Consider the following 57,671-nt stretch of genomic DNA (forward strand, 5'->3'; position numbering starts at 1 on the left):
TAGCAATTTCCAAAAACATCCCAATCCGTATATTCGAGAGATGATCGCGAACATAAGCAACGGCAGCCCCACTCGAGGTTGCAATGACTGCAACAATACTTGCGCCAATCGCATCATATATGGGTAATTTGAAAACCAACGTAAGAAGAGGAACGATCAAAACACCACCACCCAGCCCAACTAATGAACCGATAACCCCAGCCACCACCGAACTGCAAAAAAGTAAAACAAGCTCCAGTGCGGTAAGGTGCATCAAGCACCTCCTTTACCGAGCATAAAACTCACGAGCAAAATCAACAAGACAATACTGGAGATAGCCACAAATGTGTGATCATGTTCAACCGCAAAAGCAATAATAGAAATTGCCACGCGTATCACTGGAGTAGAGATAAGTATAACTAAGCCTAGCAAGATTATTGCTTGAGGTTGTAGTACGAGCAAGCCTACAATAATGTGAGCAATGGTAAATGGAAGTTGCGTATTCATTTGTTGAGAGTCTGGATGCAAAAAAGAGAGCACCACCCCTGATCCAATAACTATCGAACTTAATATCACCCCTGCTTGTAAAACTCGGCTAATAACTATTGTAAGTCTTGCGTCTGCTATATCATATGTAGGTGTATTATTCTTCATGCTGTAGCTTTTTTTCATCCACTCCTCCGGAAGTACTGATGACCTGACGCCATCAACTCAAAGCATATTTTCATGCTAATTTACATTTATTGATTTGTGAGTTTGTATTGTCGCAATAGTATTCAACTTTTCAAAATCCTATAGATTGGCTTTGCAACCTGTTTAGCTTCACTCTAATCATAACCCAAAATCATTCATAATACAAATGAATGATTTTAATATTATCCATAACAAAAATGAATACCTAAGAATGCAAGACTTCTTACAGAGAAATCGATGCTTACGCTTATCGCCGTAATAGCTCTATATAGTTATGATTATCAAATTAAATTTTGCTGAACAGCATAGACAACTGCTGCAGTACGGCAAGTTACACCAATTTTATTGTAGATATGTGCCAGGTGATGCTCAACCGTTTTTCGACTAATATGAAGAGTATGTCCAATTTGAGGAGTACTTTTCCCTTGAGCTAAGAGAGACAGTACCTCACTCTCCCGCTCAGTTAGAGCACCAACATTACGTGACACAGAGCGCTTACGTTTGCGACCGGGGGTTTCATTGCACATCAAAGAGGTTACCAGAGCTTCGTAGCACGATCTATCCAATTGGACTTCTATCATTGAACGCATCTTAGACAAGGCTTCGGCTGGATTTTCCAGCGTTCCCTGCTGCTGAATATACTCAGCATAGGTATTTGCGACAGCTAAGATACGACCATGTAAAGGAATCTGCTTCCCATAAAGTTGCCGATGATACCCTTGGCCATTGATCCATTCATGATGAGATGCCGCCGCTTGAGCCAGATCATGAAGAGGCACGACCTGTTCTAAAATATGTTGTGTATAATAAGGATGAAGGCGATATGTCTCCCAGTCACTTCTTGATCGGCGTGCTTCATCCTTGATCACAATTCCTATCGGAATGGCAACCATACCCACATCATGCACAAGAGCAGCACAGCGCAATCTAATCAGCTCACTCTTCTGCAACCCAAGTTGATCGCCGATTCCTACAGCAATTTTAGCGACTATCTGTGAGTGATGCCAGGTCTTACGAGCTTTGAGGTCAACAAAGTCCGCCAGTGCTTCACACACATCCTCAATCTGATTCTCCCATAGCTCCTCGGTCTGAGTAGACGGCCTGATAGCCATAATGTCCTCAGGCGTCTGTTGATCAAACGTCTCCCAAAACCCTTCTTGCTGTGCCAACGCCAAGAATGCATCGACAATATCTGGATCAAATCGCTTCTCGCGCTTTTCTTGCAGAATTGCCCCTGGTGCAAATTTTCCACTAAAATGATATACCAGCTCAATAACCTGTGAAATATGTAGAATGCGTGCGGTGATAGGCACAGCAGATCCCTTAAGACCATAGGCCATACTTCTACCATCCCAACGTTCCCATTGCAAACGAAGTGCCTGCTGAACTAAGGTTGAAAAACCAAGTCGACGCGCAAAGAGCTCTGCCACTTCACAATGGCTACGCATTGCTTCCTTAATAATGGGTCTGCATTGCACCATAAAAGATAGAAGCTTCGTAACTCGAACAGGAAATTGCGCATCTAATGGGACGTACTTTGACAACCAACTAACCATATCATTGAAACTTGATGGATCAACTAAAATAACCTGTGACAAAGAAAGCTTCTCATCATCAGGAAAGAAGGCTGCCATACCAGCTGCACAAGCAGTGCATGCTACATCTTTAAGGAGACACCCATAGAAAATAGCCTCCCTCTCTTCCTCTTCCAACATCAGTGCATCAGCAATCTGCAACCCCAGATAAGCACTTTTCACACCATGCTCGATATGACCGCCGAATCCTATGCCCGTTGCAAAAGACAAAGCCTTCAACAATGTCGCAATGTTACCTTCTGTTTGTTTATGATTAACCATACTTACGCTTCGCCATTCCACTTTACTAGCAGTAGCCTCAAAAAACAGGTGGACTCCCCTATGTTATCTCCTCAAATAAACGTTATACTGCTATCATATCATTCCATTCTTTTAGGAGACAAGAAAGAAACAATATAACTCCTATCATTTCCTCTGCCAGGTTGGAACAGTTCCTTACAGGGAAACGGTAAGTAGTGAGTGGATAGTAATGTAATTTGTTAAGGTTAGCAGCCAAATTCTCAATCCCATCAGATCCTGCTAAAAGACTCCTCATAGATGACCTTATCTAATCAATTAGCTAAAAATTTCATACTACTTGCAGACAATAGTATTAAAATCCATCTATATTATTGCACTGATCTCCTTCTTGTGATAAAAATCCTGTAACATCCACATTAGTATAATGAAATGCCGGCATATTAATAAAAAGAAAGAGTGCATGATGCATAGATTGAAGGCCAAGAAAAAATGGCCGTTTTTTCTAGTATTTCTCGCTGTTAATCTTCTTTTACTCTTAATGATGAGCTTGTATCAAACTTCCAGCATGGCTGCTACACAACCAACAGACACAGTGGAACAATATTTCACCCATGCCGCACAGCAAACAAGTGTCCCATCAGAGGTTCTAAAAGCCATCTGTCAAACAGAGGGACAAATGAGCATGCATCAAGGTATCGCAAATATTAGCGGTGGCTATGGCTGCATGAATCTTATTCACACAACCACAACAAATGGTTGCCAGGCGCTCGAAGCCTCTTCAGGTAAAGCCTGTACCCATAACTTTGTACGAAAAAATATTGACACGCTTGATCAAGCCGCTAAATTGCTGAATGTCAATGCTAACCTCATCGAAAAAGATCTGGCAACCAATATTCTTGCTGGTGCCTGGATCTTGCGTACCGATGCCTTAACGCTCTCACCAACGTTGCCCACCACTCTATCCGATTGGTATGGGGCAGTAGCGGCTTATAGCAATGCAACCGTACCTGCAACTGCACATATGTATGCAGATGCAGTCTTTCACCTCATCAATACAGGTTTTAGTGCCAAAACCGATCAGGGACAAACAATACAATTATCGCCGCAAACCATTACACCCAATACGAAAACCTTTCATACAAGTACCGTGACCACTTCTGTTCCCAGCGGTTGTACTACTGGCGATGCTGATTATAGTCCGGCAATCAATTGCATTCTAGATCCCACAACACATGACTGTAATATCGTAGCCAGCGATCAACCTTGCAACTATGAATCAGCCAATCGGCCAACCGATTTATCAATCGACCAGATCGTGATTCACGATGTTGAAGGGAGTGCTCTCTCGGCCTTAAGTACGTTCCAAGATCCCAGTAGCGCAGTCAGCAGCCACTACATTGTAGACACTGATGGAACCGTCTACGAAGTTCTACACAACAAAGATCTTGCCTATGCCGCAGGAAACTACTGGTACAATCAACACTCTATCAATATCGAGCACGCAGGATACGATGCTACAGGTTATCAATGGTACAACGCGCTCCAATATCTCGCCTCTGCGAAACTTGTTGCATTCCTGATAAAACAATACAATATTCCACTCAACCATGATCACATTGTATCCCATGGAACGATACCAGCCTCGCTTCTCAGCGTTGCTCCAAATCATGTCGATCCCGGACCATACTGGCTCTGGCCATACTACCTTAACTTAATACACCAGCAAGGTATTCCCTATCCCCTACCAAATACATCTCAGAAATTTGTAACAATTATTCCCAAAACTGGTCAAAAGCCCCTGGGCTCAAACGGTACCGAAACGGCGAAAAATTTCAACTTTTTCTCAGTGTATACCGATCCCAGTACAGCTTCTGGACTCGTACCTCACTCGGGTGATGCCTCCGACATCACTGACGAGACGACCAACGTCGAGTCACTTACCACCTATGCATATACTGCAAAGCGTAAAGATGCAGCCGGCACAGGTGATACCATGTACCAAATCTGGTATGGGGAAGAGGATCAACCTGATGCCACCTATCCAAATAATCATTATGCGCACGCGAAACAAGCATGGCTAGCAGTCCCACCTGGAGATGCTCTAGAGTATATAGGAAATGGGAAAGTCATTACCTTCCCATCTACTAGTAGCACCGTTCCTATATACGGACGTCCAGCCACACTGAGTGTTGGTTATACAGCGTATCAACTTGGTGAAGCTCCAAGTAACGCCATCTTTGTCTCCGCCTATACCACACAAATACAAGAAACCGATGGCACATTCACACGCTGGTATGAAATCAACTACAACCATCGGCAGGCATGGGTACCATTCAACGAAGTAAAGGGGTAAATGCCAATTAATCAGGCATCTTCTCATTAATTCATCTAAATACACCAACAAAGTAACCATTCCTTTGTGAGCGGCTTGGAGAAACTCTCATTTCTGTTACAGCCGCTCACAAATCCCAACCTCATTGCTCCTACTAACCTTATCTAGAAATATAATTATCTCAACTTCCTAGACCCGCAAACGATACGTAGGAAATTGCGAAACTTGCGCATTCAACACATTAGTAGGAGTCTCTTTTCGTAAGGCGCTGGCAACATGTTCAGCAGCTTTTTGTTGAACATCGATCACTGCATCTTCCGAATAGAAGGCAGCATGCGGAGTCACGATAACATTCGGCAAGGAGAGCAACGGATAATCTTGCAGTGGTGGTTCTTGGACCAGCACATCCAGCGCAGCCCCTGCAAACCAACCTTCTTTAAGAGCCTGATAAAGCGCAACTTCATCGATAACCGCTCCTCGTGAGGTATTAATCACATAGGCAGTTGGCTTCAACAAGCGCAAAGCACGAGTGTCGATCATCCCGCGTGTTTCTATGGTAAGAGGCACATGAATTGATACATAATCAGATAATGACAAAAGCTCATCTAGATCATTCGTAGCAACACAATTTGTGCCAAAAGCAGCCAGGTCCTCAGCAGATAAACGAGGCGTATACACAACCACTTTCAATCCAAATCCCAAAGCTTTCGGCACAAGCGTTTGTGCGATATTGCCATGCCCAATAATCCCCAATGTCTGCCCATATAAACGCCGTATTGAGCCACCGGTATTCACCTGCCAGATGCCTTGCCGTGTAGCAGTCGCATACGTTACAATCTGTCTGGAGCAAGCAAGTAAAAGTGCCATTGCATGATCAGAAGCCTCATCCAGACAAAAATCAGGAACATTAGTAACGAGAATACCAAGCTGTGTCGCATGCTCCACAGCAATATTATCCACCCCAATACCGTAGCGACTCACGATTCGACAACGCGGAGCTGCATCCAGGACAGCGGGCGTGACTTTTTTCCAATTCGTCAAAATAGCATCGCACCCTGGAGCAAGCTGGATCAGCTCAGACTCCTCGCCACTATGCGCCTCAATAATCTCGGCATCCACACGCTGCAAAATAGCTCGCTCAATATCAAGCGAAGGCCACGCATAATCAGTAATCAAGACTTTTGACGTCATGCTTTACACCTTACTCATGTTTAAATAGACAGAATTTAATCGCCATATTCTCCTCGAATACTCAAATAATAACATGAACTGGTCACGATCTTACCACATACATTTATATTCATCGATATAAAAAGCATTCTCAAAGATTATATCGAGCCTGTTCTCTTCTCTTTTTGGCTATAAGATATTGGATGGCGCGAAAACTATTCCGTCTCTTCTCCATTCTAATATCTTCATGAGGAATTAATTAAAAGATATAGTATAATAGATATAATTCCTATAGATTTATATTGAATGATTCAGTCTCCTTCAGACTTAACTGAAAACCGTCTGGTCTCGCTTAATACAGGTTAGTGATACATTCTGCAATGTCTCTTGCAAAGTCTAGTAGAGCGTACACATTTGTAACATACCAGTATTTCTTTGCAAATACTCTAGCGATTAATAAGGAGTACGTCAAATAAGCCACATATACGATACACCCCCAAAAAACAAATCTCAACGCATTGTTATCGGAGAACAAAGAAAAGCCATGCGTATTCTTAATACTGTCCTGATTGGGCTACTCAGACTATCCTTCAATGTACGTTTTACCATTGTTGCTATCAGTTCTGTGGGATGCTTCATTCCTTATATTTTTTCTCAATTTAATGGCCCACTCCTTGCTATCTCCGTAGCGCTCGCCGCATGGCTCTTCAAACAACGTGGAGCATTTATCTGCATCATCCTCACAGCTCTCTCCATGGCCATCACTATTACTATTCACAGCAACGGCTTTCTCTGGCCTTCTCCTCTCATTATGGGACTGGTTACTGGCACAATCGCCTTAATGATAGAAAGCTTCTTTATCTGTTATCTGCGTTACTTGCTTGAAATGTCAGAATACTCGCGCATAGAAATGATGCAAGCGATTAAAGAGAGACAAAGCATAAATAGCGCTTATAAACAGCAACAGCATTTAAATCAGTTAAAGGATCGCTTTATCGTTAACATCAGCCATGAACTTTGCACTCCTGTGCAATCAGCGCTAGGACATATCGAGCTATTGCAGAATTTCGATGATCAACTTGATAGCGCCACCAGAAAGGAGAGTCTCAACTATGCATTACACGCATGCTATGACCTCCAAATGATCGTCAACAATACCCTGGATTACGTCGGCATCAGCACAGGAGAGCAATTACCCAAAACAGAAAAGGTTCTGATTTCTCAGATAGTCCAAGACGTCATCGCACTTATTGAGCCAAAGCAATTGCAAACGACCACGCTTCGTGTAGAGGTTCCAGACACCCTCATGATTATCGCTGACCCTCAACACACGCGCCAGATTCTGCTCAACCTCTTAACAAACGCCTTAAAATATCGATTAGAGACTTCGTCGATACTTATTAAAGCGGAACAAACAGCCTCGTCTCCCAGCCAGGCATGTATCTCAGTACAAGACACCGGTCCAGGTATCCCACCAGAAGAAATTGCTTTAGTCTTCGAGCGCTTTGTACGCCTACAACGTGATCTAGGTGGTCCAGTACGTGGAACTGGCTTGGGCCTTGCAATCTGTAAAGAACTCGTAGAAGCGATGGGAGGCAAGATATGGGTTGAAAGCTCCGGCGTCATCGGTGAAGGATGCTGTTTCTCATTCACCCTTCCCATGCCTCCATCACTATAACTCTTACAAAGCGATGACGACATAATCCCTTCAGACTGTGATATACTTCTAAATATAGAATGATTTATCGCCTGCTAGGGGAGCTCGGTACAGCCGAGCTGAGAGCACCACCGGAATGTGTGGGACACCCTTTTTAACCTGATCTGGGTAATGCCAGCGAAGGGAATGCGCCGATTATTGCTATTTAAAATAGCATGTCCTCACCTTACCCCTGTGCTTACATTCTCCTATGCGTTTGCAAACTTGAGGTCAAACGACATTGGAAACTCTTCCAAAAAACACATCCAGCATCACCCAGCAAAGTCTTAGCGAGCGTCTACACACAAGTGTTGCATCACTCTGGGAACGACAATTTCATCATCCCTTTGTCATCGCACTTGGTAATGGCTCTCTTGCTCCTGCTAATTTTGAATTTTACATTCGTCAGGACGCTCTTTTTCTAGATGCCCTGACAAAAACCTTCGGTTACGCCGCGACAAAAGCCCATACACATGAAGAAATGGAACAATTCGGCAAACTCCTCCTGAATACTCTCCTCGTTGAAGAGGACTTACATCGCCGTTATGGTCAGCAATTTGGACTCACACCACATGAAATGCTTCATACCCCCATGGCTCCTACAAACTATGCATATACACGTCATCTCTTACACATAGCAGCCACAGGAACATTATCAGAACTTCTTACGGCCATCCTCCCCTGTGCCTGGATCTATGCAGAGATCGGTCATCTACTGGTGGGGGATACATTACCGACTCCAGATCATCCCTATGCAGACTGGCTAGCCACTTACGCATCGCCCGATTTTGACGCTGTCGGCATAGGGATACGCCAGCAACTTGATTTGTATACCAATGCTATTGCCCCACAGGAAGAAGCACGCTTACACGAAATTTTTCTAACAAGTACGCGTTACGAATGGTTATTCTGGGATATGGCCTGGCGTCTGGAGGAATGGCCCATATGACATTTTCATCAATCAACCCACCAAACGCTATAGACCGACCCAAAGCATTAACCATTGCAGGCTCGGACTCCGGCGGTGGAGCAGGTATCCAGGCAGATTTAAAAACATTTGCCGCGTTAGGAGTATACGGTCTTTCAGCGCTCACAGCAGTTACAGCCCAAAACACCCAGGGTGTGAGTGTAATTCATGAACTACCACCAGCAATGGTAATCGCACAGATTGACGCTGTACTTGAAGACATTGGCACGAATATTGCTAAGACAGGTATGCTGTCTAACGCAGCCACTATCAAGGCTGTGGTAGATTGTGTCTCAAAATGGAATTTGCGTCTCATTGTTGATCCTGTTATGGTAGCCAAAGGAGGGGATCACTTACTGGCCCCTGAGGCCATTGAAACGCTCTCCACATTACTCCTACCATTAGCAGAAGTCATCACCCCCAATCTTGCTGAAGCTGAGGTGCTAACGGGGCAATCAGTTAAGACACTGGACGAGATGCGTCAGGCCGCAATAACCATCCACAGCTTAGGGCCGCGACATGTTGTCGTGAAAGGTGGTCATTATAAGGGCGATGCCATCGACCTATATTTCGATGGAAATCATTTTACCGAATTACATGCAGAACGCATCCATACGCTTCACACGCACGGGACAGGCTGCACCTTTTCAGCAGCGATAACCGCATTCATGGCAAAAAAGGTACCTGTTGGAGAAGCTATTGCAAACGCAAAAATCTACATCACAGAAGCAATCCGCCATGCCCCAGGCTTGGGGCATGGGCACGGACCAGTAGAACATTTCTGGAGCATTCAGAAGGAACAAAAAGAGAGAGAAGGTAATTAACTATGAACCACAATGCTACATCACCATCATTAATAGATCGAATTCGCGCACAGCGGCCACTGATACATCACATTACGAACCAGGTCGTCATGAACGATACAGCAAACATCACACTAGCCATTGGAGCCTCTCCTGTCATGGCTCATGCGCGTGAGGAGGTTGAAGAGATGACTACCTTAGCATCTGCCCTCGTTCTTAATATCGGCACCCTCACGCCTGAGCAAATCGCATCTATGCTGCTTGCAGGAAGACGAGCGAATGAGCGTGGCATCCCCATCATACTTGATCCAGTTGGGGCTGGAGCCACAAGCCTACGAACCAAAAGCTCATTGCGTCTGCTACGAGAGCTCCATATCACTGTACTGCGTGGTAATGCTTCTGAGATTGGAACATTAATCGGAGTCGCAGCGGAGACACGCGGAGTCGACTCTGTTTCACTTTCGGCCGATCGCGAACTGGTAGCCAATCGTGCAGCGAATGAATTTGGTTGCGTTACTGCAATTACTGGCGCTCGAGATGTAATTAGCGATGGTCAACGTCTAGCTCAAGTAGAGAATGGACATCCTCTACTGGCGGCTATTACTGGCAGTGGCTGCATGGCAACATCATTAATAGCAGCGTTCATAGCAGTTGAGCCAGACGCCTGGCTTGCAACCACAACGGCACTCGTAACAATGGGATTAGCAGGAGAGAGAGCCGCATTGTTGGCAAGCGGTCCCGGTACTTTTCGCTCTCATCTCCTTGACGCTGTAGCTAATCTCGAAGCAGAAGGATTTGAGGATGCTCAGAAAGTGAGTATGTCCTGATGTCACACGGCTTATTACCACAACTTCGTCTTCACGTATTAACAGATCATCAATGGTCCCGAGGTCGTGACAACGCAACGATAGTGAAAGCCGCTATAGATGGCGGAGCAACGGTCATCCAATTGCGCAATAAGACAGCCAGCACCAGCGTCCTCATCGAGGAAGGCCTAGAGCTGCGAAGCTTAACCAGAGAGCGAGGCGTATTACTCATTGTGAATGATCGTGTAGACGTAGCATTGGCTATAGATGCTGATGGTGCCCATGTTGGTCAGGAAGACATGCCCGCTGCAATGGCGCGGTATATCCTGGGCACTGATCGTATTCTTGGTGTCTCTATTTCTAATCTTATAGAGGCTGAAGCCGCGGTTGCAGCCGGAGCCGACTACCTGGGTGTCAGTCCAATTTTCCCCTCGCTAGCGAAATCTGATACCGCGCCTGCCACGGGCATTAATTTTTTAACCACTTTAGCAGTTCACCATCACATACCGCTTGTAGCCATTGGTGGCATTACCGCACAGAATGCCACAGAAGTCATGCAAGCTGGCGCAAATGGGATAGCAGTGATTACAGCGATTGTCCACGCCGAGGATATTACTGCTGCCGCGTCTCAACTACGTCGAGCTATTGAGAGGGGAATATCATGACAGTGATCAAGGATCTTGGTGAATTTGGACTCATCGCTCGTCTCACCGCTAGTTTACCTCAATCGCCGCATGTCATGCTAGGAGTTGGAGACGATGCCGCCGTTCTCGACATAGACGGAGAAGAAATTCTCGTCGCCACCTGCGATGCGCAAGTAGAAGATACGCACTTCCGCCTATCTAACATAGATCCTCATGACCTTGGGCGTCGCGTGCTAGCAGTAAACTTGAGCGATATAGCAGCGATGGGAGCCCGACCGCGCTTCGCCTTAGTATCGCTACTACTACCACCCACACTTGACACAGCCATCCTTGATGGTCTTTATGCAGGATTACGAGAAGAAGCTGCCAAATTTAGCGTCGCTATTGTTGGAGGCAACATCGCACGTAACGCCGAACGACTCATCATCGACATCACTCTCCTTGGAACGGGCAACCGTAACCAGATTCTCCAACGCAACCATGCGCAAATAGGTGATGCCATTATCGTCACGGGCAATGTAGGCTCAGCCGCGGCAGGATTACTTTTATTAGAGGACAAAAAACTTGCCTCACAGATTGCCCCAGAACATCAAGCGCTGGCCATACAAGCACAACACACACCAACACCGCGCATAGACGCTGGTCAGTGGCTTGCCAGCCACAACGTGATTACAGGCATTGATGTAAGTGACGGACTTGTTGGAGATCTCTTACACATCAGTGAAGCCAGTAACGTCAGTATGTATATTGAGGCTGAAACATTGCCAATCCATCCCGCAGTAATTGCTATTGCGCAGTTAACCAAACATGACCCACTTCAGCTTGCACTCTTTGGAGGTGAAGATTATGAACTACTTTTCACAGCGCCAGCCGATCGTGCGCCAACTCTTATAGAGGATTTGATCGCTGCGACAGGAGTCAAAGCCACAATTATTGGAAAGGTCAAAGAAGGATCAGGACTCACGCTTATACAAAATGGAACCATCTCGCCATTGCAGGCGGGAGGATGGGATCATTTGCGCTCCCACTAAGCAGCACCGAACGGAGCTGCGCTTTATCAGGCAAAAAGATAGTGATGGACCTCGATTTCTCGTCGAAGTCCATCACACTTACCATTTAGGAACTAGGATATAACATATCATAGTCAGCATAGGCAATGGCAATATCAGCCTGTGCCCAGAAACGATGATATGTGAAGGTTGGAGCCGCTCCCCCATTCAGATAAGTCTGAACTTTCGGCCAGGCTGGATCTGATTTATACTTGGGACGTTCTGTAATAAAGGTTGTTGACGAGTTGAGAGTTGCCCCCTGTCCATTTACTCCGGTCCAGCCAGATGGAATGGAAACCGAGTCATTAAACTGGCTATAATCGGTGCGGGTCTCTGGGACAGCAACCCCAATGGTATCGCGATAGTTTGTCCACATGCGATCCAGCAATGCTTTCGCCAGGGTCTGTGATGCTGTATCGCCTGCTTTCGCTCCATAATACATCAATACCTTAGCGAAAGAGCCTGTAACACCGACATCTGTTGTCTTATCCACAACAGTGACATGCAGAGAGGTATTTGCAGTAGGGCTACTTGCATTCCAGGTAGCTGGCTGACCACTCCAATTAAGAGTCGATGGGATAGCATATGTTCCATCAGAATTCAATGTAGTGTTAGCAGAAGCCCAGGCTACCCATTTGCTCAAAATCGATTTCGCGGTAGCATTACCTGTCTGATTATAATACTCAGCAACGCGCTCCATAGACCACGTCTGCATACCAAACCAGTTGTTACTGGGTGGATCATGGTACTCAGGCTCCCAGTCATATGATAGTCCATAGAATGTAGGATCACCAGCCGGTGGGGTTCCATAGTTGCCATTCCAGCTATTTGTTGCGCCACCCGCAATTGCGCCTTCCGAGGACTGTAACCACTGATAAAATTGCATCTGGCGCGTTAAGCTTGTTGCCCAATCACCAGCGGCCGTCGGAGAGAGTGGCTCAAGTGCTGGAATCGTGCTCAACGCCCATGCCGCTAATGGATTCTGATATCCTTGATGAGATGCACTGGAACCGATACGCCATGCCCAGCTACCTGATGTTGCCAGTGAACCACCCCAGGCATAATACCACGATAACAGATAATTCGAACTACTCTTTCCTGTACCAGCCGTACAACTTGTACTCACACAGCCAGGATTCTTAAAGTATTTGTCAAAGAATGAGTAGCGCAAGTAGTCGCCCATTTTAGCAGCTTTAGCAATAGTTGCTGAGACATCACTACTCTTCCCCTGTGCGGCAGCCCAGGTATATGCCCAATAAGCAGCCTGAATAGTACGTGCATCTGCATCAGGAGCATCCGTGTATTTCCACTGTTGTGCATATGCTCCACCCCCAGAATTCTTTTGGAAGAGATCCAGGAATCCATTTGGTCCACCAAATTTGAAGTTGTCACATGAAGGCTGCACAACTGTCTTCCAGACCGACTCAGACGGTCCACGTTGATAGGAATTAATAAAGGATGGCTTCGTTGTACCGTCACCACAATGACCATAGCCATACCAATCATCCGTATCAAGCAACCAATGCATACCATAGATATCAGGTGTTCCATATGTTGATTGAAGCTCATTTGCCAGTGGATCTTGTCCAACTGAGACATTAGAGTCTAACTGCGTCGGATAATCGGTAATATTTACCGATTCAGGGGCATATTGTGCTGGAGAACTGGGATTATACGACGAATTCGTTGGCTGATCCGCATGTGAGGGGATCATATACGTCTCCATCGTGGTCCAGGCGCTATTGAAAGGCGCCCAGTTACCCGTCTCTTTCCCATAAGTCGCTTCCAGCCAGATCCAATAGCTAAATGTCTCTGATGTAGTTTCATGACCATAATCAGGTGCTTCAACCATTAGTGTTTCAACCGAATGGTAGGGGATACCTTGAGAACTAAAGTATCCGTTAGCGGGATCTTTAATATTGTTATACATATCCAGAAAATGCTGCGTATACGAACTGGTCGTACTGACACTTTGCACGCTCACAGCCACGGTTGCACTCGTATAACCCGTTGCAGATGCAGTTAGTGTGGCAGTATCAGTTGTCGCAGCACTAGCCGTAGCAGTAACTGTCACAGTCTGTTGCGTACTCCAGTTAGCAGCCGTAAAGGTCAAAGTTGCCCCGCCGCTTACACTCACACTTGTAGCTCCAGCAGTCTTTGCCACTGTCACAGACACGGTACTCGACGGTTGCGATGAAAGGCTCACACCAAATTGTGCTGTCCCTCCTGGATTAACCTTTAGACTGGCAGTACTAGTCTGTATCTTTGGCGTTGTCGCTTGCACCACCGTTACACTAACTGGACTTGAGGTAGCGCTTGAGCCATCACTGGCATATGCCTTAGCCGTCAATGTATAAGTACCAACTGCAACACTATTCCACGAAAAAGTATAAGGTGAGCTTGTCGTCGTACCCAATAACGATGTACCACTATAAAACTCTACTCGACTAATGGTTGCGCTTGCATCAGTTGCACTGGCAGTAATGGGGATATTAGCTGGTGCAGTAAAAGATGATCCAGTCGTTGGACTTGTAATCGCCACAGTTGGTGGAATCTGATTGCAAGTCGCACCATTGATAGTAAATACGGTCGGGACCGCATTACTTGTGGTATATGAACCATTAAAGCCAATCCCTACAGATCCGTTTGGTGCGATTGTTCCATTGTAAGAAAGACTTTGCGCCGTCACATTCGCGCCACTTTGTGTCCATGCTGCACTCCATCCCTGCGTCACCTTTTGAGTACTACTCGGAAACGCAAACCCCAGAGTCCATGCACTAAGTGCCGTAGTACTGGTATTGGTAATATTCACATTAGCGGTGAAACCACCTGGCCATTGACTACTAACAGTATATTGCACATTACAGGTAGGTGTGGCAGCCATTGTTCGTTGTGAGACACTCATAAAGCCGCTCAGCACAAGTAATATTGTTGCCACAACCATGAATGTTTGCCTGACCACTTTTCTGGTCATCAAAGACCTCCTTGTTAGGAATTTAGGTGTTAAGGACAATAGGTCCTTCTACTGCCTGTTCGCAGACGCTTATGGAATCTAGCTACATTGCGCTGTCCCAATAGCGTCATTCTATGTCGCGCTAAACTTATCTTTCTATCGGCACCTTCAGCCGATCTTGCACCTCCTTTTGCATAGCTATCATAGGATAACTACGCACAAAATAATCTGTCTAGAGGGTTTATCAGCACAAGCACAAATGATTTATGAAGGAATGGAGCCTGGTCATACCAGGCTCCATTTTTATGTGAATGGATTACCTTATATTGGTCATAAACTCGCTGACCTGTTTGTCATGAGGAAATACATCTTGCAAAATATGTAAATATTCAGCAAAACGCTGCTGCAACATCACTGAAGACACAGTATCAATTGCCACAGCCGCTTGCTGAGCAATAGCAAGGCTAGCATCTCTTTCTTTCTTATGAGCATATGCTTTAGCTAGTGGAATAAGGGTCAAAATACGTCTTTCTAGCCATTCCGGTGGGAGCTGTTCTAGAGATTGCTCAAGATGATAGATGGCTTGAGTATATTGTTGATTCATCAACATACAATCACCCGCCATCTGATGCCAGCGTAAAAGATCAAACTCTTCATTCTGATCGAGATGCTCAATGAGTTTACCTGATACTTCGAGTTTCTCCGCCACCGATGATTTCTCTCCCAATCTCGAAGCATTGAACGCCCAATTGGCAAGCAGATGAGCTTTTAAACGTAGGTGCTCTGCCTCATTTTTCTCTTTCAGCACAGTCAGAGCATCTTCTATGTAATGGATCGCCTCCCGATGATGACCATAGGCATTTGATATGATCGCTTGCCAGTTTAAACTTTGCGCCTGATTCCAGATGTCATGACCTTCTAACGCCGCTCGATACGCGCTTGTATGGGCTTGCCTGGCCGCCTCATATTCATTCTGATAGTAGAGTCCTGATCCAATCAAGTTATAAATTGTTGAGTAAAATCCCTGGCGGCTTTCTGTCTGAAGAAACGAATGGGTCTGCTGCACCATTTGTAGCAGGGCATGACCCAATATAGTTACATGTCGAGGACTTGATGTGTGAAATATTTGCCAGCTTTGTTTAATACTTTTATCGATGGCATCAGTCAATTGTATCCTTTTCTCTTCTGAGATACGCTTGGTACTGTTATTCACACTCGATTGAAGAAGGCACTGGCGTATCTCTGTTGGCATTTCTTGCATACCCTGCAACACAATACGCAATGCCTCTAAAGCCGCATCAAGAGTCCAGCTTGCATCAAATAATGTTGCCATCTGCTTCGCTTCCAGTAGCAACCATGCGCCGGCTTGATCCTGTACTTGCAGAGAAGTTCCCGGAACACTATGATTACCACCCTCATATGACAGGCGCAATGTCTGATCCAACGATTCTGGAAGAATCTCTAATTCACCTGAAGATTTTCTCAGAGGATTGAGCAATCCTAATTCCTGGGACGTCATTCCAAAATATTCACATAACCTGCGCCGTGATTCTGCATTGATGGCATAGCTATGTTCAGCACGCCAGATCGTTGAAGCTCCTACTTTTGCCTCTTCCGCCAACCTTACAGTCGTCAAGTTGTTCTGGCAACGAACAATACGTAGAGGATGTAGACTTGTCTTTCTCATTTTTGCCTCCTAGGTGCGCCTATGCATCTACTGCAATTATGGATGGAGACTAACAAGATGTCAATGCTAAATCCCTTGTTTAATCAGCATTTTTCTAAAGTGAAGGAAAACTGAATGTCAAAAACTACTTTTATACAAAAATAAATATATAGACTAATAGAGAGAGATAACCTACCTGGGAAAGGCTTACAACTTTTACGCAGTCTATTCTCAGCCACCTATCGTAACTTGCCCAATACAGCAGAGGCGACGATTTTGATCCCTTGAAATCACTATCTATATTGTACGACTATTAAAGCAATTGCGGACACTCATACCTCTATAAAAGGCAACGAAAATGCTCTGAAATTCTTCAGTTTCTCTTCATACAACATTCTTTCATTGACTTTTGTTAGCTTTGATGATACATAAAATACTTGAAATTACAAAATATTGCTTCTACTCTTTGCTCGGAGTAGAGAGCAACTTCCACTTTGAGAGGTAATGGTAGAAAACAAATGAACACTATTTCAAGAATTTTTACTGGCGATGGCTATTGGCATACTCAAGGCAACCAGATTTATGATGCCAATAATCAACCTATACGTATAGCTGGCATCAACTGGTTTGGCTTTGAGACCTCAGATTTTGTCGTTCATGGACTAAATATTCGCAATTATCAAGATATGTTAAAACAGATTCACAGCCTGTATTACAATACAATACGCTTACCTTATTGTAACCAACTCTTCAACCCGGACAGCATCCCCAATGGAATCAATTTCATCAAAAACCCTGACTTACTGGGTCTGAGCGGTTTACAAATCATGGATAAGATCATTGATTTCGCAGGCCAACTTGGCCTCCGCATTATTCTTGACAGACACCGCCCTGATGCTGAGAGACAATCAGCTTATTGGTATACTGATGCTTATCCTGAAGCTCGTTGGATCTCCGACTGGCAAATGCTGGCCAGACATTATAAGGGCAATACAACCATTGTTGGTGCAGATTTACATAACGAGCCACATACTCCTGTTTGTTGGGGAGGAGGAGATCTAAAAGTTGATTGGAGATTGGCCGCTGAGCGAGCAGGAAACGCCATTCTAGCAGTAAACCCTGACTGGCTCATTTTTGTTGAGGGAGTCGACTGTTATAGCCCTGACGGTCAACCTGAAAGTGACTGTTACTGGTGGGGTGGCAATCTCTCTGGCGTGGCACACGCCCCTGTACGTCTCGATATACCTGATCGCCTCGTCTATTCCGCTCATGATTATCCTGTTGAAGTATATCCACAGCCCTGGTTTTGTGCTCCTCAGTATCCTCATAATCTGCCTGACATCTGGGATGCACATTGGGGTTATATCTACAAGCAGAATATTGCCCCTGTCTGGCTAGGAGAGTTCGGGACAAAATTAGCAAGTCTATCAGACCACCAATGGCTTTCCTCACTCACTGAGTATCTTGGTCAAGGAACAGCTGGCATTAATTGGACTTTTTGGTCTTGGAATCCAGATTCAGGTGATACCGGTGGCATTCTCGAAGATGACTGGAAAACTATCAATCAGGCCAAACATGCCTATCTTACATCCATCCAAGATCCACACATTCAAGACAACATACACTCAGCATTGATAGAAATTACACCACTGCCAACACCATTAGAGATTCAAGAGCTAAATACAAACACAAGTCAAATTTATGAGAAATAAGAGACAGAAAATCGATATGGTGGTTTTGAACAAAGCAACCAGGATGAAAGTTACTTAAACCAGCATTGGTTTTGTAGCTATGCCATCATTCTGTGATGAAAGGAGTCAACCCATGGCTATAAGAATAAAGAGCACCATTCTTCTCCTGGGACGCTTTTTTATCATGCTACTTATGCTCTTATTACTATTGGCAACATTGGCTTGCAATCAGGCTCCTTCTCATCAGAATATAAAACAGCAGCCCACCAGTATCACCATTACCCGACAAAAGCAAATGGGTCCATACATAACCCCGACTCCATCGCCACCACCTACGCTCACATTACAAGCGCTACATGGACCCACAAATTTCCAGCTCAGTAATAGTTTCAAATACTCACTGGCAAACGGAACCACTACAGACAATGGTGGAACTGTGACACAACTGGATACATCAGCAATTGAGACAGCCATTACAAATGAGTTAAAGCGTTTTCTTTTTGTCGTCGATAAGAACAATACAGTCAAGGTCTACACGCCTGGGGCAACCACACCAATCTCAACGCTTGTTACCCAACAAGCTGATGGCAGTACAGCCATTCAGTATACACAGATAGTGAATTCCGTCACCACAACGTTCAATAGCGCAATCGCCAGGGACCGCATTACGATTGAGTACGAGAGAAAATATAGTGGTGAGGCCTCTGAAAATGATCCACTTGCTATGACAGGTAGCGATGTCAGCGTCGCACTCACAACCACAGTTAAATGGGTCTCCGCAGGCGAAATACCCACGGCTCCCACACAAGGAGTATCCCACATCACAAATCATGGAGCGATAGAACTCACGTGGAAAGCAGGACAACACGTCCAGAAATACAATATCTATCGTATAATTCCATCCATCAATCAGCAATACCAATTACTACAATCTGTTACTGCTACATCATATCTTGACACTTCATCACTTGCCATCAAAAACGCCAAACAGGTCCAAGGAGTTGCATATGCTATCTTTTCAGTTGGATCGACAGGAGTTGAAAATCCTAGCGACGAGGTAATCTCTGTCTCGCCAAAATCATGAGTCTCAATCCAGCCCTTCAATCTCTAGCCCTCAATGTCATATACTGCTAGTATGGATAAAGTATGCCAGGAAGGCTCACTAGCTCAAATATTTACTATCTATTTGTATAGTGAAATGATGGGGTGATTGATCATAAGCAGAAGGGTGGACGCATGCATTTTGAAGAATGGTTACTAATTTCCTCAATACTACTCTTTCTCAGCATTATTGCCTGGAAAATTTCCAGTAAATTAGGCATTCCTGCCTTACTGCTTTTTCTAGGGATTGGCATGCTGGCAGGTTCAGATGGCCCAGGACGCATCTACTTTGATAATGCACTGGCCGCCCAATCTGTTGGAGTAATTGCACTTGCATTTATCCTTTTTGCCGGCGGCCTGGAAACCAACTGGAAAATTGTGCGCCCTGCGTTGGGAGGAGCTCTTTCTCTCTCTACTATTGGAGTACTCCTCACTGCAGCCGTAATAGCAATCTTCGCGATTACTTTGCTACACTTCTCTTTGTTGCAAGGCCTCCTCTTAGGGGCAATCATTTCAGCAACCGATGCTGCGGCTGTTTTCAGCGTACTTGGTGCAAAAAATCTCAAACTCACCGGAAAACTTCTACCATTACTCGAATTGGAATCCGGCACGAACGATCCAATGGCCGTCTTTCTCACCATTGGACTTGTCCGCTTGATAATCAATCCACACGAATCCTTTTTTAGCATCATCTTATTATTCGTGCAACAGATGGGCATTGGAACAGTATTAGGATTGCTCATTGGCGGGGGGGCTATCTGGATTATTCAACGCTTAGATTTGGATGTAGAAGGGCTTTACCGTGTATTCACTATTGCCCTTGTCCTATTTGCCTATGGCCTTACCGCCATTCTTGGAGGCAGTGGATTTCTTGCCGTCTATATTGTTGGATTACTTCTGGGTAACAGCACCGTTCAATACGTAGAACGCCTCTCACACTTTCACGATAGTATTGCATGGCTCATGCAAATTGCGATGTTTTTAATCCTGGGATTACTTGTCTTTCCTTCGCGATTACCTTCCATCATAGGCAGTGGGCTGCTCATCACAGGAGTTGCAGTATTTATAGCTCGTCCTATAAGCGTTCTCATCTCGCTTTTGCCCATAAAGATGACCATTCAAGAAAAGCTATTTGTCTCCTGGGTGGGACTACGAGGAGCAGTTCCCATAGTACTAGCGACCTTCCCGCTATTAGATGGAGTCCCTGAAGCTTCAAACCTCTTTGATCTGGTCTTCTTTGTAGTCATCATCTCCGTATTAATTCAAGGAGTATCTGTACCATTTATAGCGAAACGCCTCGGAGTTCTCGTACCGCAGGAGCAGGAGGAAACACAGAAAATTCCAATTACTCCTTAGAGGATAGTAACTGTTCATAGCAGAAAATAGCCTGCATCACAAAGAGGAACCAATAATGCCACAAATTCAACAACATCGTCCCGTTACTCTGGCACGTCGTGGCATAGTAGCCGCGCCACACTATCTGGCTGCAGAAGCAGGATTGGATCTACTTAAGGCTGGAGGCAATGCCATCGACGCAGCCATCGCAGCTAGCGCCATGTTACAAGTCGTTTACCCCTTCGTCTGTGGCTTGGGCGGAGACACATTCATGTTGATTTATCACGCGAGCAGTAATCAACTGTACGGCCTCAATGGTAGTGGTCGTTCTCCACAGGCAGCGACAATAGAACGCTACCACGACCTCGGCTATAAGCAAATGCCAACGTACGGCATTCATTCAGTGACAGTACCAGGCTGTGCTAGCGGATGGGAAACAGCTTCCCAGCGATTTGGATGCCTAGGGCTGGCCCAGTCCCTTGCCCCAGCTATCTCCTATGCTGAAGAAGGCTTTGCCATTGGTCCCGGTTTACATTCAGCTTTGGACAGAATGAATAACAGTACAAATGCGCATCGTTCCTGGAAAGATCATTTCTTACCAACAGGAACAGTCCCATCAGTTGGATCTATTCTACGCTTTCCCACTTTAGCCAAGACATTGAGCTCAATTTCCAAACTTGGAGCAGATACTTTTTATCATGGTGAAATAGCTGATCAGATTGCTAATTTTTTCGCTAAAGAAGGTGGATTAATTACGCGAGAAGATTTAGCGGCTCATAAGAGTGAATGGGTCACACCACTGCACACCAAATTTGCCGACCTTAGTATCTATGAAATGCCACCTAATACACAGGGAATTACAGCATTACAAATGTTAGGCATCACTGATCGTGTACCACTTGGCACTCATCCACTAGCTCCAGAAACCATTCACGCTGCAGTAGAAGCCAAAAAATTGGCATTTGCCGATCGAGCAGCCTACCTCACGGACCCTGCTTTTATGCGCATTGATCCAGAAGCACTTATTCAAGAGGACTATCTCACCCGGCGCAGCCAACTCATTGACCCTACACATGCGCAGCCATCAGTAGAAGCAGGGGGATTTACAGGCGACACTATTTATCTTTGCGCAGCAGATAAAGAAGGCAACGTTGTCTCACTCATTCAGAGCAACTACATGGGATTCGGCAGTGGTGTCGTAGTGGATAATACTGGTATCGTCCTTCAAAATCGGGGAGCCTATTTCTCACTTGACTCATCCACCGCGAATGCGCTTGCACCAGCCAAACGCACCCTGCATACATTAATCCCCTCAATGGCATTCCGCAATGGCCGACCTGCCATGGTTTTCGGCACAATGGGCGGAGATGGTCAAGCACAAACGCACCTTCAGATCTATACAGCAACAGCACGTTTTGGACTCAACATACAACAAGCCATCGAGATGCCTCGCTGGCTCCACGGAGCTGATGGTGCTCAAGAAATATTACTCATGGAGAATCGTTTTCCGGCTGAAACTATCAATGCTTTGCAGCAACGAGGGCATATCATTCAAGCAGGAGAGCCATGGCTAAGCACCATGGGCCATGCTCAAGGTATTATCTTTGATCAGTACACAGGCGTAATGCAGGGAGGGGCCGATCCACGTGCAGAAGGAATAGCTGCTGGTTGGTAACTTGACACAACATCCGCCCCGCGACCATACTCGAGGTGGGGCTGGAATGGCTCCAGAGATAATCTACCAGTCATTCCACCTCTTGCGCTATTAAGCCTATCGCCCCATATTTGTCTTGCTAAAATGGATAGGATAGGATAAACTCAAATTAGTTCTATCTGATTTGAAAGGATATTACTTGCTCTCGAAGAAAATCATACATATCCCAAAATCATCTCTGAGCTGAAGCAGCAGGAATCCTCGCAGAGTCCAGCAGATTTATCTGATTGAAACTTGCCGACTCCATTCAACGCTCTCCAAAATCCTAATCACGCAGTGTAACGACATAGCGTAAAATAGAATTTTGCCTGATATTCAGAAAATACCGATGAAAGAGCATCTTTCTTTCACATACTATAGCTAATCTAAAGGTTCTTCGCACATGCCAGTACATAATTTAGAAACCAAAGGAAGAATATTGACCATTGAGCACCCCACAGATAGTTCCCCTGCACTCATGGTCTTCTCCGGAAATGCAGGACAACTATTACGTGGTGACATTTCAACAGTCAACATACTTAAGGCGATGAAGCAGCGAGCACAGCGCAATGGGGTTGCATTCACTATCCATCTCCAAGAGGCAGGAGCCGTCAGTAAAAATAGCGTTGGTATGACCAGGCTACTTGAAGATGTTTTTGAGGACGGGGTAAACATTTTTTGCTATGGTCAGGAAGACACAAATGGCCAGATACGTGAGGGACTTGATCAATACACTGTTTCTTCCAAAGACCTTATCGTTCGCACGCGTAGCGTGGTACACCTCACAGTTGTTGAACGAAAACTCATGAGAAGAAATCAGCGTATTGCCATGAATACAAGTTATGATTTCATCTTACCAAACGGCGAGCGAGGCTATTTGGAGACTACAGGCTTTCATTATGACCTTGGTTTAACCCCAGCAAGTGCAAAAATCAGCCGCTTACAGGCTGTTGAAACAAGGCAGGGAGTCGAAAAGCTGATTCAGCAAGATATGAGCCAGCAACCAAATTTACCCGATCAGAATACAGGAACAACTGTCGGTAGGCTAAAGGGATTGGTCACGTTTAGTGGAGATGGTAACACACGTGGTCTTATCGGAACACGTTGGCACACAGACCGTGTTGAAGCACTTAAAAAGGGGCTCGGTGACGATGTCATAGAAGCAACTGAAGAAATCAACGTCACTGCCAATCTTCCTCATAGTATCCAGCAAGAGTTTATCGAAAAACAGCATCCTGTCATCAAATTAACCGGGCACCTCGTCAACTCTGCGATTGACGTTATCGATATCACAACTGGAAGTAAATGGGGTGAGAGGAAACTAGACCATCAATTTTATCGTGATTTCACGCTTACTCCTGATGGATCTTTTGCTCCATTACGCAGGTTCGATGTCATAGAAAATAATGTGTTTTATAACTTTGAAAATGCCGATCACTACTTCATCAGCACATTATTTGGCTATCGCATCAACGATGAGGGCATATTGTAGTCAAAGCAACCTCACCGGCTATATCCAGGGATCTTGGCCGGTCTCCCTATGTAAGGCAACATAGGTCTTATTGGGGTGAAAGTTGTTCTCTTTCATCGAACCTGCTATAGTACCTTTTAAATTCGTCTAAAGATTATACTGGGGAAATTTACAGCATGCCCTCACAGAGAATAAGGCAACAATCGAAGGCAAAGACGGCGTTACAAACTACTCCTTCATTTAGTGCCAATCCGCAACAAGCGGCCGCAATTTCGCACACAGATGGGCCAGCTGCATTTATTGCAGCGGCTGGCACAGGAAAAACATCCATACTCGTGCAGCGATTAGTCCGCCTCGTCGCAGATGAAGGAGTCCCACCCGAGTCTATTCTCTGCGTCACATTTACGCGTGCGGCGGCAGATGAGATGGAAAAACGCGCCATGAAAGCGCTCCGTGCTCGTGGTATGAGTGCCACAGCCATCAAGCCGCTCCGCGTCGTGACGTTTCATGGCCTCGGACACCAGATGCTGCGTGAAAAACTAGAGATCACGCCACAACAGTTAAACAAAAAACTCATCAGTGGTGACCCTCGTCAATGGTTAGCCGAAGATATCATCCGTCCCTGGAGAAGCAATCGTACAAGAGGCATGAATTGGGATGTTGAAATCACGGATGCACTCGCGGCGATAGATCGTGCTAAAGACGCGATGGTCCAGCCAGAGGACTCTATTAGCTTCTTTCAAAGCGATATGAGTATTGAGGTCGAGCTAGCGGCACGTTATCAAGATTTCTTCGTCAATTACGAGCAAACCAAGAAAAAAGAAAAGCTCTATGATCTCTCCGACCTCATTTATATCCCACTGAATCTACTTGAGAGCAGCCCCAAATATCGTAAATCGTGGCAAGGGCGCTATCATTATCTTCAGGTTGACGAGACCCAGGATACCAATCCATCTCAATATAAACTTATCCAATATCTAGCAGCCCCGAAACAGAATGTTGTTGTGGTAGGAGATCCAGATCAAGCCATCTACCAGTTTCGCGGAGCCAGTCCAGAGGCTTCAATTCTCTCATTTCAAACCATGTATCCTACAGGCAAGATCTTTCGCATCGAACATAACTATCGATCCACCCCACAGATCCTGGATGCTGCCAATCAACTTATCCAGCACAATGATATAACGCCTGGTTTCGAGAAAATCTTGCGCTCCACGCAGCCAGATGGGGCTCCTGTCTGGGTAACAGCATATGAGGATCAAGAACAAGAGGCGGAGGGGGTTGCTGAGCGCATCGATCGACTGGTACGTAACTGGAAAGAGCAGCAAGATAACCTTTCCTACAAGGATATTTTTGTGCTCTCACGCACCAACCATCACCTTGCCTCGCTAGAGATCGCGCTCGCCCACAAACGTATTCCATATCGAGCTGCTGGAGGTTCATCCTTCTTCAAGCGCAAAACCACACGAGATATACTGGCCTATCTCGCGATGATTGATGGAGTCCGTATCCATCAGGACTATCTGGCTGCCCGTGGCGGCCCCGAGCCGCGCAAATGGGATGAAGTCTTTACGCCAGTACATTGTGGTGAACAAAACACCGCCTTTCGTATCATTGCCAACATCCCATCGCGTGAATTTTTTGCCAGCACAGGTAAAACATCCCATCGTTTTACCGCCACATTCTACGGCACTCTGGCTGCGCATGCCAGTGGACATCCACTGCTCCAATATTGTGAAGAGCATCCCTATACGGTTGCCAAAGAGCATCAACTTGGTATCAAGGATCTCGTCTCACTGATCAAACGGCTCTGGTCTAAAAGCAACAATAACCCTGCTGAAGCAATTAAACTCATCAGACACTTCGCCTACGATGTTCATCTACGCCACTATGATAGTAAACACCAGGATAATACAGAGGAAGAAGCGGATGCTCCAACCCATCACGAAGAAGTCAAGCTAGAAGCACGCTACGATGAATTAGAAGAACTCATACAGATTGCAGGCAAACATCATACAATCCGTCACTTCTTGCAAGCCATGGCCAAACTCAAAGAGCAAGCCGAAGATAACAACAAAAATAAGCGGGATTGTGTTAGCCTTATGACAATCCATAAATCCAAGGGACTGGAGAGCCCGGTCGTCTTCGTCATGGGTTTAACAGAAGGAATTTTCCCCCATCGCCGCTCTTATACCTTTGCTGAAGACGGCCCCATCATGCTTTCAGGTATAGCGGAAGAGCGCCGCCTCGCCTACGTAGCGTACACACGTGCGCAAAAACAACTCTTCCTGTCTTCGCTACTACGCTATCGCAGCGCTGACGCCATCGCCTCACGTTTTATCGAGGAAGCGGGATTAACGCCAACCAATGAAGATGGCAATCTCAACCCTTATCTGTTTGCCCGTGATGGTTCTCCCCGCAGACTTAGCCCTTTAGTAGAAACGCCCACGCTTTTTTAAAAGAGCATTATGCACAGGCCTCATATGATAATCAAGCAGGTCTGTGCATTCATCACGATACCAATGCTTTCTCGCCTCAATTTTCTCACCTATTCAACTACTACCTCAAAAACAATTGCTCGCTAACTTGATTAGAAATAGAGACAATCATCACACTAATTTTTTACAAATTGTCATTTCAATTAAATTAGGGGAAGTCAAAAGTTACAGCAAAAACATTATAGGCATGGATATTTTTTATATTGATGACTAACTAGGTCAATATAATCAACAAAAACATTGACATCCTCATCAAACTTATGTAAGCTCTATACAATAATCGTAACCATGGTTTCATATTAATCCATTTCAAGTGGATGTATGGGCAAAAATTGTAACCGGCTTTACATATACAATCTTCAGTACCGCATCAACAATTATGAAAGTCACGTAAAGCCAACTTCGCTGAAGCATGATTTTTGTTAATGTGAGAACGAACTCATTTATTAATGGAAGCGCAGCAAGGTATTTTTAATTTTACGATGGGTCACAATTGAATGATGAATTGGCAAAATGTCTAAAAAGGCACATTACATGCATTGCTCATACATAAAAATGAGGATGAAGGAGCAGTAGACGGATGAAAACTCCAACCCATCGATTCCCACGCTTTTTAGCTGCTTTGATGCTTTTATCGCTAGTATTGGCGGCATGCGGCACAAATAGTAGCACAACTGCCGCAAATCCCAACACACCAGTCACCGTACATCTCGGCTATTTTCCCAACATTACCCATGCGGCGGCACTTGTCGGAGTAGCTAAAGGCACATTTGCCAAAGCCATCGGCAAAAACACCTTAGATGCATCAAAGACCTTCAATGCTGGGCCGGCCTTGATGGAAGCATTAACTGCTGGAGACATCGATATTGGTTACGTCGGCCCCAGTCCTGCCATCAACACCTACGTCAAAACCCACGGAGATGCCTTACGCATCATTGCAGGAGCATCTAGTGGAGGAGCATCTTTAGTTGTTCGTCCGGCAGCCAACATAAAAAGCGCCAGTGATCTCCAGGGCAAAAAGGTTGCAGACCCACAAGCAGGAGGAACGCAGGACATATCCTTACGTCACTACCTCCAGGAGCATAACTTAAAAGCTACTGACAAGGGCGGAAACGTCCAGATCATCCCTACCGATAATTCTACTATCCTGAATGAATTCAAATTGGGCCAAATCGATGCCGCCTGGGTACCAGAACCATGGGTCTCCAGACTGGTCAATGAAGCAAAAGGAACCGTCCTTGTTGATGAGCGTAGCCTCTGGCCTAATAATCAGTTCTCGACCACCATCGTCGTAGCCCGCAAGGCCTTCCTTGATCAACATCCAGACATCGTCAAGGAATTTCTTCAGGCGCACGTCGAGACGGTCCAATACATCAATAGTAACCCAACACAAGCACAGCAGCTCGCCAATGACCAACTCAAAAAGCTTAGTGGCAAAGCGTTATCCAGTGCTGTTGTCCAGCGGTCATTTAGTGACTTAAGCATTACCTATGATCCGCTGGTATCAACCGTACTCCAGGCATCCAATAATGCGTACGCGCTTGGCTATCTAGGCACTACAAAGCCTGACCTTTCCAATCTCTTCTCACTTGACATATTAAATAGTGTACTGACCAGCAAGGGATTACAAAAAGTTTCAGTATCGTAGAGGAGGCATGAACATGAGTCAATCAACAGTCAATAAAAACCAAACGATTGAAGCCGGCGGGGAGTTTACATCCTCGCTGGCTGGCGAAAACTCTTTACAGATTCAAGGCGTGAGTAAAACGTTCATCGATGGTGAACGCGTTGTAGAAGCATTACGCCCTGTTGATCTCTCAATTCAAGCTGGTGAATTTGTCTGTCTGCTAGGACCAAGTGGCTGCGGAAAATCGACGTTATTAAGTATTGTGGCGGGGTTAGAATCCGCCACAACTGGATCAATTATCGCCAGCGGTAAAGAAGTCAACGGTCCTGGCACAGACCGTGTATTACTTTTCCAGGAAGCTGCTCTTTTCCCCTGGCTAGACGTACAGCATAACGTCGAATTTGGACTCCGCCAGGCTCATGTTCCTGGCCGTAAGCGAGCTGAAATCGCACAGCATTTCATCAACACAGTCAATCTCAAAGGCTTTGAACACAGTTATCCCCATCAACTCTCCGGCGGCATGAGGCAACGAGCAGCCATTGCACGTGCGCTCGCCATAGACCCGGCCATACTTCTCATGGATGAGCCCTTTGGGGCTCTTGACGCCTTTACACGAGACCATCTACAAACGCAAGTCGAATCCATCTGGTCAGCCACCCGCAAAACGATCCTCTTTGTCACCCACAACGTCCGTGAAGCAGTTGCATTAGGTGATCGCGTCATTGTCTTCGCGCCTCGTCCTGGGCGTGTCATTGGAGATTTCCGCATCGACCTTCCCCGTTCACGCAGCCTCGAAGACCATGAACTGGTTGATAAAGCAGCAGAAATCCTGCAAGCGTTAAAAAGTGAGATGGAAAAGCAAGACAAGGAGGATGTGGATGTCAGCATCGTCCATTAGTACAAGTAAGAGTAAAAGACGAACAAACTCCAAATGGATAGGCAAAACCATACGCCAGACCATCTTCTACGTGCTCTTGATCCTGATCTGGCAAGGCATTATCTCCTTGAATCTCTGGCCTACATACATCTTTCCAGGGCCACTTGATGTATTGGATCGCCTTCATGGCTTTTTACAAAATGGCTCCCTCACCACCGCCATCCTGGTAAGTCTGCGCCGTCTTGTACTGGGATACAGCATCTCACTTGTGATCGGTATCCTCTTTGGACTCCTCATCGGCAGTAATCACTACGTAGAAGAGACACTCGGATCACTCGTCCTGGGCTTGCAAGCGTTACCCAGTGTTTGCTGGATTCCTATTGCGCTCCTCTGGTTTGGATTAACTGAAAATGCCATGATCTTTGTCGTGGTCATGGGTGCACTTTTCTCTATTGCACTCGGAGTTGATGCAGGCATCAAAAACACGCCACCGGTCTATATCAAAGCCGCTCGCAACATGGGATCTCAAGGGCTTGCACTTTCACTACAAGTTGTCTTACCAGCAGCGCTCCCTTCAATCATCACTGGTCTCAAACAAGGCTGGACCTTTGCCTGGCGCTCCTTAATGGCTGCCGAATTGATCTATGTCACCGTCAGCCTTGGTGGTCTCCTTGAAGGTGGTCGTGACTTTGGAGATACTGCGCAAGTATTCGCCATCATGTTTATCATCGTCCTCATTGGTATCGCCATCGAGTCATTAATCTTCGGGCCACTCGAACGTAATATCCGCAAGCGTTGGGGACTCTCCAATTAACCACTTCAATTGATAGAGCGTGCATGTTTTGAATCTACTAAAATATGGGCGCTCTACTTTTTATCCGATACTAAGCACAGTAGGATCATTTGTCGAAGCAAACAAAAAGGTGAAAAACTCTTGCGCAGCACGCGAGAGCTGTTTATCCGAACGCTGAATAAAACTTAACTCTGGATGAATATTCATATCCATTAGCGGCACCTGTACCAGATCGCCATTTGCCAATTCCCGTTTCACGGATAGAGACGAAACGATTGCCGCCCCCACCCCATTAATCACCATCTGTTTAATTGCCTCATTATCCGTCAACGTCAACAAAGGCTTCAACGTTATACCACGCGTTAAAAGATCTCGCTCTAACATATCGCGAATGCCACTGCCTCTTTCACGTACCACCAACTCTTCTAATCCCAACGCCGCAGGACTTATCGCCTCAGACCCACACCAGCGATGAGTAGCAGAGACCACCAGAATCAGCGTATCACGTGTAAAAAAGCGCACATTCAACCCTTCCGGCAAATGAGCCACATCGCCTTCCACAATACCAAAATCCAGCGACCAATCTAAAATATGCTCAACAATATCTTGAGAATTAAGAATTGAAATCTTGAGCGCTATCTCCGGATAAAGAGCACGAAAACGTGCTACAATTGTTGGCAACAGATAGACACCGGCAATCGTATTAGCAGCTAATTTAATCTCGCCACGTTTTACATCTCGCAAAGCTGCGAGAGCATCATCCATTTCTCGTTCGAGCGCAAACATCTGACGAGCATAGATCTGCAAGATATGGCCAGCATACGTCAATACAATCCGACGTCCCTGCCTTTCAATCAGATCCAATTGCACTTCTTGTTCCAGACTCTGCATAATTTTCGTCACTGCCGGCTGCGTCAGATGAAGCTCTTCAGAGGCTCGCGTGATATGCTCCAGCTCAGCAACTTTCAAGAAAACTCGTAAGTTTTGCAAATTCATACGGCAACCTACCTCACGGCGCACCTCTCTAGATCTGCGAGGCACGCTATTCTATTCAACTTCTGCATCATACCAGAAAAAGGCCGCATGATCATAGGGACAACATGCATCCCAATCAAAAGGTGCCTGTTCAAAACCACTCATTGCCATAGAGAAATCTTGAACAGGCACACCATATACAGCGACAAAGAACGTCGGAAGGAGCCTTCAGGGGTTTTCTGAGAAGCCCTTACATTTATTCATAGGGGACTTCAAGAAAGGACAATATCAGCACGCCATTGTGGTAATGTATTCTCATCTTGCTCATCATAAGCCGTGAAAATGAGAGTCCGTGCACGTGTAGCGCTCTGGATATCACGAGAAGCAGCCTGTACCGTCGCTAAATGAGCACGCGCAGTAATAATCTGGAGCGAGTTCATTTCTGCCCCAACGGAGACACCAAACTCTGCTTTCTTACGGCGAACATAGCTTAAAATCTCCAGCAACAACGTTCCAGAGGCTTCAGCGTCAGCATCTATCCACTCAGCCGGGGTAATCGGCCAGGATGATTTATGGATTGAAAGAGTTTCATTCCACTGTCTAAAGATACCCTGATAGATCTCCTCTGTAACATAGGGAAGATAAGGCGCAAACAATTTTAGTATATTGAATAACGCATGATACAACGTCCACTGCGCTGCGACAAGATCATCCCCATCATCCTTATACAGACGCCATTTCGCCATTTCTAGATAGTTATCACAGAAATCCGACCAGAAAAAATGCTCAACCGCGCTCCGCGCCGCCGCAAATTCTCCTTCTGTCAACTCTTTCGTCGCAAAAGTTATCGTATGAGCCAAACGAGTAAGCAGCCAACGATCAGTTGGAAGTAAAGCCACAGGCTGCATGCTTAAAGATGCTGCATCAAAACTTTGAAGCCGACTTTCAACGAAACGACTGGCATTCCATAACTTTGTTACCAGACGACGTCCGACCGAAAGAGATTCTGAGCTAAAAACGGTATCCTGTCCAGGCTTGATTGAAGTAGCCCAATAGCGAAGAACATCTGTGGACCATCGATCAATCAAAGCAAGTGGATCATCAGAATTATTTTCTACTGACTTCGAAAATTTATTGCGATCCAGAGACAGAGCATGTCCAGAAATCATCAACTCCTGCCAGGGAGGTGTATCACAATGATAAAGGGCCTTAACAATTGTATAGAAAGCCCAGGTACGAATAATGTCATGTGCTTGTGGACGCAGATTCATTGGGAAATGCTGCTGAAACCAGGCAGGATCATCTATCCAACGACCAATAACCAGCGGGGAACAGGACGATGTTGCCCAGGTATCCATAACATCCAACTCTGGCTCAAAGTCCAAGGAGCCACAGGCACAAGCTTTACGCGGAAGCGTTGTGCGAGGATCTACAGGTAACTCATCCTGACTGGCCAGATGCAGAGTACCACAACGACGACAGGTCCAGGCAGGAAACGGAACGCCCAGGAAGCGCTGCCGGGAGATACACCAATCCCATTGCAAATTTTCGACCCAGTGCTCATAGCGTATACGCATATGGTCGGGAGTCCAACGAATCTGCCGACCAGCCTCAACAAAACGTTCTTTTTGATCCAGGACACGAATAAACCACTGTCGCGTTTGCAGATATTCGACAGGTGTCCCGCAACGATCATGAGTACCGACTGCATGCTCGATAGTCTCCTGACGCAGGATCAAACCCCAACTGGCTAGATGTTGCAGCATCGTTTCTCGCGCTATCTTTACAGACAGACCAGCAAGCGGCCCGGATAAATCAGTCATACAGCCGTCACTTCCAATCGCGGCTCTCAAAGGAAGTTGATGCAGACGCCACCACCGAACATCTGTAGCATCGCCAAAGGTACAGCACATTACAGCGCCACTTCCCTTAGCAGGATCTACAAGATCATCAGTAAGAATTGGAACCTCAATCTTCTCCTGTTGAGAAAAAGCTTCGCTTTCAATACTAGCAAGCGAGCCAACGAGATGACGAAAGCGAACATCTTCGGGATGAACGAAAATGGCAACGCAGGCGGGCAAAAGTTCAGGGCGTGTGGTAGCAACGGGCAAATTCTGACCATCAGGCAGATGAAAAGCAAAAGTTGTAAAAAGCGTTGGAAGCATCTTATCTTCCAGATCAGCTTGAGCAATCGCAGTTCGGCACTCTGGGCACCAAAGGGTCGGAGCCAACTGTGTATAAATGCGCCCCGACTGATAGAGTTGAATAAACGACCATTGTGAAGTGGCCTGCGATCTAGCATCTATCGTCGAATAGCGATAGTTCCAATCGACACTCAGGCTCAAACGCCGCCAGAGCGACTCAAAACGATCTTCAGTCTGTTGTATTAAAGTCAGACACTGCTCTAAAAACTCTGCGCGATCCATCTCTACTGCCTTACGCTGTATCGTTCGTTCAACAAAGCGCTCTGTAGGCAATCCATTGTCATCAAATCCCATCGGATACAAAACGCGTTCGCCTTGCATACGATGAAAACGAGCGATTACATCTGTCTGCGTATAAGAATAGCAATGCCCAAGGTGGAGTTCGCCAGAAACAGTTGGCGGAGGAGTATCAATAGTATAGAGTGGTCCAGATCCACGAGGATCGAAGGCATAGATGTTAGAATCCTCCCATAGCTGAGCCAGCCGAGGTTCAACATCCTGAAAATGATAGCGGTTGGGTAACATGGTAGTACTCCTTTGTTGTACTAACAAAAAACGTTGCCATCTCGCAAGGACGAGGGCAACGCAACTCGTGGTACCACCTTGTTTTCGTGGTCGACCCCCCAACCAGGTCATAGCCAACCACGCTCAAAAGTGTTTTAACAGGCACCCCCGGAATATCTTAGCAGCGTAGCAACTCAAACAAAGGGCTGCACAGCGTCATTCGGATATTCGACTTCCGAGCCACGTTCAAGAGACGTAATCGCAGGAGGCTTCCACCCGATGGCCTCCATTCTCTGGCGAACCGTTTCTCTTTACTCCGCTCGTTCAATGTCTTTTCTTATTGCTAATACTAAAGATAGCAGGAGCCATCTTTATTTGTCAAGCCCACAAACGCATGAAAGCGAGCAAATCCCTCTAGATTCCACGCGGTCAATCGTGCCTCTCCCTAAAATGGCGCACGTAGATACTCTGATACAAGTACACCAGTTTTCTACTTTCATCCTCCCACGTCAGACCATGTTTCACCGCATTGAGAGCATTAGAGCTCATATGAGTAAGCACCTCTTGATCCGCAAGCATGATATTAATCGCCTCCCCAATCATTGCCGGAGTAAAATCCAGAACAACCTGACCCACATTATAAAGACGAACCATATCCACAACGGCCTCTAAGTTGGAGGACAAAACTGGTAATCCAGCCATAACATATTCAAAAAATTTATTAGGAAGGCACAAGCGTATACTCAATGAGTAGTCAGGAGGCAAAACAACCAGCCCCATATCGGCGGACGAGCTCCAATCCAATAATTCATCGTAAGGCACAGCCGGAAGAATCTTAACTCGATCCTCCAACCTTTCTTGTTGGATCAATGTAAACAACCGAGCGGGTGTTTTTCCATAGCCCTCGCCCATCAACACCAGTATAATGCCAGGATTCAGAAAACGAGCTGCCAATAAGAGAGTATCCAGCCCACGATCTTCCTGCAAATATCCTTGATAGAGGGCAATCCGTACTTCTGGATCGAGTCCCAATTTTTGTTGGAGGCGCGTATTCCTGACCACCTTCTTATACGGAGGGATATAGCGGAGTACCACTATCTGCTTATAACCATAAAGATCTTCCAGGATCGGTTTATACAACGGCGAACCAGTTATATACCCATCACAAGAGACAGACATATAACGGATTACGCAGATCGCCCACCTACGCAACCTGGGCCAGCGTAAAAGAGCTGGTCCAAACATTGTTAATTCGGGGGTATCAAAAATCAAACCTTTCTTCCGCACTCGTGACGCTATATATGCTGCTGGAAAAGCATGCTCCACGTGTGCATGATAGATATCGGCGTCACACATCAGAAGTTGAAACGTACAATAAACCATCAGTATAAACATCTTTAGAAGAAACCATGGCTTCCAATTTGACGACACAAACCACCAGGGAGCACGAATATGTTGAAAAGGAACGCCATCAATCATTTCATAACATGCACAATGATAATCACCCACAACATCACATATGAGTACGTCATAACCCGACATCTGTAAAGCCTTTGCATCATTCATAACTCGATAGTTCAAGCTACCGGGAACCGTAAGATGCATGCATACGCGTTTCCCAGGTTTTATCTCATCTGACTTGGAACTCGCATAGGAGCCCAGTCGAGCATCATAAAGCGTCGTTATCAACATAATCATTATCTTCCTTTCCACCGCTACTTTTTGACCACTCTCACAGGTAATCTTCCCATTAAAATCAAACTAACAGCATACAAACACACCATAACGCCTGAACTAACCCAACTCATATACAAATTTTGATGAGGAATCCATAACATAAGACCTATATACCCCACAATCCCCAAACATAGTGCCAGGCCAAACAAGCCAATCTCAAATGGTACTGGATAGATCGATTGATTCACACAATAAGCGATGAACGCCAGAATAATATATGCCAGAAGAGTGGATAAAGCGGCACCAACCATACCACAAAGGGGGATACATACAATATTGCAGCAGATATTGATAGCTGCTGCCAAGGGTAAACAAAGTAAATTAAGGTGATGTTTGCCCCGTAGAGAAACCCCTACTGTAAAGATCTCGAAAATGCCATAAAATGTATTGGAGAGGGCAACCAGAGGAATAATTGCAGCAGCCGTTCTATAAGCAGGAGGGAAAAACCATCCTAGCACCTCCTTTGCAAATAGAGAGAGAGAAAAGGCTATAAGCAAGACAAGGAAGCCATACCATCGAAAAATCAGGCGAAAGATATTTTTCGCCTGCTTCTTTCGAGCTATATTATAGATCGTTGCATACCAGGCCAGGGAAAACGGGGCAATAATCAGTGGACCCATGGTATTGCCTAATGTATAGGCGACAGTATAACTGGCCGCTTGTGACAGCGAGCCAAAGTAAATCAGGAAATAGCGATCAGACGATTGCAATATCCAGATCGAGAGCCAGCCAGGCACAGTAGACATACCAAAAAGAAGCAAACGCCTCATTACAAACCAATGAATCCGCCACTGAATAGGATAACGAATGAAGCATAGAGCACAGACTATCATCCCGGCATAGCCACCCCCTAACGCTAACAAAGCACCACTGACTCCCCACTGAAATATACCCACAAAAAGCAAGGTCAAGCTTAAATTGAGGCCCATATTGCAGAGAGAGAACGCTCCAAAGATACCCGCACGACCTTCCAGACGTAACCGCGAGAGCATAGGAACAGTCATATTCTGCATAAATATGACCAGAGCAGCCACTCGAATAAGACCAATATATGCAGAACTATGAAATAACCAATATGACAGCCACGCGGCCATCCCTTCAACCAGGAGAGTAAACCCGAGAGAGATTGACAGCAGCAGGACAATCACCGTTGAGAAAATCACACGACGACTTGAAACTACTGTCGCCTCATTGTGATAAGCCCAAAAGAAAGCATTTCCCTGACCACATTGTGTCAGGCCAGCGAACAAGACAATTGTCGTATTCACCATCACCAACACGCCATAATCACCTCGTGAAAGATGTTGTGTCAAAAACGGAGTCATCAGCAATGAAACTAATGGAGAGAGGCAAGAAATAATGGCATAGATGCCTGAATTTCTCATTAATTGTTCTATTAATACACTATAGCCTTCATTCAACACACATGAAGGTACCTTTTTTTTGATGTGTTTTAGAGTTACAACCGCAGGAATCAGCCAGGTCATCTGTTGATTTATAGAAAAATTGGCGTTCACAGGCTCTTTAGAAAAACGGGCTCGGGGATCTTTGAAGAGTGAAGGCATATAGAGGCGCATTGTATCCCCGTTAGAGACATTATTGTTATTATTTTTATCATGCGACAAGGCTGGGAAAACTGTTGGCATCAATACCGACCTTTCGTGTAACTGTGAACGACCACACTTGACGTATAATGATGGCGACGCTATTATCCCGAGCAGAAGCCATCCAATCGCCGCCAAAGCGAAGTGAGTCCAGCCATTAATACTAATACTATTGATACTTAGAGTGATAGTTGATGCCATACCTGCTCCAATCAAAGCCCTTACCGACATATTTGCACTATGCCAGTTACGCCAGGCCAACCACAGAGCACTCAGGACTAACAGGACAAAAAAGATTAATACAGGGATTCCAGCCATAGCAGCCCATTCAAGATAAGAATCATGAGGATGAGACAGCGGGATAAACTGTTCGGGTACGCGGTAAGCCTCCGAACGTGTCAGGTATGCCTGGTGCCCTAAACCAACACCGGTTAAGGGATACGCCTGAATGACTCGTAGAGCAGTGCGCCAGGCAGCAATCCGCAGTGAGAGTTCATTATTTGAAGCTGCATGTTGCAGTTGCAGTGAGATTTGAGCAGGAAAAATCACCAGCATCAGGACAACTATACATAATGCCATAGTCGGAAATAATAGACGATAATAATTATTGCCAACGAACAATAGAAACACGATGTTACCAACGAGAAAAGCGATCCAGGCTCCGGTACTATAAGTACACATAAGTGCCAGTAAGATGAACATCATAGAGAATAAAGCACAGAGCTTTCGCCAGATGGTAGCATCATACACAAACAGCCCCAACGGTATAAAAAAAGCGAGTGCAAAAAATGCTCCATTCCAATTTGGATCAATAAAAAATGAGCCTGTACGCTGAGTAGCGCTTCCCATGAATTGATAATAGGCAACATCCGCACTTGATAAGAAAGTGTTGACTCGTGGCGAGACAAAAAGGATTATCCCGGTGCCACTTTGATACAGGGTATGCAGTGCCAGCAAAACAGCGAAACATGTAAAGATGCCAAAGAATGCTCGCAAGCGCACCTGATTAGAGACCACAATCATCCCTAGCCAGTACATCAAAAGTGCCCCACCTATATCGCTAGGATAAAAGGAGGCGGCATCATACATCATCAACGATCCTCCGCGTACGGCAGGATAGATCGTTACAACAAGAAAAATTATCCAGAGCGGATAAAAGCGAGGCCATACCCAGGGATGTTCAGGGGATCGCATCAAATAGTAAAGCAAGAGTAAGATTATTGCCAATGCAGGAGCGATCAAATGAAATCCGAGATACCAATCTGCATAGAGGTGAATAGCGACCAAAAGCGTCACAACAACAGCATCCAGACGCAAAACGACAGCCAGGGCTAACACTAATCCCATCATGATTGCAGCACAAGTATAGGGACCTGACCAACCAGACAAGCCACCTAACAGCAGAGAGCCACCTAGCAGACCACTCAGACTCAATATCGCTCGCCTCTGGTCTCCAACGACAAACAACCAACTCCGCCACATAGAACGTTGCATATAAAGTACCTTCCCCACCTCGACTTAGCATAATATCGTTAATAGCACCCAAATGCCTATCTAGTAATTTGAATAGTATTTAAAGCTATGTATCGTAAAGGCTTTCCCCCTCCGCTCCATAGATGGAATCAACGGAATGATAGCGATGATAATAAGAAGCAGGAATTTGCTGACGATAACGCCGTTCTTTATTCATGACATACCCCACAACATGAGCGCCCACTTGCGCCAGATTGGTCTGAGCCTGGGATAATTGCTGCTTACACACACGCTTTGGATCAACTACAACAATCGTGCCATCGACTTTGGAAGAAAGCATAGTAGCATCACAAATCGCCAGCACAGAAGAGCTATCAAAGATAACAACATCGGCCCCACTACTATCTAGAGCATAGAAAAGCCGCTGGATCACCCGGGAGCTAAGAAACACGGCAGGATCTGGAGGCAATGGTCCCGAAGGGATTACTCTAAGATGTGGGACATCAACCTTATACATATAAAGCTCAAGCGAGCTAGTTTTCGCATCAACCAATCTCTGATACCTATGAGGCAACGACAATTGAAATTCTGCCAGCTGATATGCAAGCAACGCATTACTCAAGCCAGGCTTATCAGCAGCGATGCCAAATTTATCATGGAGCACTGGACGACGAAGATCTCCATCGATTAACAAAGTATTCTTACCAGCCATCGCCATACAGATAGCCAGGTTGGCAGCAATCGTACTTTTGCCCTCATATGGCAACGTGCTTGTGACGAGTAGATAGCGCAACCGCTTAGTGACCTCAGCAAAGCCAATACGTAGACGCAGCATATGATAAGCATCAACATTAATACTTCTCCCCCCCAGATCTTGACGATAATCTGGCTCTTTCGTATCCCAAACGATAGAGAGAGCGGGCCAATCCACTATCTGGCTGATAACCGTAGAGGAGTATACACGCTGATCCCCTTTCTCAGCAATTACAATCAACAGTAGCCCCAAGAGCAGACCGACACCACATCCTGCCCCTACATTCAGTAATACTAATGGCTGTATTGGAGTTACCTCTGGCTGTGCTGGCTGGACAAGCAATAAAAAATTGTTGCTCTGAGCCTCATCTAATTCTAATTGTGCTAACGCTGACTGCCACTGACTGGTATGTTGCTGTAATACCGTCAATTGCTGCTCAAGATTATTCAACGCTGAGCCATGAAGGGTGGATAACTGATTTTTCATCGTAGTTATCTGTTTCTGACTGGTATTTATTTCCTGCTGCAATTGATGCTGCTCTTCTTGATCTATTTTTTGCTGTTCTTTCTCCTGATGCATAATAAATATCTTCGCTAATTCATTCGTCAAACTGGCTGCCCGCTCTGCATCGCCAGCTTGCACATGTAACTCAAACAATTGAGTGTTTAGCCTGGGCTCTGCTGAGGCCATATTTTTAAGTTGCCCAATTGTAAGTTCTGAATGATGACTTACCACCTCTTGCAGAACCGGATCACTTGTCGCCAGTTGCGACTCTGTTTGTACCAACTGGTTGCTTGCAAGTAGCTCATTAATATCGCTTTGATTACCGCCTGAATGGATTGCCACCTGGATAAGCGCAGTAGAACGATAAGTTGGTGGGATCACCAGACTTACCAGCAAAGCACCTCCACCGGCTACCACCAGACATATAAAAACGATATACCAACGCCTGATCAGAATCGACCAATACTCTTCAAATGTCACAACAACCACCTCCCAGCGCGTCAACTAGCGACCAGAGCACCAAAGTATTTCGACGAAGGTCTTGTACAGGATATTGATATCCAATAAAAATGAGCGATGCTTGATATAATAGAGATCATGTTGCAACTTAAGAATCGCATCATGATAAGTGCTCGCGTACGGCATCTTCACCTGAGCCCAGCCCGTCAATCCAGGTTTAACATTCAGACGATGAGGAAAAAGAGGAATCAATTGTTCTAACTGAGACGTAAACAATTGGCGTTCTGGCCTTGGACCGATCAAGCTCATTTCACCACGCAGGATATTCACAACCTGGGGTAATTCGTCTAAATGTACAGCACGCAACACATGACCCACACGGGTCACCCGTGCATCCATATGTTTTGCCCAGGCAGATCCATAACGTTCGGCTCCCATATGCATAGAACGAAACTTTAGCAAGCGGAACACGCGCCCTTGATACCCTACCCGTTCTTGCCAATAGAAAATTGGACCCGGAGAGTCTACGCAAATAAAAATTGCCAGAAGTGGTAAAAGGAGTGCTAAGACACATCCTGCGCACAAACAAAAACATATATCCAATGCCTGACGCCAACTACGATAGGCAAATGGCATCATCCGCCCCAACCAGAGAGGATCAGAGCGAGCATCATCCTCATATATCAGAGACACTTGTCCCAGAGTATATTCATATAAATCAGAAAGAGGCAGAACATCGACACCACGTGTCATCACCCAACAAATCTCTTGATACATACCAGGCTCAAAACTATCGTCTCCAGAGATAACAACCATATCCACACACCCAGATTGAAGTAAATTTTGTAATGCTTTTCGCTCTCCCAGATACGGCCAGGACATTGCTAATAAGTTAGACGGCATATGTTTACTAATATATCCTAAAACATTTGGAACCAGTTTACCACTATGACATACATCTAATAAAACAGCATCCGTAACGCGACTATCACCAATCACAACGACCTGCGGCCGAAACCTAAACATTTTAAGTGCAAAATAATAAATTGCACGCCATAAACTTAACAGCAACCCACACACTACAATAAATGGACCAATAACATATGTATAATGAGTAAAATTTCCCCAAAAAAAGGCCAGATAAAAGAGGCTCCAACAGGAAACCATCACTCCAAACGAGCAATAGGCAGCCAGAACTCCCTGGCGATAACAGAAAACATATTTTTGTGCATAAGGTTTCGCTATATAAACACCTTCGATCCAGGAGAGCGAGCCAATGATCATCCACATCGTCCACGTTAACCAATCATGACGAATATTTGTCTCAACCATCGACAGAGCAAAAAAAGCATGTGAAAGTGCACACAGAAGAAAAAATGTATCGCCACCAACGAGCATGCAACGCCAATGCCAGGCAGACCATACACGCCTGGAAACCCTTACACTATTCCATAAAGTTGTCGATTTAGAAGCAACCATTCTTAATACCTCCGTGAACTAAGCATTTTCATTCCACTACTTATTTCTATACCCTTATGTGAGCCAAAAGCGGAAATTTATTTGTACGACTTTTTCACCACGGCATAGTTGGGTTATAATAAAATACATGGTACTAAAAAGCGAAAAGAAAAGATGAAACTTTCTTCTAAAGCAAGGCGTGACAACCAGTAGATATCACATAATGCCTAGAAAGAGGATAATTATGGGAACATGGAATCAACAGAGTTTACATAAACACATGACTGTCTATTCATCAGACAAAAGTAAAATTGGTCATGTGGCAGAAACTTATGAAGATTCTTTTTTAGTGCAGAAAGGCTTTCTGTTTGCCAGGGACAGCTACATACCATATAGTGAAATCCAGCAAGTCGATGACGATGCAGTACATCTACAATTGACCGCCAATGACGCCCAACAGAGAGAATGGAGTAGACGCCCCGATTATGAAAATCACTTAGGTGACCCTACCCAGCTTCTCTATGATCGTGGGCATGGTGTCCATGATCCATTTGATAAAGAATAAGGCCCCAGAGTACCTGAGGTGAAGGCTTACATAGGTTCTCAAGAACAACGTTTTGCGCAAAAGTAAACGTTGTTCTTGCTGCTACACTGGCTAAAAAAACATCTGCTTGTTCAAACATCATACCAAGTAGAAAGAAAATACGGTTAGAACCTGATTGTATTTAAGGTGATCACCTGATGGTACTTCTTCCTAAATTCTTATAAGATAAGGCTAAACAAAGTATGGAAATATGGACACATATGCATAGCATGCTACGGCTCACCACCATAGTAGCTACATAGTGTGCAACGCGTTGCCTGTGAGAACGCTGCCCACACGGCCATACAGAGTCCGACGCTGATTTTGTCGGTAAGTTTCCTGAAGGGAGCGTGGAGTTATGGCAATTGTTAATCCTGTCAGAGAAGACCCGAGAACCATGCAGACCACAACATTAGAACGATTTACCAGTCCCCTCCCATCCAATCTCAATATCGATTTCGATGATACCCGGCTTACGACTACAGCTACCCGGAATACCGAGCCACTCGTAGAGGTTGATATATCCCTGGATGAGGACGATGATTCAAATACACTTCTCGACGATGAAGTGCTTGAAACGACTGAAACAGACACAGCAGAAGAAAGAGCGCCACGCCACCGTGAAGGGGGCATCACTGGCACAAAGCATGCATCAGGCTCTGAAGATGCTTTTCAGAGCTATCTACACGATATTCGGCGTCATGGCCTCATTACGCATGAAGAAGAAATTAACCTGGCGCGACGCGCAGCCTCCGGCGATGAGATGGCTCGTCGCACACTCATTGAATCCAACCTGCGCCTGGTAATAGCGATTGCACGACGCTACACGAGCACAGGAGTTCCTCTCATCGATCTGATTCAAGAAGGCAATTTAGGGCTCATGCGTGCTGCCGAAAAGTTTGATTATCAACGTGGCATCCACTTCGGAACATACGCTACCTGGTGGATTCGACAGGCTGTCAGTCGTGCAGCAGGTGAACAATCTCGTATGATTCACCTTCCTGAGCACGTTGCTACTCGTTTGAGAAAAGTGCGTCGCATAGCGGCCCAACTTTCCCAGGAAAATGGACTTGATCCACTTCCCGAAGAGATCGCCATCGCTTGCAATATTCAGGTGAACGAAGTTGTAGATCTCCTGGGAGTTGTCGAACAGCCTGTCTCTCTGGATGCTCCTGTAGATGAAGAGGCTCGCTATTCTCTAGCGGATACCCTGGAGGATAGCAACACTCCCGCGCCTGCCGATACAGCTTCTCAGCATCTACTCGGTGAAGAATTGCATCGAGCATTAGCCTTCCTCACGCCGCGTGAACGTTCGGTAATCACACTTCGCTATGGAATCGGCGATGGGCGCAGCCGCACACTTCTGGAGGTCGGCAAAGAATTAGGTATCTCCCGAGAACGTGTACGTCAACTTGAAGTCGTAGCTTTAATGAAGCTGCGAGGCATGAGCGCAAGCATTTCGCTGCGTGAGTGCGTCTAAAAAACGAAGAAGGGAACCAAATCAGGACACCCTTCTTCGTTTTTTATCTTGTTCAGTCTCCCTACATTCAGTTAAACACCTCTACCAAATTACATGCCTTATCGTAAACTAACGACTCGTATCCGAATAAGAAAGCGTCTTCGCAGGAAAAACACGTCTTTCCAGTTCATCAATCAAAAACGTAGACAGTTGAACCGTATTAGTACCTCGTAGCAGGAATACAACTGGAACATTTACTTGCAAATCAGTCTCGATCTGATTCTTCAATTCAACCGCCATAAGCGAATCAATACCCAATGTATGGATTGGGCGCATGAGATCCAACTTCGCGATAGGGAGCTTCAAAATATGAGCCATACGCTCACACAACAGCCTTTGCACTACCTGCTCCCGTTTAGCCAAATCATACGCCAGCAAAACATCAGGAGTTATTTTGAGGTCCATACCTGGTTCGCTGGCTGGTACGACATCTCCCATTCTTTGCACCAAAATTGCATTAAACATGGCCGAAAAACGCACCGATGGGTAAAATTTCTGCCATTGAACTACATCGAACGGCATCGCACCTACTTGATTTTTTGTACTACGAAGTAACAGCTCAAACATAGCTAGCCCTTGTTGTGGTGTCAAATTCTTAATGCCACGCAGAGCAAGGCGTTCGCCGCGATTAGATTGAGCGGCGGCCAGCCCAATATCTGCCCAGGCGCCCCAATTAATGCTCAGCGCTGGTAACCCTTCCTGCCTACGTTGATGAGCCAGAGCATCCAGAAAAGCGTTAGCCGCCGAGTAATTCCCTTGTCCAGGCAAACCAATCAGCGAAGCAGTTGAAGAGAAACACACGAAGAAATCAAGAGGAATATCCTTTGTCAAAGTATGCAAATTCCATGCACCAGCGATCTTTGGAGCCATAACCTCTCTTAAACGCTCACGATCTGTTTGCAGCAAGATGCCATCCTTTAGCACAGCCGCAGCATGGATAACACCCCGTAAAGGAGGCATCTCGGCCTTAATCTGCGTCAAAATTGCAGCTACTTGCTCCTCCTGTGTAATATCCGCTTGAGCAATCATCACATCCACATTCTCATTATGCAGAGCCTCTAAAGTCTCCATTGCAGTCGCAGAAGCTCCACTTCTCCCAACCAGCACAAAATGTCGTGCCCCCTGCGCCACCATCCATTGCACAATGGTCAGGCCAAGGCCACCCAGACCACCAGTTATAAGATACGTGCTTTGATCAGTAAACAGATCATCTGGCATACTCGCAATCAATTGTTGGCTTCCCCGATCCTCAAAAGAAAGAGCAACCTTCCCAATATGTTTTGCCTGAGCAAGAAAACGAAACGCATCAATTGTCTGCTCCAATTGAAAGGCCGTTACTGGTAATGGATGAAATTTCCTTTCCTCGAATTGTCCCATGATTTCTCGCAATAGTTTCATCATGAGCTTGGGACGTTCACGTAGCAGAAGGGAGATATCAATAGCTGAAAAAGTGATATTTTGCTCAAACGGTGCCAGACGAAGCTGATTGTTAAGATGGATATCCCTCTTACCCAGTTCAAGAAAACGACCATGATGTGCAAGCAGTAAAAAACTTTTGGTCAAAGCTTCTCCGGCCAACGAATTTAAGACAACGTCAACGCCTTGACCGTCAGTGATGCGCATAATCTCATCAGCAAAGGTAGTCGTACGAGAATCCATCACATGCTGAATTCCCAAAGAGCGAAGGAAATCGCGCTTCTCGGGAGTTCCAGCCGTTGCAAAGATCTCAGCCCCAATCTGTCGCGCAATTTGAATGGCAGCCAGCCCAACGCCTCCACTTGCGGCATGGATCAGAACACGCTCTCCCTCAGCAAGCCTCCCAACATGATAAAGGGCATAGTAGGCTGTTAGAAAAACTATTGGCGTTGTAGCTGCTTCAACAACACTCAGGCACGTAGGTTTACGCACAACTTGAATAGCTTTTTTAATCAGGAAACGCTTGAAGCTGGATGGAGGGGTAGTTGCGATCACTTCATCGCCAATAGAAAAACCCTCAACTCCTACGCCTAGATTGACAATGCGGCCAGCACATTCATGTCCAAAATTATTTTCATCACCATGCACATAACCTAGCATCCCAAGAGCATACAACACATCCTTAAAATTTAGGCCGGCCGCCTCAACCTGGATTTCCACCTCACCTGGACCTACCCTTTGGCGTGGCATTGGATGAAGCTGTAAGTTATCAAGGCTTCCTGGAATAGGAATATCAATACGGAAAGGACGGTTTTCATCGAGAGACTGACTACTAAACGTTGAATGTGTGATCGGCTCAGACAGAGCCTCCTGAGCCATTTTCACCAATCGTGCCACATAACGTCGAGCTCCACGAAAAGCAATTTGATCTTCTTGATCGTTATTAACAACCGCCTCAAACAAAGATTGGACCTCAATCGACTTTGTATGAGTACTCAAATCGACACGAGCACACCGCAATTCTGGATGTTCATAAACAATCGCGCGACCGAGTCCCCACAAAGGAGCCTGTGCGACAGATACAGTATCTGCTTCATACCCAACCTCTTGAGCGCCACCTGTAATCAGCCAGAGGCGAGGAACCTGTAACCACGTGATATGCTGCATTGCCTGAATAATAAAGAGGGTACTACCACATCCCAGTAACTCAGCATCGTCAAGCGTTAGAAGAGACGTATCATCAACAGATGGAGCATCAAGACTCCAAAAGTGCAGGATGCCTACACAAGGAAAGTTATCATCTTTACAAGTCGCCTCAAACACCTGCACAAAATCATCTAATCGCGTTGGATTTATCAAATAATTCGCAGTATCGGTCACCACCTGATACTGGTCCCCTGCGTAAATAGTTACAACAGAGTGGCCTGCCACTTGGAGAGACTTGATTAATTGATAACTCACACCACGATGATCGGCGAAAACAAGCCACATTCCCTTTTTATTCGCACCAGTATGATCACGGTCAGCTATTGGCTTATCCCACGCAGCACGATCTTCTTCCCAATTTATCTCATACAGCCAATCATGGATATCTTCTTCCTCTGCCGGTGCCCTGACATCCATATCAAGGTATTGAACACAGACCCCACTTGCCTCCAACACAGTTTGGCCTGCCTGATCCCCAATCTCCCATGAGAGTTTAAAGAGATTTGCCTTCTCACTCGGTTCCAATTGCATCTGTGCATGGCTCCATAATTCCGTATGGGCATGCTGATACAAACGTAAACGCTCAATGCGAACAGGAACGATAGGACCTTGATACATATCACTATTCATCACACGTTGGGGGAGAGCAATCAACAGCGCCTGTAGACATGCATCTAAGAGAGCGGGATGGAATGCATATTGATCAATATCTGCCTTAATGCCATCAACAACGTGTACATGGCAAAGTGCTTCCCCCTCACGACTCCAGACTTGATCAACACCTTGAAAGTCTGGACCATACTCAATAGCATGCTCCCGCATAATTTGATAGTGCTGCACTCCATCAGTAACTTGTGGATATTGCGCATGCCTATCTTTTACCAATTCTGATGAAGATAGAGGCATTTCCTGTATTCCTTGTTGAAGGAGAATAGTACCCTGGGCATGCATTTCCCACTGAGCATGACCATGAGGTACATCTAATGGATGGCTAAAAAAATGGAATGACGCTATTCCAGGCATCTCGGGAGCAATCACAAGTTGAACATGTTGCACAGTATCATCGGTCAGGAACAAAGCCTGCTTAAAAACTATCTCCTCTAGAACAGAGATCTCTACTCCAAACACGTCTTTTGCAGCAGCCAGGACTAATTCCAGGTAAGCAGTAGCAGGAACAATCACTTGCCCCTGAATACGATGGTCAGCAAGATAGGGGAATAGCTGACAAGCCAAATCAAATTCCCAAACGAACTCACCAGGGCGAGCCGCCGATACAAAAACAGGCCCTAATATAGGATGATCGCTACTACTTTTCCGGCGTTGTACGACCAGAGCCCTCTTTTTAGAGTGACTATACTCTGCATCCTGCTCATCCAACCAGAAGCGTTCATGTTGCCAGGGATACGCTGGCAATGAAATATACTCTTCCGTAGAAGAATAAAATCTATTCCAATCAATCTTAGCCCCGAGAATATACAAATGGGAAAGAGTATTCAGGAGAGCAGAACGCTCATCCATATCGCGACGCAAAGAAGGCAAAAACATGCCTTGATGCTGTCTCGCACTCAAAGCTTCTCGCAAAGGACCTATTAATATTGGATGTGGTGTCACTTCTAGAAAGAGGTCATACTCATCCTGTAACAATCGTTCGATAGTAGGAAAAAAGAGGACAGGCTGCCTGAGGTTTTGTACCCAATAAGTTGCTGTGAGCTCAGATCCAGCAAGAGGAGCGCCAATCACGGTAGAATAGAAAGGTAACGATGTAACTTTTGGCTGTATATCAGCCAGCCCCCGCTGTAAATCCGTCAGCAAGGGATCTACTTGCGCACAATGTGACGCCACATTAACTTTGATCAAACTACAATAAACATTGCGTTTCTGTAACAGCTCTATCAGGACTTCCACAGTGGCAGTATCGCCTGAAAGCACAGTTACATCCGGGCTGTTACAAGCTGCAATAGATACTTGATCCTCATAACCCACAAGCAATTGCCGAGCCTCATCCAAAGGCAACTCGACAGCTACCATACTCCCCTTACCACTCACCCTCCTTAAGAGAAGGCTGCGATAACAGATAGCACGTAATGCATCGTCCAGACTAAGAGCACCTGACACAGCCGCAGCAGCCAGTTCCCCCATACTATGTCCCACAACAGCATCGGGTTTGATCCCCCAGGAGGCCCATAAAGCCGCCAGTGCTAACTCAATCGACAACAGCACAGGCTGAAGAACATCGATACGATCGGAGAACAGATCTTCATTACTGCTTAGCACATTTAGCAAAGACCAATCGACGTACCGTTGAATTATTTCATCGCACTCACGTATTCTTGCAAAGAAGACCGGCTCCTGTGCTAGCAAGGCTCGCCCCATCCCCAGCCACTGTGAGCCCTGTCCCGAAAATACATAAACTATTTTCGGAGCCTTTCGGGCAACGCGACCAGACTTTATACCTTGTAGATCTTCATTACGTAAAAAAGCCTCAATCTGCTCCTGTAACTCATCTTTAGAATGAGCAATCAAGGCCAAACGTTCCTCATGATGAGTTCTTCGACTACTAGCCGTATAACAAATATCCGCCAGAAAGACTGCGTCTTTATCGGCCAGAGACAGCACATGTTTAGAATATGCTCGTGCTAGCTCAACCAATGCCGCTGAATTCTGTGCTGAAAGGGTCAAAAGGTGTGCATATTCAACCTGATCGAATAGTTTTAATGCTCTCGGAGCCATAAGAGGAGCTTGCTCAAGAATGACATGCGAATTAGTCGCAGAGATACCAAAGCTACTCACACCTGCCAGTATAGCATGATCGATATTCGGCCATTTCTCCAACTGCTGTGGAATGCGTAAATTTAATGCATCCAAAGGAAGATCTGGATGGACCTCATTTAAATGCAAATTTGCCGGAATGAAACCATTCTTGAGAGAGAGAGCTACTTTTATCAATCCAGCAATACCAGCTGCTCCTTCTGAGTGGCCAATATTTGTCTTAACCGAGCCAATCAGGCAAGGATTATCTGGTAAACGATGCTGCCCATAGACAGCTCCGATGGCAGAAACTTCAACATTATCGCCAACTAAGGTACCTGTCCCATGTGCTTCAACGTATTGAATCATCTCTGGAGAAACGCCTGCATCTAGAGTTGCTTTTTGTAAAACATCCTCTTGTGTTTTCCTACCTGGTGTTACAAGAAGCCCACTGGCACGGCCATCATTATTTGCTGCACTTCCACGTATAAGGCAATAGATAGGATCTCTATCTGCAAGTGCTTGCGAAAGAGGTTTTAATACAACTACACCTACACCTTCACTGCGCACAAAACCATCGGCATGAGCATCAAAGGTCTTACAGCGACCATCGGGAGACAACAGTCCCATCTTAGAAAAGCCTAACCCCTGTTCAGGTTCCAGAATAACGTTTGAGCCTCCAGCTAAAGCAACTGTACATTCTTGTCGCCATAGGCTCTGACAAGCCAGATGAACAGCCACCAGTGATGAGGCACAAGCAGCATCGACAGTCATACTGGGACCCTGGAGGTCTAGGAAATACGATAAGCGCCCAGAGGCTACGCCCCGCGAACACCCGGTCATCATATAAAGGTCAACATTATCGCGATCTTTAAAGGCCAAATCCTCATAATCATTGGTAGACATACCGATGAAAACGCCTGTATTTGACCCATGAAGCTTTTCAGCGGGAATACCTGCATCCTCCAATGCTTCCCAGGACACTTCTAAGAGAAGGCGTTGCTGCGGATCCATACGGGAAGCTTCTCTTGGTGATATACCAAAAAAATAGGGATCAAACTGGTCAATATCTTCTAAAAAGCCCCCCCAACGTGTCACAAGCTTTCCAGCTGATCCAGGCGTGGGGTCATAAATATCATCAATATCGAATCGATCAGATGGAATTTCAGTGATTGCATCAATTCCATCCCTAAGCAATTGCCAAAATTCACTCAGGCCTTTTGCTCCAGGAAAACGACATCCCATACCAACAATTGCAATCGCTTCTTTGGCTGACATAGGTTGTAACCCCTCTCTTTAAGGTAATGTGGCGCTGTATATAATCCGGGACCCGCACTTATTTTTACGTTATACATACCTTAACCTGTACAATATTCTCAATTATACACTTAATATATGACATTTTCTACACCCAAAGACAATCATTTTATTACAATATATGCAAGGAACGTAGGCACAGAGTAGAGATAAGATATTAAATAAGTAAAACAATTTGGTGAATATATTGTTAATAAGTAGATCTATTTTTGTTAAACTTGTTCCACCTACCCTATCCAAAAGCACCTTGATCATTCTTATGAGTCCTTTTAAGTTTCTTCGTTTTACAAAGAAAAGGTCGGTAAATCGATAAACTATATGAAATATGGTGTGATTTTCTTTCTTTCTGGACTCTTTTTGCTCCGGTATGATATACTAGCCCACGATTGAGAGAAGCGCTTGAGCGCTCAATAACTACCAGCACCATGCTCAGAGAGTATATAGAGGGAAAATGCAACGTCATCCAACGCGAGACATTCTCTGGCTTTTTCTCACCACGCGCCTCCTTTTGGTGATGGTTACATACATCGCCTACATCTTATTGACAGCGGCTAAGTACTCAGACACGCCAGTCAACGTAGCAGATCTATTCAGTACCTGGAATCGCTGGGATGCTGCCCATTATATTGACATTGCACAGTATGGGTACCAAAACGCAAATGATCTGGCTTTCTTTCCGCTCTTTCCTCTACTGATCGCGGGTGGGGCACGACTTTTGGGTGGCGAAAGTTGGAGCTATATCTTTGTAGGCACCATGATCAGTAATGGAGCATTATTAGGGGCGTTACTTATCATTTATCGCCTGGCTGCTGATATGATAGGAGATGAGCTCTCACAGCGTACATTGTTATATATCTGCATCTTTCCGACTGCCTTCTTTTTCTTTGCGCCTTATAACGAATCGCTCTACCTCCTCTTTGCAGCAGGGAGCTTCCTTGCGCTACGCCGTCAGAAATGGTGGTTAGCTGGTTTACTCGGCATGCTCGCCGCGCTGACACGCTCGGTGGGTATTCTGCTTATCGTCCCATACCTCTATGAGATGTGGGAACAGAGAGCCCACATACTCACCCGCCTTAGAACGCTCTTAATCAGCCTGGGAGCTACACTATTAATCCCTTTGGGTACACTTCTCTACCTCTGGTACAACTGGCAGACATTCAATGATCCTCTTGCGTTTGTACATGTCCAGGCCAACTGGTCACGTCATACAACATGGCCCTGGATGGGTCTATTTCAGGCATTCTGGGCACTTTTTTTCTATCATCCACAAGCATTTGGCTCATCCAATCAAGTACATCTACTACTTGACTTAACCGCGACCGTCAGCTTTATCATTCTTGTCATCATTGGCTGGCGCAAATTACCTAAAAGCTACAGCATATGGATGGCGCTCTTCTTACTCTACATCCTACTCAATCCTGCACAAAAACCGGACATTTTACTCTCAAACCAACGCTTTGTCCTGGAAATGTTCCCAGCCTTTATCACACTCGCAATAGTGAGCAAACGCTCAATTAGATTTCATTATGCGCTGTTACTTCTTTTTCCAACCTTACAAGCAGTGATGGGAATTGCATTTATGATGAATCGTTGGGTTGTCTAGCCATCAAACGCACACCATCGAGACAGCTTGACTTAGAAGCAGTGCTCTTTTAGAATAATAGACATCCACCTTAATTATTTGGCAAAGGCAAAGTATTTATGAAACGTGCCCCAACAAAGGACATTATTTTCCTCTTTCTGGCTACCCGTTTTCTCCTCATACTTGTGACATATGTAGGTTATGTGCTCTTAACGCAAGAGAAATATTCCAGCACACCTGTCACATTTCACACCTTGCTCACCACCTGGGATCAGTGGGATGCCCAGATCTATCTTCGTATCGCCCAAACAGGTTACAGACCTCCCTATGATCTCGCTTTTTTCCCGCTTTTTTCTTTGCTCATCGCCATCCCCGGACATATTTTAGGAAGTTGGAGCTATCTCCCACTAGGTATGATCATCAGCAATACAGCTTTGCTTGGATCTCTCTTCATCATCTACCAACTGGCCGCCGAGATCGGAGGCGACCAGATAGCACGCCGCACAATCCTCTATCTCTGCATTTTCCCGACCGCATTCTTTTTCTTCGCTCCCTATAACGAATCACTTTTCGTACTTCTAAGCACTGGAACGCTGCTGTCACTTCGACGTCATCAATGGTGGCTGGCTGGCATTCTAGGCTTACTGGCAGCGCTAACACGCAATGCAGGCATCCTTTTGGCGATCCCCTACCTCTACGAGCTCTGGCTGGCACGAGATAGCTTTCTAAATAATAAGGGAAAATTACTCATCCAGTTTGTTCCCATCCTACTTATACCCCTGGGAACAATTATCTATAGCATTTATTGCTGGAAACTCACCGGAAATTTTTTAACCTTTGCCACAGTACAAGCGCACTGGTCACGCCAACTTAGTTGGCCGTGGCAAGGATTTATCCAAACCGGCTTTGAACTACTCATTCACCAACCCTTTGGATCAGCCAACCAGGTGGAGATACTTATTGACACAGCCATGACCATAGCATTTATAATCTTCGCCTACATCGGTCGTAAAAAGATGCGTCCAACATATACTATCTGGATATGTTTGCTGCTCCTTAGCTTTCTCATCTCACCCAGTGTAGGACAACGTGATGCATTCATTTCCAGCCGTCGCTTTGTGCTAGAGATGTTCCCTGGCTTTATCACCTTAGCAATGTTAAGCCTCAATCGGCCACGCCTTCATCAGACCCTCCTATGGGCTTTCCCAATCATCCTTGCAACCTTCAGCCTACTTTTCATCATGGGGAGATGGATGGTTTAAAAATAAAAGCTCTTTCCTTTATGCAAAAAACACCAATAAAAAAAGAAGCCATCTTACTTGATGGCTCCTTTCTCATCCACAGAAGACACGCTCAGTTTGGTGATGCCACGACTTGAGAATCATCAACCGAAACCTCACTCTCATTGAGGGACGTTGTCTGTTGCACACGATTACGCGTTGCTGTAACAAGTAGACTCACAACAAAAATCGCCAGCAAGATGTTACGAACAGTCGTTGCGGGAAAAAAAGGCAGTAAATACGGCACCTTTTCAATATCGTGTGTCATTCTATAGATATACGGATAAATCAAACTCGTCAGGAGTCCAATCGAACACCAGATAGCGATCCACCAACGTTTGCCTTCTCCTACATAAGCCACTAGAGGAATAACCCAGATCAAATATTGTGGGCTAAAGACCTTTCCAGTAACCATTACCACCAGCAGTATCAAAAGACTGGTCGTTGCCAGATCGATTTTGCCCCGCCACTGCAACCAGAAAACATAAAGCACACCGACAAATTCAGCGAGAGTTGCCAGAGGTGATACAATCGACGCCCCAGCAGTTCTAATGTTAAGCGAACCATACGTAAATTCATAATAAGCCGGCTGAGATAAAATCAAACTCTTCAACCAGAGAAGCGAAGCGGGTAAAGACTCAACCTGAATCGGACGCGTCAGAAAATAGCTAAATGGAGAAATCGTGCCTTCTACACTTAGCAACAGAGAAGCACCCATGACTACTATACAGGCCAGGACAAATACACCCAGAGGAGTCAAACGCCTCCATGCATTCCATGGCAAACTCGAATCTTTTTGCTGAGCAATTAAGAAAGGTATTAACAGCATCACTGGATAAAACTTATAGAGGACTGCCAGAGCCAATAAAAGAAAAGCCCAATTCCAATGCTTCTTTGCCGCCAGCATAATGCCAAAGAGAGTTAAAGCCGAGGGAATAATATCAAACCGACCCGCCACAGTTCCCCAGCCCCCAATCACAATTAGTAAGGCATAGACAAGAGCGGCTTGCCGTGAGCGCCAACGCAAAAGTGCCAGATAAATAAGAGCAGTAACAACCAGCATCCAGAAGGCAAATGCAATCTGAAAAAGATTCATTGGCACCAGGAGAGAGAGTGTAAACGGTACCAGAGTTAGCACTGGATACTCATACGGAAGAGCATGAAAAGGTTGGCTAGAAGATTGCTCATTCACAAACTGAACCAGAGCAGAAGGTAATCCTACCTTTTCCATATCTTTAACCAGAGTATCATGCGAAATAGGAATGAGCTGCTTGCTCGGATGCGTCAAGAAATGACACTGTCCGGCCGGGAAAATATTGAGCGCAGAAATCCCATGCCAGAAAGCGCGTGTGTAGCATTGATATTTCGCTGCATCAGTATTGATTGAATATATTTGCCAGGAGGCTCCAAAATAGAGCAACCCTGCCATAATAAGAATTACGACAATATCCAGGCGAGAAATACGTTTTGTGCTTAATTTGGATGCGATCATCTTTAGACCTACTCTATATTTTTACATTCAATGACATCATCGGGAGATTTCCACTACCATTATGCAGAGATTTACCATGCAGCTATCCAACACGTCGCACTATCTCCTGGATGTTGTCTCCTCCAGATTTTGCGCATGTCCACAGTATAGAGAGAGAGGCTCTTCTCTGTCAATCACACCTGACTCTTGGACCGTAATATGGACGCTTGCAACTCTAATCCGGTTCAAGACGTTTCAATTTAGAGAGTATCTTTTTGCGACTATAGTAATCTATATCATAATAAAAAGGGAAATTAGTGCTATGCCAAAAAACGATTTATTGCTTCTACCTTATTTATCAATCAAGCACAGTATAAACCTGACTAATCTTACCCAACATACTTTCAACCTCATACAACTATTGCAAAATCTACTCCATACATTTGGCTATCCTGCCATTATTTTTTTCGTCTTGATTGAAAGTTCAGGCATCCCATTTCCCGGAGAGACAATGCTATTGCTCGCAGCATTTTACGCAGCCGTCTACCATGACCTTGCACTTCCACTTGTTATCACCTGTGCAGCCGTGGGGGCCATCATTGGTGATAATATCGGTTATGGCATTGGTCGCACTGGTGGCAAAGCGCTCGTGGAACGATATGGACACTATATTTTCCTGAAGCCAGAACGTATTGTGCAGGCAGAGCATTTTTTTGCCAAATATGGAGATAAAACTGTCTTTTTTGGGCGTTTTGTCGCAATCTTACGAGCATGGTCAGCTTTTCTCGCCGGCGTTAATAATATGCAATGGCTGAAGTTTCTCTTCTATAACGCCGCTGGAGGTATACTATGGGCCATACTTTACGGCCTAATTGGCTATTATGCAGGAAAATTATTTCATGATAACTTTGGTGCAGTAGAACACATAGCAGGTAACGCTACTATCATCCTGGCAGTATTCATCATCGCTGGGGCTACAATTGTTTTCATTGTATATAAAAGAAGAAAGCGTCATTCTTTAACAAAAAATACTTAAAAAGTATCTCCTAAATGAACTATATAATCTATTTCATACTCATAAATACTATTCCTATGTATAATGAAGGGATTATACATAGCATAAGACATTGCAATTGCAATGTGACAGAACACTGATGTTAATAGATGTATTATTTTCTTCCTCGAATATGAAAAAGGGAACAACTATTTCTCTACATGCCTATCTTGAAGCTGTTCTATATGATACAATGATACGCAATAAGAATGTTTTTTCAAGTTAGAATGAGGGTAGAGTATGCAAATATTAAAAGAAGGGGACAGATTCGAACGTTATCGTATACTTCGTGCATTGGAAAATGGTACAGCTGCTAGAAGTTACGAAGCTGAAGACACCCGGCAAAACCGTACAGTCATACTCAAGCTCCTGCACACAGGAGGTCCTCTGCCGGATGCCATGCGTCGACAGTTCTTCCGAGAAATTCAGGCCATCGGTAATATCAAACACCCTCAGATAGCTCCTATTCTTAACTATGGAGAGTGGCATCAGCAACTATTCGTCGTACGTACATTTGCCCCATATGGCTCACTTCTCAACTATCAAGCGAACTCACCGCTGCATCTTCCACTAGAAATAAACACAGCCATCGCTTACGGTATTCAAATAGCAAAAATACTCAACTACATCCATAAATCGGCATATGTGCACGGATCGCTCACATTTACCAACATTCTTATCGCACAAAACCCGACAGAAAATCAAAAAGTGCATCCGCTCCTGATTTCAGATATTGGTCTGGCCACTTTTGTACAAAGCCAGGCGCAGCACTCAAACTCACAGTTACCTGTTACCGCCGCTCCTGAACAACTAAAAGGGCAAACACTCCCTGCCAGTGACCAATATGCACTAGCAGTCATACTGTACTTTCTGTTAACCGGACGTCCTCCATTTTCTGGTTCACGCGAAGATATAGAACGACTAAAAAATCAAGAAAAGATCCAATCGATTGCTTCACTCAACTCACAGATATCTAGAGAACTGGAGAATGTTCTTCGCCGAGCACTCAGTGCTCAACCAAAAAATCGCTATACCACCATCCATGAATTTATTCATGCAGCAGCAAAAGCACCCAAAAAACAGCCTTATCCAAACGCGCCTAAACGTGCCATTGTCAAAAACACTCAACCTACCACGGAGCCTCAACCTGTTACAGATTTTCAGCATGTAATAGATTCTCAACCCATCATGGAACCTCAGCCTACGACAGAAGCCCAACCTGTAATAGATTCTCAGCCCATCACAGAACCTCACCCCGCAACGGAGGCCCAACTAGTCATAGATACACCGCTCTCTATTTCAGCGACTGGCGACACCAAGAACGATTCCGAGCCTTTAGAGTTACATAATAATGCCCATCTTGTTATTACACTTCAAGCCGATCCAGAAACAATTACATATCAGATTACGCTAGATGAAACATCCATCGGCCGTGCCGGATCAAGCGATGTACTTCTGGAAAAAGATGAAGACGTATCAAGACATCATGCCTTAATTCGTAAAGAAAACGATCAGTACTTCATTTATGACAGTAGAAGTACTGATGGAGTCAACGTAAATGGACAGAAGCTCGAGCCAGAAACAGCACATAAACTTACTGATGGCGATCAAATTCTCATCGGCAAATATACGCTACTCTTTTACAACACACCAGCAACGCATGCGGAAGTAGAGCAACAAGCACGCGTGACATTCTAATGCTTATCTTTTCCAGAATGTTCTATGATAACAACGTATAGCCAGGACCACCAGCAGCATGACAAATATCTATGCTTGCTTGTCGTCCTGTACGTTCAGGATAATAGTGATCGACAGCCTGCCGCAATGCATCAACAGCATCATTGCGTACAAGATTAATTGTACAACCACCAAACCCTCCGCCCATCATACGAGCCCCGAGTACACCGGGAACATCATGAGCAATGTCTACTAGAGCATCTAGCTCAACGCAGCTAACCTCATACTCATTTTTCAATCCCTCATGACCAATCCAGAGAATACTGGCTGCTGCTACCATATCACCGGCCTCCAATAGCCTCACCACCTGGAGTACGCGCTCATCTTCAGCAATGACATATCCAGCACGCTTTTGGAGGAGCTCGGGCAAACGATGACGGTAGCGTGCAAAATTTTCTGGAGTAATATCT

Annotated in this window: 37 protein-coding genes and 1 riboswitch (2 of these 38 cut by a window edge); of the genes, 22 read left to right on the top strand and 15 right to left on the bottom strand. The window is 45.3% G+C overall.

Annotation, left to right across the window (positions count from 1 at the left end; all coding sequences use genetic code 11):
• The 3 genes from AC27N8_RS13895 to AC27N8_RS13905 all read right to left on the bottom strand — a co-directional run.
• Window positions 1-253, bottom strand: the 5' end (the start) of a protein-coding gene (locus AC27N8_RS13895) for a sulfite exporter TauE/SafE family protein (RefSeq protein WP_487067974.1). The gene continues 596 nt to the left of window position 1, outside the view; only the first 253 of its 849 coding nucleotides appear in the window; its start codon is at window positions 251-253; the stop codon falls past the left edge of the window.
• Window positions 253-651 (bottom strand): DUF1634 domain-containing protein, encoded by a 399-nt coding sequence (locus tag AC27N8_RS13900; RefSeq protein WP_487067975.1) that lies wholly within the window; start codon window positions 649-651, stop codon window positions 253-255. Before AC27N8_RS13900 ends, AC27N8_RS13895 begins: the two co-directional genes overlap by 1 nt.
• A 302-nt stretch (window positions 652-953) precedes the next feature.
• Window positions 954-2,528, bottom strand: coding sequence for an HD domain-containing phosphohydrolase (locus AC27N8_RS13905; protein WP_487067976.1), 1,575 nt, complete (start codon window positions 2,526-2,528; stop codon window positions 954-956).
• A gap of 661 nt (window positions 2,529-3,189) precedes the next feature.
• On the opposite strand from AC27N8_RS13905, the gene AC27N8_RS13910 reads away from it, so the two are divergent.
• Window positions 3,190-4,860: an N-acetylmuramoyl-L-alanine amidase gene (locus AC27N8_RS13910; protein WP_487067977.1), complete on the top strand. Its 1,671-nt coding sequence runs from the start codon at window positions 3,190-3,192 to the stop codon at window positions 4,858-4,860.
• A 168-nt stretch (window positions 4,861-5,028) separates the two neighbouring features.
• Here the strand turns inward: AC27N8_RS13910 and AC27N8_RS13915 are convergent, their stop codons facing one another.
• The gene (locus AC27N8_RS13915; protein ID WP_487067978.1) at window positions 5,029-6,030 is read right to left on the bottom strand and encodes a C-terminal binding protein; all 1,002 of its coding nucleotides are present in this window, start codon (window positions 6,028-6,030) and stop codon (window positions 5,029-5,031) included.
• Window positions 6,031-6,553: 523 nt separating this feature from the next.
• On the opposite strand from AC27N8_RS13915, the gene AC27N8_RS13920 reads away from it, so the two are divergent.
• The 6 genes from AC27N8_RS13920 to thiL all read left to right on the top strand — a co-directional run bounded on the left by AC27N8_RS13920 (window position 6,554) and on the right by thiL (window position 11,956).
• Window positions 6,554-7,687 (top strand): sensor histidine kinase, encoded by a 1,134-nt coding sequence (locus AC27N8_RS13920; protein WP_487067979.1) that lies wholly within the window; start codon window positions 6,554-6,556, stop codon window positions 7,685-7,687.
• A 66-nt stretch (window positions 7,688-7,753) separates the two neighbouring features.
• A riboswitch (TPP riboswitch) is annotated at window positions 7,754-7,870 on the top strand.
• 76 nt (window positions 7,871-7,946) lie between these two features.
• Complete coding sequence (tenA, locus tag AC27N8_RS13925) at window positions 7,947-8,654, top strand: thiaminase II (RefSeq protein WP_487067980.1); 708 nt, start codon at window positions 7,947-7,949, stop codon at window positions 8,652-8,654.
• Complete coding sequence (thiD, locus tag AC27N8_RS13930) at window positions 8,651-9,496, top strand: bifunctional hydroxymethylpyrimidine kinase/phosphomethylpyrimidine kinase (protein ID WP_487067981.1); 846 nt, start codon at window positions 8,651-8,653, stop codon at window positions 9,494-9,496. The genes tenA and thiD overlap by 4 nt, the downstream gene beginning before the upstream one ends.
• A gap of 2 nt (window positions 9,497-9,498) precedes the next feature.
• On the top strand, window positions 9,499-10,302 hold the full coding sequence (gene thiM, locus AC27N8_RS13935) for a hydroxyethylthiazole kinase (RefSeq protein WP_487067982.1): 804 nt from the start codon (window positions 9,499-9,501) through the stop codon (window positions 10,300-10,302).
• Window positions 10,302-10,946 carry a thiamine phosphate synthase gene (gene thiE, locus AC27N8_RS13940; RefSeq protein ID WP_487067983.1) on the top strand — a complete coding sequence of 215 codons (645 nt, stop codon included), beginning with the start codon at window positions 10,302-10,304 and terminating at the stop codon, window positions 10,944-10,946. Before thiM ends, thiE begins: the two co-directional genes overlap by 1 nt.
• Window positions 10,943-11,956, top strand: a complete 1,014-nt coding sequence (gene thiL, locus AC27N8_RS13945; protein ID WP_487067984.1) for a thiamine-phosphate kinase — start codon at window positions 10,943-10,945, stop codon at window positions 11,954-11,956. Before thiE ends, thiL begins: the two co-directional genes overlap by 4 nt.
• 85 nt (window positions 11,957-12,041) lie before the next feature.
• Here thiL and AC27N8_RS13950 read toward each other — a convergent pair whose 3' ends face one another.
• Complete coding sequence (locus AC27N8_RS13950) at window positions 12,042-14,948, bottom strand: glycoside hydrolase family 48 protein (protein ID WP_487067985.1); 2,907 nt, start codon at window positions 14,946-14,948, stop codon at window positions 12,042-12,044.
• A 295-nt stretch (window positions 14,949-15,243) separates the two neighbouring features.
• The gene (locus AC27N8_RS13955) at window positions 15,244-16,614 is read right to left on the bottom strand and encodes a hypothetical protein (RefSeq protein WP_487067986.1); all 1,371 of its coding nucleotides are present in this window, start codon (window positions 16,612-16,614) and stop codon (window positions 15,244-15,246) included.
• 497 nt (window positions 16,615-17,111) lie between these two features.
• On the opposite strand from AC27N8_RS13955, the gene AC27N8_RS13960 reads away from it, so the two are divergent.
• From AC27N8_RS13960 to AC27N8_RS14000, 9 genes are all read left to right on the top strand, one after another.
• Entirely contained in the window at window positions 17,112-18,305 is a 1,194-nt protein-coding gene (locus AC27N8_RS13960) for a glycoside hydrolase family 5 protein (protein WP_487067987.1), read from the top strand.
• Window positions 18,306-18,417: 112 nt separating this feature from the next.
• Window positions 18,418-19,368 carry a fibronectin type III domain-containing protein gene (locus AC27N8_RS13965; RefSeq protein WP_487067988.1) on the top strand — a complete coding sequence of 317 codons (951 nt, stop codon included), beginning with the start codon at window positions 18,418-18,420 and terminating at the stop codon, window positions 19,366-19,368.
• 152 nt (window positions 19,369-19,520) lie between these two features.
• On the top strand, window positions 19,521-20,741 hold the full coding sequence (locus AC27N8_RS13970) for a potassium/proton antiporter (RefSeq protein WP_487067989.1): 1,221 nt from the start codon (window positions 19,521-19,523) through the stop codon (window positions 20,739-20,741).
• Window positions 20,742-20,796: 55 nt separating this feature from the next.
• Window positions 20,797-22,395 (top strand): gamma-glutamyltransferase, encoded by a 1,599-nt coding sequence (ggt, locus tag AC27N8_RS13975; protein WP_487067990.1) that lies wholly within the window; start codon window positions 20,797-20,799, stop codon window positions 22,393-22,395.
• Window positions 22,396-22,816: 421 nt separating this feature from the next.
• Entirely contained in the window at window positions 22,817-23,905 is a 1,089-nt protein-coding gene (locus tag AC27N8_RS13980) for a hypothetical protein (protein ID WP_487067991.1), read from the top strand.
• Window positions 23,906-24,060: 155 nt separating this feature from the next.
• Window positions 24,061-26,340 (top strand): ATP-dependent helicase, encoded by a 2,280-nt coding sequence (locus tag AC27N8_RS13985; protein ID WP_487067992.1) that lies wholly within the window; start codon window positions 24,061-24,063, stop codon window positions 26,338-26,340.
• Between the two features lie 619 nt (window positions 26,341-26,959).
• Window positions 26,960-28,027, top strand: coding sequence for an ABC transporter substrate-binding protein (locus tag AC27N8_RS13990; protein ID WP_487067993.1), 1,068 nt, complete (start codon window positions 26,960-26,962; stop codon window positions 28,025-28,027).
• A 13-nt stretch (window positions 28,028-28,040) separates the two neighbouring features.
• Window positions 28,041-28,904: an ABC transporter ATP-binding protein gene (locus tag AC27N8_RS13995; RefSeq protein WP_487067994.1), complete on the top strand. Its 864-nt coding sequence runs from the start codon at window positions 28,041-28,043 to the stop codon at window positions 28,902-28,904.
• Window positions 28,885-29,697 carry an ABC transporter permease gene (locus tag AC27N8_RS14000; protein WP_487067995.1) on the top strand — a complete coding sequence of 271 codons (813 nt, stop codon included), beginning with the start codon at window positions 28,885-28,887 and terminating at the stop codon, window positions 29,695-29,697. The genes AC27N8_RS13995 and AC27N8_RS14000 overlap by 20 nt, the downstream gene beginning before the upstream one ends.
• A 60-nt stretch (window positions 29,698-29,757) precedes the next feature.
• Here the strand turns inward: AC27N8_RS14000 and AC27N8_RS14005 are convergent, their stop codons facing one another.
• The 6 genes from AC27N8_RS14005 to AC27N8_RS14030 all read right to left on the bottom strand — a co-directional run bounded on the left by AC27N8_RS14005 (window position 29,758) and on the right by AC27N8_RS14030 (window position 41,369).
• Window positions 29,758-30,672, bottom strand: coding sequence for a LysR substrate-binding domain-containing protein (locus AC27N8_RS14005; protein WP_487067996.1), 915 nt, complete (start codon window positions 30,670-30,672; stop codon window positions 29,758-29,760).
• 251 nt (window positions 30,673-30,923) lie between these two features.
• Entirely contained in the window at window positions 30,924-33,380 is a 2,457-nt protein-coding gene (locus AC27N8_RS14010; protein ID WP_487067997.1) for a valine--tRNA ligase, read from the bottom strand.
• A 408-nt stretch (window positions 33,381-33,788) separates the two neighbouring features.
• Entirely contained in the window at window positions 33,789-35,051 is a 1,263-nt protein-coding gene (locus AC27N8_RS14015) for a glycosyltransferase (RefSeq protein WP_487067998.1), read from the bottom strand.
• A gap of 23 nt (window positions 35,052-35,074) precedes the next feature.
• A complete protein-coding gene (locus AC27N8_RS14020) occupies window positions 35,075-38,194 on the bottom strand; it encodes an O-antigen ligase family protein (protein WP_487067999.1) in 3,120 nt (1,039 codons plus the stop codon).
• A gap of 85 nt (window positions 38,195-38,279) precedes the next feature.
• The gene (locus AC27N8_RS14025) at window positions 38,280-39,911 is read right to left on the bottom strand and encodes a tyrosine-protein kinase domain-containing protein (protein ID WP_487068000.1); all 1,632 of its coding nucleotides are present in this window, start codon (window positions 39,909-39,911) and stop codon (window positions 38,280-38,282) included.
• 24 nt (window positions 39,912-39,935) lie between these two features.
• Window positions 39,936-41,369 carry an exopolysaccharide biosynthesis polyprenyl glycosylphosphotransferase gene (locus AC27N8_RS14030; protein WP_487068001.1) on the bottom strand — a complete coding sequence of 478 codons (1,434 nt, stop codon included), beginning with the start codon at window positions 41,367-41,369 and terminating at the stop codon, window positions 39,936-39,938.
• A gap of 223 nt (window positions 41,370-41,592) precedes the next feature.
• Here AC27N8_RS14030 and AC27N8_RS14035 point away from each other — a divergent pair, with 223 nt between their 5' ends.
• Window positions 41,593-41,913, top strand: coding sequence for a DUF2171 domain-containing protein (locus AC27N8_RS14035; protein WP_487068002.1), 321 nt, complete (start codon window positions 41,593-41,595; stop codon window positions 41,911-41,913).
• A 376-nt stretch (window positions 41,914-42,289) separates the two neighbouring features.
• Window positions 42,290-43,411, top strand: coding sequence for a sigma-70 family RNA polymerase sigma factor (locus tag AC27N8_RS14040; protein WP_487068003.1), 1,122 nt, complete (start codon window positions 42,290-42,292; stop codon window positions 43,409-43,411).
• Between the two features lie 108 nt (window positions 43,412-43,519).
• On the opposite strand, the gene AC27N8_RS14045 is transcribed toward AC27N8_RS14040, so the two are convergent.
• Window positions 43,520-50,098: an SDR family NAD(P)-dependent oxidoreductase gene (locus tag AC27N8_RS14045; protein WP_487068004.1), complete on the bottom strand. Its 6,579-nt coding sequence runs from the start codon at window positions 50,096-50,098 to the stop codon at window positions 43,520-43,522.
• A gap of 490 nt (window positions 50,099-50,588) precedes the next feature.
• Here AC27N8_RS14045 and AC27N8_RS14050 point away from each other — a divergent pair, with 490 nt between their 5' ends.
• Together AC27N8_RS14050 and AC27N8_RS14055 are read left to right on the top strand one after the other, a co-directional pair.
• Entirely contained in the window at window positions 50,589-51,740 is a 1,152-nt protein-coding gene (locus AC27N8_RS14050; RefSeq protein ID WP_487068005.1) for a mannosyltransferase family protein, read from the top strand.
• Between the two features lie 98 nt (window positions 51,741-51,838).
• Window positions 51,839-52,981, top strand: a complete 1,143-nt coding sequence (locus AC27N8_RS14055; RefSeq protein ID WP_487068006.1) for a mannosyltransferase family protein — start codon at window positions 51,839-51,841, stop codon at window positions 52,979-52,981.
• Between the two features lie 91 nt (window positions 52,982-53,072).
• Here the strand turns inward: AC27N8_RS14055 and AC27N8_RS14060 are convergent, their stop codons facing one another.
• The gene (locus tag AC27N8_RS14060; RefSeq protein WP_487068007.1) at window positions 53,073-54,491 is read right to left on the bottom strand and encodes a hypothetical protein; all 1,419 of its coding nucleotides are present in this window, start codon (window positions 54,489-54,491) and stop codon (window positions 53,073-53,075) included.
• 301 nt (window positions 54,492-54,792) lie between these two features.
• On the opposite strand from AC27N8_RS14060, the gene AC27N8_RS14065 reads away from it, so the two are divergent.
• Window positions 54,793-55,506: a DedA family protein gene (locus AC27N8_RS14065; protein WP_487068008.1), complete on the top strand. Its 714-nt coding sequence runs from the start codon at window positions 54,793-54,795 to the stop codon at window positions 55,504-55,506.
• A 258-nt stretch (window positions 55,507-55,764) separates the two neighbouring features.
• Window positions 55,765-57,222, top strand: coding sequence for a protein kinase domain-containing protein (locus AC27N8_RS14070; protein WP_487068009.1), 1,458 nt, complete (start codon window positions 55,765-55,767; stop codon window positions 57,220-57,222).
• Between the two features lie 22 nt (window positions 57,223-57,244).
• On the opposite strand, the gene galK is transcribed toward AC27N8_RS14070, so the two are convergent.
• Window positions 57,245-57,671, bottom strand: partial view of a galactokinase gene (gene galK, locus AC27N8_RS14075; RefSeq protein ID WP_487068010.1) — the 3' portion only. It continues 848 nt past the right edge of the window; only the last 427 of its 1,275 coding nucleotides appear in the window; its start codon lies beyond the right edge, outside the window; its stop codon occupies window positions 57,245-57,247.

The sequence above is a fragment of the Dictyobacter sp. Z7_2 genome (assembly GCF_057551105.1).

Bases quoted from the DNA above. Each gene is read 5' to 3' on its own strand.
- AC27N8_RS13900 (WP_487067975.1), bottom strand. From the start codon at position 651: ATGAAAAAAAGCTACAGCATGAAGAATAATACACCTACATATGATATA.
- AC27N8_RS13905 (WP_487067976.1), bottom strand. From the start codon at position 2,528: ATGGTTAATCATAAACAAACAGAAGGTAACATTGCGACATTGTTGAAG.
- AC27N8_RS13910 (WP_487067977.1), top strand. From the start codon at position 3,190: ATGCATCAAGGTATCGCAAATATTAGCGGTGGCTATGGCTGCATGAAT.
- AC27N8_RS13915 (WP_487067978.1), bottom strand. From the start codon at position 6,030: ATGACGTCAAAAGTCTTGATTACTGATTATGCGTGGCCTTCGCTTGAT.
- AC27N8_RS13920 (WP_487067979.1), top strand. From the start codon at position 6,554: ATGCGTATTCTTAATACTGTCCTGATTGGGCTACTCAGACTATCCTTC.
- thiD (WP_487067981.1), top strand. From the start codon at position 8,651: ATGACATTTTCATCAATCAACCCACCAAACGCTATAGACCGACCCAAA.
- thiM (WP_487067982.1), top strand. From the start codon at position 9,499: ATGAACCACAATGCTACATCACCATCATTAATAGATCGAATTCGCGCA.
- thiE (WP_487067983.1), top strand. From the start codon at position 10,302: ATGTCACACGGCTTATTACCACAACTTCGTCTTCACGTATTAACAGAT.
- thiL (WP_487067984.1), top strand. From the start codon at position 10,943: ATGACAGTGATCAAGGATCTTGGTGAATTTGGACTCATCGCTCGTCTC.
- AC27N8_RS13950 (WP_487067985.1), bottom strand. From the start codon at position 14,948: ATGACCAGAAAAGTGGTCAGGCAAACATTCATGGTTGTGGCAACAATA.
- AC27N8_RS13955 (WP_487067986.1), bottom strand. From the start codon at position 16,614: ATGAGAAAGACAAGTCTACATCCTCTACGTATTGTTCGTTGCCAGAAC.
- AC27N8_RS13960 (WP_487067987.1), top strand. From the start codon at position 17,112: ATGAACACTATTTCAAGAATTTTTACTGGCGATGGCTATTGGCATACT.
- AC27N8_RS13965 (WP_487067988.1), top strand. From the start codon at position 18,418: ATGGCTATAAGAATAAAGAGCACCATTCTTCTCCTGGGACGCTTTTTT.
- AC27N8_RS13970 (WP_487067989.1), top strand. From the start codon at position 19,521: ATGCATTTTGAAGAATGGTTACTAATTTCCTCAATACTACTCTTTCTC.
- ggt (WP_487067990.1), top strand. From the start codon at position 20,797: ATGCCACAAATTCAACAACATCGTCCCGTTACTCTGGCACGTCGTGGC.
- AC27N8_RS13980 (WP_487067991.1), top strand. From the start codon at position 22,817: ATGCCAGTACATAATTTAGAAACCAAAGGAAGAATATTGACCATTGAG.
- AC27N8_RS13985 (WP_487067992.1), top strand. From the start codon at position 24,061: ATGCCCTCACAGAGAATAAGGCAACAATCGAAGGCAAAGACGGCGTTA.
- AC27N8_RS13990 (WP_487067993.1), top strand. From the start codon at position 26,960: ATGAAAACTCCAACCCATCGATTCCCACGCTTTTTAGCTGCTTTGATG.
- AC27N8_RS13995 (WP_487067994.1), top strand. From the start codon at position 28,041: ATGAGTCAATCAACAGTCAATAAAAACCAAACGATTGAAGCCGGCGGG.
- AC27N8_RS14000 (WP_487067995.1), top strand. From the start codon at position 28,885: ATGTCAGCATCGTCCATTAGTACAAGTAAGAGTAAAAGACGAACAAAC.
- AC27N8_RS14005 (WP_487067996.1), bottom strand. From the start codon at position 30,672: ATGAATTTGCAAAACTTACGAGTTTTCTTGAAAGTTGCTGAGCTGGAG.
- AC27N8_RS14010 (WP_487067997.1), bottom strand. From the start codon at position 33,380: ATGTTACCCAACCGCTATCATTTTCAGGATGTTGAACCTCGGCTGGCT.
- AC27N8_RS14015 (WP_487067998.1), bottom strand. From the start codon at position 35,051: ATGTTGATAACGACGCTTTATGATGCTCGACTGGGCTCCTATGCGAGT.
- AC27N8_RS14020 (WP_487067999.1), bottom strand. From the start codon at position 38,194: ATGCAACGTTCTATGTGGCGGAGTTGGTTGTTTGTCGTTGGAGACCAG.
- AC27N8_RS14030 (WP_487068001.1), bottom strand. From the start codon at position 41,369: ATGGTTGCTTCTAAATCGACAACTTTATGGAATAGTGTAAGGGTTTCC.
- AC27N8_RS14035 (WP_487068002.1), top strand. From the start codon at position 41,593: ATGGGAACATGGAATCAACAGAGTTTACATAAACACATGACTGTCTAT.
- AC27N8_RS14040 (WP_487068003.1), top strand. From the start codon at position 42,290: ATGGCAATTGTTAATCCTGTCAGAGAAGACCCGAGAACCATGCAGACC.
- AC27N8_RS14045 (WP_487068004.1), bottom strand. From the start codon at position 50,098: ATGTCAGCCAAAGAAGCGATTGCAATTGTTGGTATGGGATGTCGTTTT.
- AC27N8_RS14050 (WP_487068005.1), top strand. From the start codon at position 50,589: ATGCAACGTCATCCAACGCGAGACATTCTCTGGCTTTTTCTCACCACG.
- AC27N8_RS14055 (WP_487068006.1), top strand. From the start codon at position 51,839: ATGAAACGTGCCCCAACAAAGGACATTATTTTCCTCTTTCTGGCTACC.
- AC27N8_RS14060 (WP_487068007.1), bottom strand. From the start codon at position 54,491: ATGATCGCATCCAAATTAAGCACAAAACGTATTTCTCGCCTGGATATT.
- AC27N8_RS14065 (WP_487068008.1), top strand. From the start codon at position 54,793: ATGCCAAAAAACGATTTATTGCTTCTACCTTATTTATCAATCAAGCAC.
- AC27N8_RS14070 (WP_487068009.1), top strand. From the start codon at position 55,765: ATGCAAATATTAAAAGAAGGGGACAGATTCGAACGTTATCGTATACTT.